Annotated in this window: 47 protein-coding genes, 1 tRNA gene and 2 pseudogenes (1 of these 50 running past the window's edge); 37 read left to right on the top strand and 13 right to left on the bottom strand. The window is 68.1% G+C overall.

What is annotated here, in order from left to right:
- The first annotated feature begins 72 nt into the window (after nucleotides 1-72).
- Both ACJQWM_RS01285 and ACJQWM_RS01290 read left to right on the top strand, forming a co-directional pair.
- The gene (locus tag ACJQWM_RS01285) at nucleotides 73-930 is read left to right on the top strand and encodes a glycosyltransferase family 2 protein (RefSeq protein ID WP_332706086.1); all 858 of its coding nucleotides are present in this window, start codon (nucleotides 73-75) and stop codon (nucleotides 928-930) included.
- Nucleotides 931-1238: 308 nt separating this feature from the next.
- On the top strand, nucleotides 1239-2189 hold the full coding sequence (locus tag ACJQWM_RS01290) for a hypothetical protein (RefSeq protein WP_332706089.1): 951 nt from the start codon (nucleotides 1239-1241) through the stop codon (nucleotides 2187-2189).
- 14 nt (nucleotides 2190-2203) lie between these two features.
- Here ACJQWM_RS01290 and ACJQWM_RS01295 read toward each other — a convergent pair whose 3' ends face one another.
- The 4 genes from ACJQWM_RS01295 to ACJQWM_RS01310 form a co-directional block, all read right to left on the bottom strand.
- A complete protein-coding gene (locus tag ACJQWM_RS01295) occupies nucleotides 2204-4162 on the bottom strand; it encodes a hypothetical protein (RefSeq protein WP_332706092.1) in 1959 nt (652 codons plus the stop codon).
- Between the two features lie 123 nt (nucleotides 4163-4285).
- Nucleotides 4286-4726: a pilin gene (locus tag ACJQWM_RS01300; protein WP_332706095.1), complete on the bottom strand. Its 441-nt coding sequence runs from the start codon at nucleotides 4724-4726 to the stop codon at nucleotides 4286-4288.
- Between the two features lie 622 nt (nucleotides 4727-5348).
- Entirely contained in the window at nucleotides 5349-6722 is a 1374-nt protein-coding gene (locus tag ACJQWM_RS01305) for a sigma-54-dependent transcriptional regulator (RefSeq protein ID WP_332706097.1), read from the bottom strand.
- A 207-nt stretch (nucleotides 6723-6929) separates the two neighbouring features.
- Nucleotides 6930-8537, bottom strand: a complete 1608-nt coding sequence (locus tag ACJQWM_RS01310) for a sensor histidine kinase (protein ID WP_332706100.1) — start codon at nucleotides 8535-8537, stop codon at nucleotides 6930-6932.
- A 425-nt stretch (nucleotides 8538-8962) separates the two neighbouring features.
- On the opposite strand from ACJQWM_RS01310, the gene sucC reads away from it, so the two are divergent.
- From sucC to ACJQWM_RS01340, 6 genes and pseudogenes are all read left to right on the top strand, one after another.
- Complete coding sequence (sucC, locus tag ACJQWM_RS01315; protein WP_332707844.1) at nucleotides 8963-10132, top strand: ADP-forming succinate--CoA ligase subunit beta; 1170 nt, start codon at nucleotides 8963-8965, stop codon at nucleotides 10130-10132.
- Between the two features lie 259 nt (nucleotides 10133-10391).
- On the top strand, nucleotides 10392-11267 hold the full coding sequence (gene sucD / locus ACJQWM_RS01320; protein WP_332707841.1) for a succinate--CoA ligase subunit alpha: 876 nt from the start codon (nucleotides 10392-10394) through the stop codon (nucleotides 11265-11267).
- A 286-nt stretch (nucleotides 11268-11553) separates the two neighbouring features.
- Nucleotides 11554-11892, top strand: a pseudogene (locus ACJQWM_RS01325) (endonuclease domain-containing protein).
- A gap of 27 nt (nucleotides 11893-11919) precedes the next feature.
- Nucleotides 11920-12216, top strand: coding sequence for a BrnT family toxin (locus ACJQWM_RS01330; protein ID WP_332707838.1), 297 nt, complete (start codon nucleotides 11920-11922; stop codon nucleotides 12214-12216).
- 31 nt (nucleotides 12217-12247) lie between these two features.
- Nucleotides 12248-12487 carry a hypothetical protein gene (locus ACJQWM_RS01335; RefSeq protein WP_332707835.1) on the top strand — a complete coding sequence of 80 codons (240 nt, stop codon included), beginning with the start codon at nucleotides 12248-12250 and terminating at the stop codon, nucleotides 12485-12487.
- A 14-nt stretch (nucleotides 12488-12501) separates the two neighbouring features.
- Complete coding sequence (locus ACJQWM_RS01340; protein ID WP_332707832.1) at nucleotides 12502-14166, top strand: NAD+ synthase; 1665 nt, start codon at nucleotides 12502-12504, stop codon at nucleotides 14164-14166.
- Between the two features lie 315 nt (nucleotides 14167-14481).
- Here the strand turns inward: ACJQWM_RS01340 and ACJQWM_RS01345 are convergent, their stop codons facing one another.
- Nucleotides 14482-15336, bottom strand: coding sequence for an outer membrane protein assembly factor BamD (locus ACJQWM_RS01345; RefSeq protein ID WP_332707829.1), 855 nt, complete (start codon nucleotides 15334-15336; stop codon nucleotides 14482-14484).
- 81 nt (nucleotides 15337-15417) lie between these two features.
- Here ACJQWM_RS01345 and rluD point away from each other — a divergent pair, with 81 nt between their 5' ends.
- Nucleotides 15418-16434 carry a 23S rRNA pseudouridine(1911/1915/1917) synthase RluD gene (gene rluD, locus ACJQWM_RS01350; protein ID WP_332707826.1) on the top strand — a complete coding sequence of 339 codons (1017 nt, stop codon included), beginning with the start codon at nucleotides 15418-15420 and terminating at the stop codon, nucleotides 16432-16434.
- A 19-nt stretch (nucleotides 16435-16453) separates the two neighbouring features.
- On the top strand, nucleotides 16454-17221 hold the full coding sequence (gene pgeF / locus ACJQWM_RS01355; protein WP_411306620.1) for a peptidoglycan editing factor PgeF: 768 nt from the start codon (nucleotides 16454-16456) through the stop codon (nucleotides 17219-17221).
- 377 nt (nucleotides 17222-17598) lie between these two features.
- On the opposite strand, the gene otsA is transcribed toward pgeF, so the two are convergent.
- The 3 genes from otsA to otsB all read right to left on the bottom strand — a co-directional run bounded on the left by otsA (nucleotide 17599) and on the right by otsB (nucleotide 22341).
- On the bottom strand, nucleotides 17599-18966 hold the full coding sequence (otsA, locus tag ACJQWM_RS01360) for an alpha,alpha-trehalose-phosphate synthase (UDP-forming) (protein WP_332706197.1): 1368 nt from the start codon (nucleotides 18964-18966) through the stop codon (nucleotides 17599-17601).
- A 784-nt stretch (nucleotides 18967-19750) separates the two neighbouring features.
- Nucleotides 19751-21505, bottom strand: a complete 1755-nt coding sequence (locus ACJQWM_RS01365; protein WP_332706255.1) for a glycoside hydrolase family 15 protein — start codon at nucleotides 21503-21505, stop codon at nucleotides 19751-19753.
- An 86-nt stretch (nucleotides 21506-21591) separates the two neighbouring features.
- The gene (gene otsB, locus ACJQWM_RS01370; RefSeq protein ID WP_332706200.1) at nucleotides 21592-22341 is read right to left on the bottom strand and encodes a trehalose-phosphatase; all 750 of its coding nucleotides are present in this window, start codon (nucleotides 22339-22341) and stop codon (nucleotides 21592-21594) included.
- A gap of 196 nt (nucleotides 22342-22537) precedes the next feature.
- Here otsB and clpB point away from each other — a divergent pair, with 196 nt between their 5' ends.
- Entirely contained in the window at nucleotides 22538-25162 is a 2625-nt protein-coding gene (clpB, locus tag ACJQWM_RS01375) for an ATP-dependent chaperone ClpB (RefSeq protein ID WP_332706203.1), read from the top strand.
- A gap of 146 nt (nucleotides 25163-25308) precedes the next feature.
- Here the strand turns inward: clpB and ybaL are convergent, their stop codons facing one another.
- Nucleotides 25309-26997 carry a YbaL family putative K(+) efflux transporter gene (ybaL, locus tag ACJQWM_RS01380; protein WP_332706207.1) on the bottom strand — a complete coding sequence of 563 codons (1689 nt, stop codon included), beginning with the start codon at nucleotides 26995-26997 and terminating at the stop codon, nucleotides 25309-25311.
- 97 nt (nucleotides 26998-27094) lie between these two features.
- On the opposite strand from ybaL, the gene ACJQWM_RS01385 reads away from it, so the two are divergent.
- Both ACJQWM_RS01385 and ACJQWM_RS01390 read left to right on the top strand, forming a co-directional pair.
- Nucleotides 27095-28948 carry an ABC-F family ATP-binding cassette domain-containing protein gene (locus tag ACJQWM_RS01385; RefSeq protein WP_332706210.1) on the top strand — a complete coding sequence of 618 codons (1854 nt, stop codon included), beginning with the start codon at nucleotides 27095-27097 and terminating at the stop codon, nucleotides 28946-28948.
- A 305-nt stretch (nucleotides 28949-29253) separates the two neighbouring features.
- Entirely contained in the window at nucleotides 29254-30792 is a 1539-nt protein-coding gene (locus ACJQWM_RS01390) for a sodium:solute symporter family transporter (protein ID WP_332706213.1), read from the top strand.
- Nucleotides 30793-31021: 229 nt separating this feature from the next.
- On the opposite strand, the gene ggpS is transcribed toward ACJQWM_RS01390, so the two are convergent.
- Both ggpS and ACJQWM_RS01400 read right to left on the bottom strand, forming a co-directional pair.
- A complete protein-coding gene (gene ggpS / locus ACJQWM_RS01395) occupies nucleotides 31022-33439 on the bottom strand; it encodes a glucosylglycerol-phosphate synthase (protein WP_332706216.1) in 2418 nt (805 codons plus the stop codon).
- Nucleotides 33436-34719 (bottom strand): MFS transporter, encoded by a 1284-nt coding sequence (locus tag ACJQWM_RS01400; protein ID WP_411306621.1) that lies wholly within the window; start codon nucleotides 34717-34719, stop codon nucleotides 33436-33438. Before ACJQWM_RS01400 ends, ggpS begins: the two co-directional genes overlap by 4 nt.
- 207 nt (nucleotides 34720-34926) lie before the next feature.
- On the opposite strand from ACJQWM_RS01400, the pseudogene ACJQWM_RS01405 reads away from it, so the two are divergent.
- Nucleotides 34927-35148 (top strand): annotated as a pseudogene (locus tag ACJQWM_RS01405) (FmdB family zinc ribbon protein); the annotation flags it as partial.
- A gap of 324 nt (nucleotides 35149-35472) precedes the next feature.
- On the opposite strand, the gene ACJQWM_RS01410 reads toward ACJQWM_RS01405, so the two are convergent.
- Nucleotides 35473-35964 (bottom strand): DUF3011 domain-containing protein, encoded by a 492-nt coding sequence (locus tag ACJQWM_RS01410; RefSeq protein WP_332706222.1) that lies wholly within the window; start codon nucleotides 35962-35964, stop codon nucleotides 35473-35475.
- A gap of 297 nt (nucleotides 35965-36261) precedes the next feature.
- Here ACJQWM_RS01410 and aspS point away from each other — a divergent pair, with 297 nt between their 5' ends.
- The 20 genes from aspS (at nucleotide 36262) to ACJQWM_RS01510 (ending at nucleotide 54128) form a co-directional block, all read left to right on the top strand.
- Complete coding sequence (aspS, locus tag ACJQWM_RS01415) at nucleotides 36262-38028, top strand: aspartate--tRNA ligase (RefSeq protein WP_332706225.1); 1767 nt, start codon at nucleotides 36262-36264, stop codon at nucleotides 38026-38028.
- Nucleotides 38029-38035: 7 nt separating this feature from the next.
- Nucleotides 38036-38560 carry a GNAT family N-acetyltransferase gene (locus ACJQWM_RS01420; protein ID WP_411306637.1) on the top strand — a complete coding sequence of 175 codons (525 nt, stop codon included), beginning with the start codon at nucleotides 38036-38038 and terminating at the stop codon, nucleotides 38558-38560.
- 133 nt (nucleotides 38561-38693) lie between these two features.
- On the top strand, nucleotides 38694-39359 hold the full coding sequence (locus ACJQWM_RS01425; protein ID WP_411306622.1) for an esterase/lipase family protein: 666 nt from the start codon (nucleotides 38694-38696) through the stop codon (nucleotides 39357-39359).
- A 35-nt stretch (nucleotides 39360-39394) separates the two neighbouring features.
- Entirely contained in the window at nucleotides 39395-40135 is a 741-nt protein-coding gene (locus ACJQWM_RS01430) for a YebC/PmpR family DNA-binding transcriptional regulator (RefSeq protein ID WP_332706231.1), read from the top strand.
- A 78-nt stretch (nucleotides 40136-40213) separates the two neighbouring features.
- Nucleotides 40214-40810 carry a crossover junction endodeoxyribonuclease RuvC gene (gene ruvC, locus ACJQWM_RS01435; RefSeq protein ID WP_332706234.1) on the top strand — a complete coding sequence of 199 codons (597 nt, stop codon included), beginning with the start codon at nucleotides 40214-40216 and terminating at the stop codon, nucleotides 40808-40810.
- Nucleotides 40807-41397: a Holliday junction branch migration protein RuvA gene (gene ruvA, locus ACJQWM_RS01440; RefSeq protein ID WP_332706237.1), complete on the top strand. Its 591-nt coding sequence runs from the start codon at nucleotides 40807-40809 to the stop codon at nucleotides 41395-41397. Before ruvC ends, ruvA begins: the two co-directional genes overlap by 4 nt.
- 25 nt (nucleotides 41398-41422) lie before the next feature.
- Nucleotides 41423-43339, top strand: coding sequence for a potassium transporter Kup (locus ACJQWM_RS01445; protein WP_332706240.1), 1917 nt, complete (start codon nucleotides 41423-41425; stop codon nucleotides 43337-43339).
- Between the two features lie 184 nt (nucleotides 43340-43523).
- A complete protein-coding gene (ruvB, locus tag ACJQWM_RS01450; RefSeq protein WP_332706243.1) occupies nucleotides 43524-44567 on the top strand; it encodes a Holliday junction branch migration DNA helicase RuvB in 1044 nt (347 codons plus the stop codon).
- Nucleotides 44568-44840: 273 nt separating this feature from the next.
- Nucleotides 44841-45251, top strand: coding sequence for a tol-pal system-associated acyl-CoA thioesterase (gene ybgC / locus ACJQWM_RS01455; RefSeq protein WP_332706246.1), 411 nt, complete (start codon nucleotides 44841-44843; stop codon nucleotides 45249-45251).
- Between the two features lie 46 nt (nucleotides 45252-45297).
- Nucleotides 45298-46074, top strand: coding sequence for a protein TolQ (gene tolQ / locus ACJQWM_RS01460; RefSeq protein ID WP_411306623.1), 777 nt, complete (start codon nucleotides 45298-45300; stop codon nucleotides 46072-46074).
- Nucleotides 46075-46218: 144 nt separating this feature from the next.
- A complete protein-coding gene (tolR, locus tag ACJQWM_RS01465; RefSeq protein WP_332706249.1) occupies nucleotides 46219-46659 on the top strand; it encodes a protein TolR in 441 nt (146 codons plus the stop codon).
- Nucleotides 46659-47642, top strand: coding sequence for a cell envelope integrity protein TolA (tolA, locus tag ACJQWM_RS01470; RefSeq protein ID WP_411306624.1), 984 nt, complete (start codon nucleotides 46659-46661; stop codon nucleotides 47640-47642). Before tolR ends, tolA begins: the two co-directional genes overlap by 1 nt.
- 128 nt (nucleotides 47643-47770) lie before the next feature.
- Nucleotides 47771-49090 carry a Tol-Pal system beta propeller repeat protein TolB gene (gene tolB / locus ACJQWM_RS01475; protein WP_332703422.1) on the top strand — a complete coding sequence of 440 codons (1320 nt, stop codon included), beginning with the start codon at nucleotides 47771-47773 and terminating at the stop codon, nucleotides 49088-49090.
- A 150-nt stretch (nucleotides 49091-49240) separates the two neighbouring features.
- Nucleotides 49241-49756, top strand: coding sequence for a peptidoglycan-associated lipoprotein Pal (gene pal, locus ACJQWM_RS01480; protein ID WP_332703420.1), 516 nt, complete (start codon nucleotides 49241-49243; stop codon nucleotides 49754-49756).
- 86 nt (nucleotides 49757-49842) lie between these two features.
- Complete coding sequence (ybgF, locus tag ACJQWM_RS01485; protein WP_411306625.1) at nucleotides 49843-50694, top strand: tol-pal system protein YbgF; 852 nt, start codon at nucleotides 49843-49845, stop codon at nucleotides 50692-50694.
- Nucleotides 50695-50854: 160 nt separating this feature from the next.
- Nucleotides 50855-51532 carry a 7-carboxy-7-deazaguanine synthase QueE gene (gene queE / locus ACJQWM_RS01490; protein ID WP_332703417.1) on the top strand — a complete coding sequence of 226 codons (678 nt, stop codon included), beginning with the start codon at nucleotides 50855-50857 and terminating at the stop codon, nucleotides 51530-51532.
- 131 nt (nucleotides 51533-51663) lie between these two features.
- On the top strand, nucleotides 51664-52362 hold the full coding sequence (gene queC / locus ACJQWM_RS01495; RefSeq protein ID WP_332703415.1) for a 7-cyano-7-deazaguanine synthase QueC: 699 nt from the start codon (nucleotides 51664-51666) through the stop codon (nucleotides 52360-52362).
- Nucleotides 52363-52493: 131 nt separating this feature from the next.
- A tRNA-Lys gene (locus ACJQWM_RS01500) sits at nucleotides 52494-52569 on the top strand.
- Nucleotides 52570-52713: 144 nt separating this feature from the next.
- Entirely contained in the window at nucleotides 52714-53250 is a 537-nt protein-coding gene (locus tag ACJQWM_RS01505; protein WP_332703413.1) for a CcdC protein domain-containing protein, read from the top strand.
- The gene (locus ACJQWM_RS01510; RefSeq protein ID WP_332703411.1) at nucleotides 53247-54128 is read left to right on the top strand and encodes a DMT family transporter; all 882 of its coding nucleotides are present in this window, start codon (nucleotides 53247-53249) and stop codon (nucleotides 54126-54128) included. Before ACJQWM_RS01505 ends, ACJQWM_RS01510 begins: the two co-directional genes overlap by 4 nt.
- Nucleotides 54129-54265: 137 nt before the next feature.
- Here ACJQWM_RS01510 and ACJQWM_RS01515 read toward each other — a convergent pair whose 3' ends face one another.
- Nucleotides 54266-54460, bottom strand: a complete 195-nt coding sequence (locus ACJQWM_RS01515; RefSeq protein ID WP_332703409.1) for a hypothetical protein — start codon at nucleotides 54458-54460, stop codon at nucleotides 54266-54268.
- A gap of 252 nt (nucleotides 54461-54712) precedes the next feature.
- Here ACJQWM_RS01515 and ACJQWM_RS01520 point away from each other — a divergent pair, with 252 nt between their 5' ends.
- The 3 genes from ACJQWM_RS01520 to ACJQWM_RS01530 form a co-directional block, all read left to right on the top strand.
- Entirely contained in the window at nucleotides 54713-55477 is a 765-nt protein-coding gene (locus ACJQWM_RS01520) for a DUF2884 family protein (RefSeq protein WP_332703407.1), read from the top strand.
- A gap of 98 nt (nucleotides 55478-55575) precedes the next feature.
- Nucleotides 55576-57012: a dihydrolipoyllysine-residue acetyltransferase gene (locus tag ACJQWM_RS01525; protein WP_332703405.1), complete on the top strand. Its 1437-nt coding sequence runs from the start codon at nucleotides 55576-55578 to the stop codon at nucleotides 57010-57012.
- Between the two features lie 8 nt (nucleotides 57013-57020).
- Nucleotides 57021-57671, top strand: the 5' portion of a protein-coding gene (locus tag ACJQWM_RS01530; RefSeq protein WP_332703403.1) for a mechanosensitive ion channel family protein. The gene runs 504 nt beyond the window's last position; 651 of the gene's 1155 nt are visible here — the first part of the coding sequence; it begins with the start codon at nucleotides 57021-57023; its stop codon lies off the right edge, out of view.

Consider the following 57671-nt stretch of genomic DNA (forward strand, 5'->3'; position numbering starts at 1 on the left):
CCCCGCCCTTCCGACCACCACCCCCGCCAGCCCACCCCGTTTCACGCTACCCTCACCCCCAAAGAGGGCCCCATGCGCATCACCGTAATCCTCCCCGCCAAAAACGAGGCCGAAGGCCTGCAGCGCACCCTCCCCGGGCTGCGCGCGCTGCTGCCCGAGGCCGAGGTCATCGTCGTCGATGACGGCTCCACCGACAGCACCGCCAAAGTCGCCGCCACCCACGGCGCACGCGTACTGTCCTCGCCCTATTCGATGGGCAACGGCGCGGCGATCAAGCGCGGCGCCCGCGCCGCGACCGGCGAGATCCTGGTGTTCATGGACGCCGACGGCCAGCACGACCCGGCCGACATCCCGCGCCTGCTGGTCCAGCTGGAGGCCGGCTACGACATGGCAGTCGGTGCCCGCAACAGCGGCGGTCAGGCCAACGCCGGCCGCGGCGCCGCCAACGCGTTCTACAACCGCCTGGCCAGCTGGATGACCAACCACAAGGTGCTCGACCTGACCTCCGGCTTCCGCGCCGTGCGTGCCGAGCGCTTCTGCGAGTTCCTGCACCTGTTGCCAAACGGCTTCAGCTATCCCACTACCAGCACCATGGCGTTCTTCCGCAGCGCCTACCCGGTGACCTACGTGCCGATCGAGTGCGCGCGCCGTGTCGGCACCGCCAGCCATATCCGTCCGATCCGCGATGGCGTGCGGTTCTTGCTGATCATCTTCAAGATCGCCACGTTGTATTCGCCGCTGAAGCTGTTTGCACCTACCGGGGTGGCGTTCGGATTGCTGGGCCTTGGGTACTACGGGTGGACGTTCGCGACGGAGCACCGGTTTACCAATATGAGTGCTCTCTTGCTCAGTGCGGCGGTCATAGTATTTTTGATCGGCCTGATATCGGAACAGATAACCTCGCTTACCTACGTGCGTGATCGTGACTGACGTGCAATGGGATGGTGGCTGGACCGATAGCGGCCCGAGGTTTGCAGGCAAGCCTGAGAAGTTCAGCCAGATCAGTCGCCCGTTGCTCGCAAGAGTTCTTTTTGGATCAGAGCGCTAGTTGTTGCCGCGGGTCGGCGGAAAACAAGAATCTCTGGCTACGGCAGGCACATGCGCGCGTTGGATAAAAGTTGCTGTAAGTCCCAGCTTCGGCCCACGTCCGGCCTAGAGCGCTTGGCAGCGTCGTATCTCACCCTTGCACGCACCGCGCGATCGGTCCCTTGGCGCCGAATGGCGCACACGTTCCGCCTATGAAAGATGCCTTGCGGCCCCGCGCGATCTTGCTATTGAAGGCGGTCTACGTCGCTGCGGTGATCGGGGGGCTCGGCTGGGCGGTGCATGACGTGTCCGACTTGAAGCGAGGCACCATCTCGCTGATACAGGCTCCCGAAGCATGCCTGTTCGTGCTGGCATGGTTGGTCATGGCGTGCTTGCTCGGGCGGCTCTGGGTTCTGTGGTTGCAGTGGCGGTTCGACGTGGAACTGTCCGCAAGGGAGTGGTTGCCATTACAAGCTCTTGCATGGGCAGGCCGCTACTTGCCCGGCAAGGTCGGGCTGCTCGCAGGCAAGCTGAGTCTGGCGCAGGATCCGCGTCTGGGCTGGAAAGCTGTCAGTCAGTCGGTTTTGGTTGAGCAGCTTGCTTTCGTCTTCGCTGGTGCCGCGCTAGGCGCAGTGTTGTTGGCAACATCGGCGCTGCACGCGCTGCTCTGGCTTCCATCGTGGATCGTGGTCCACTGGGAGTGGCTGCGCTTGGCGACCGGGGCGGGACTTGGGTTGGGTTTCGTGCTGGCAGTCGCACTGATCGAGCGAGTATCCGCAAGCGCTATGCCTAACCGACCTGCCGAATATCTGCGCGTGGCAGCGTTGCTGATGCTCTATACCTTGCCGCACGTGCTGATCGGCGCAGCGTTCTTCCAGCTTCTCCCGGCATTCTCCGGCGCCGCCGCTTCCATTGGCCTGCTGCATGCAATAGCAGTGCTGGCGCTGGCACATGTTGCTGGTGCGTTGGCTATTTTTGCGCCCGCTGGCCTAGGGGTGCGGGAATTGGTGCTCGCGACGGGTTTGGTCTCCGCCACAGTGCCTGTTGACCAGTCGCTACTGATTGCAGCGGTGCTGCGGCTGCTGACGTTGATTGCCGATGGTGCGCTGCTGGCCGGGCTTGCCTCGCATTGGCTTTGGCGCCGGTGCGCGCGGGCGGGGTGAATGGCGTCGGTAGATTAATGGGAGCGGCGCCGCGCGATCTCGCTGCGCAGGTGGACAAGGGTGGCTTGAGCACTGCGTTCGTAGGGGGCGACCTGCTGCGCCACCTGGTCAACCACGCGTTCGGCGGCTTCCAGATCGCCTTTGACCAGATATATCCGCGCCAGCAACGCGCCGACCGCAGGGTCGCCGCCGGCCTCCCATGCCAGTTCGGCCTGGTACAACGCCGCCGGCCAACGCTCCGCGGAAATCAGAAGCTCGGCCGCCACCACGCGCAGCAACCACTTGGGTTTGGCACGCTCGGGCTGCTCGGCGGCCGCATCCAGTGTCATCAGCACGGCATCGGCCACTGTCGATGCGTCGATTGCATCGCCGCAGGGCTGCTGTGCACCTGGCCCCGGGTCTTTCGCGAGCACTTTCGATATCCGCCGGTAGCCCTCGAGTTCGCCAATGGTGATCTTGCGCGGCGCCTCCGTGACTGCGGCCGTCAAATGGGCAGGGTCGGCGGGTGTGCCGCGCAGGCAATCCACCGTGATAAGACTTAGATGTCCCATCACGCGCTGCCGGCGGTCATCGCTGTCCACGAGCCGCTGCAACGCGGTAATCGCGGCGTCATAGCGCCTCGCCCTGATCGCCTGGCCAGCGTACTCCTCGATTGCGCGCATTGAGCCGGGGCGATGGGCCAAAGTCTGCTCAACCAGCGTGTCCATGCTGCGCCATGCGCGTGTCTGGCTCATGGTCACCGCGGCAAAGCTCGCCGCAATCAGCGCCAGTACCGCCACGGCGGCCTTGGTGCTACGCGACGTGCCGACGGGCCGCCTGCTGAGCACCAGCGCGCAGAGCCCGCCGGCGGCGAGCAGCAATCCGATGCCGGGGAGATAGTTGCGGTGCTCGAAATACAGCTCCAGCGGAAACACCGTGGATTCGATCCCATGCGCGACCAGGAAGAAGAACCACCCGGCAAAGACGCTGGGCGCGCGCTTGCGTGCGACCACGGCAAACACGCTGACCGCCGCCAGCACTATCAACGACAGCAGGGTGGCTGGCGGCGACAGTAGGCCGGTGGAAATCTGGAAATCATCGAACAGCACGCCCATCTGCGACCCGCGTGGTACCAGCAGCAGCCCGATGTACTCGACCAGCGCGCGCGACTGCGACAGCAGCCGCTCCCACATGGTGAAATCGCGCGTGGCATACAGCCCGAACAGCTTGCCGGGTGCGACCAGAAGCAAAGCTATTCCGGCGAGTGCCGGCGCCAGCAGGAACACGCCGTAGAAAGTCTTGAGCATGCCCGTCCCGCGCTGCCAGCCGCGGAAATAGGCAAGTTCCAGCACCAGGCACAAGGCCGGCGCCACTGCGGCGTTCTCTTTACTGAACAGGCCGGCTGCAAACAGCAGCGGGAACAGCGCGAACAGCTTGATTCGCGCCGCGCGGTATTGCCCCTGCTCCAGTTGCTGCCGTGCACGCACGTAGGTCCAGAGCGAGGCCAGCACTAACAGCGCGCTCAACTGCGCCATGCGCTGTACCGGGTACAGGACCGTGCTGACGTTGATCGGATGCAGCAGCCAAAGCCCCGCGAGCACACCGGCGACGATGCCGGCATTACGGGCAAGCACCGGGTCGCGGGCGAGCAGCCGTGCCAGCAGCTTCCATGCTACGAGCCCGCAGACAATATGGATTATTAGGTTGCCGAGCTTGAAGTGATAGGGGCTGAAGCCGCCGATCGCTGCGGTGACCAGGAAGCTGAGCATCGCCACCGGCCGCCCGAGAATGCCGGCGTCGTTGCCCAGCATCACTTCCAACCAGGAGGCCTGCCCCTGCAGCCATGTTTCGACGGGCGCGAGATTGTAGGCGTCGTCGAGGATGAACGGGCCGGCCAAGCCTAGCGAGTAGATCAGCAGAGTTGCGGCGACGGCGACATAGATAGGTAGTCGGTTCTCAATCACTTTAAGCCTGATCCCGCCAATGGTATTCAAGACGACCTGACGTGCTCTCCGCAGGATTGTGCCCCGTGCATCATGCGTATCTAAAGCACACAAAAGAAACCCCGGTTGCCCGGGGTTTCTGTCCAGCAATCACGGATGTTGCTAGTAAGTCAGTTACGGGCGGCACTCGCTCGGGAGCTGCGCAGCCGGTACAGCTGCAACGGTATTTGCGCAGGTCCAGTCGATGCGACCAGCTTCCGTGTCGGGGGTAAGTGTGAAGATCGCCATGGCGTCACCGCCGGTATTGATGGTCGTGGCGGTAATCACGCCACCAGTGCCGATCGCCACGTCTGCACAATAGTCGGAGGCAGTGTCGAAGTCATAGCCCGCGATAGCGTCAGTCATGCCGGTCAGTGTGACACCGCTGCTCCAGGTCTCGGCCACAGCCAGCTTGGCCGCCGCGGCGACGCTCAGGCACTCGGAGTTCTTGGTGCGGATCGAGTAGTCCTGGTACGCCGGCAGTGCGATGGCGATCAGGATGCCGAGGATCGCGATGACGATCATCAGCTCGATCAGGGTGAAGCCCTTCTGGGCGGCGCGTTTCATGTTGTTCATGGTGTATCCCCTAGGAGTGGTTTGCTTTCACGTGCCGGCAGGCCGGCCCATCCGGTCCGTCGGTTGCCGTGCGAGCTGCACGTGCGTTGAAACAGTACGCACAACGCATGCCAACCCGGCCAGTGCCACAGGGGTCCCGTGGTAAGTGTGATTGGCGTCACATTGCGGGCGCGTGGTGGCGGGTTGAGTGACCGGGGGCGTCAGTTTTGGTTTGTGGGTGACGTGGTGCGGCAGGGTTGTCGAGTGAGGTGGTGGGGCGGGATGAGGCGTTGTAGGGGGGGGCGCGCGGGTGGTGAGCGGGTTTGTGGTGGTGGGGTTGGTGGTGGGCGGCGGTGGGGGGGAGGGCAGCGGAGCAAGCTCCGCTCTACGTTTTTGTGGGGGCGGCCATGCCCGCGATTCCGTTTTTGTAGGAGCGGGCCATGCCCGCGATGGGGGGATTCGTAGTAGAGCGATCGCGCCCATGGGGCGCTCCTACGAGAAGCGGGGGCGTGAGGTGGGACCGGCCACGCCGGCGATCCGCCTTTGTAGGAGCGGGCCATGCCCGCGATGGGGGGATTCGTAGTAGAGCGATCGCGCCCCTGCTTCATAGCGGCATGGGGCGCTCCTACGGGTGCCGCGCGGCTCAGTCGATGCCGAGCTTCTTCAGCTTGTAGCGCAGGGCGCGGAAGGTGATGCCCAGGGCGGCGGCGGTGCGGGTCTTGTTGTAGCGGTTTTCCTGCAGGGCGTGCTGGATGGCGGCGCGCTCGATTTCCTCGATGTAGGAGGGCAGGGCGCTGGTGGAGGTGTCGCGTGGGTCGAGGGTGCGCGGGTCGCCGCCGGCGGGCGGCGATGCGGCCGCGGGGGGCGGTAGGCGCGGCAGTTGCAGGTCGGCGGCGTCGAGGGTGTCGCCTTCGGCCATGGCCAGTGCGCGCTCCAGGATGTTCTCCAGTTCGCGCACGTTGCCGGGGAAGGGGTAGTCCTGCAGCGCGGCCAAGGCGTCCTCGCCCAGGTGCGGCACGGTGCGGCCCTGGTCGCCGGCGAGGCGTTCCAGGATCATGCGCGACAGGCCGGGCAGGTCCTCGCGGCGCTCGCGCAGCGGCGGCACGCGCAGCTCGATGACGTTGATGCGGTAGTAGAGGTCCTGGCGGAAGCGGCCTTCGGCGACCAGCGCGCCCAGGTCCTTGTGGGTGGCCGAGAGGATGCGCACGTCGACGATGGCCTCGGCGTTGGCGCCGACCGCGCGGATCGATTTTTCCTGGATCGCGCGCAGCAGCTTGACCTGCATTGCCAGCGGCAGCTCGGCGACCTCGTCCAGAAACAAGGTGCCGCCGTCGGCCGCCTGGAACAGGCCAGGCTTGTCGGCGTGGGCGCCGGTGAAGCTGCCCTTCTTGTGGCCGAAGAACTCGCTCTCCATCAGCTCGGTCGGGATGGCGCCGCAGTTGACCGGGATGAACGGCCCGGCAGCGCGGCCGCCTTCGGCGTGGATGGTGCGCGCGGTCAGCTCCTTGCCGACGCCGGACTCGCCGGCGATGTAGACCGGCGCCTGGCTGCGCGCGACCTTGGCGATGGTCTGGCGCAGGGACGCCATGGCCGGGGACTGGCCGTGCAGTCGCGAGGCGACCACATCGGGGCTGCCGCGGCGGCTGTGGTCGATCTCCAGCGCGTGGCGGACCAGGTCGCGCAGCACGGCAAGGTCCACCGGCTTGGCGACGAAGTCGAACGCGCCGGCCTTGAGCGCTTCCACCGCGGCCTCGACGTTGCCGAATGCGGTGATCATCGCCACCGGGGTTTCGGGATGCTTCTGGCTGATCTCGGCGATGAGGTCGATGCCCGAGCCGTCCGGCAGGCGCATGTCGGTCAGGCACAGGTCGTAGCGGTTGCGCTGCAACTGGTTGCGCGCGTCGGCCAGGCTGGACGCGGTATCGCAACGCAGGCCCATCCGGCCCAACGTCATGACGAGCAGCTCGCGGATATCGCGCTCGTCGTCGACCACCAGTGCACTACGTGATTCGGCCATCGAGTCCTCCCGGCGTCACGATAGCTTAAGCGATCAACGCGGGCTAACGCGGGCGGGGTGTGCAGCAACCGCAAGATCAAACCCATCCCCATCCCGGCCTTCACTTGAAGGGGGAAGGAGGCAAGCAGATCCGTGGGCTGGGCGAGCCCTGAAGCCCTCCCCTTCAAGGGTAGGGAGGGGATGGGGTCGGCACGCCCCGTGTGGAACTCAGCTCTTCCGGGTCATCGTCCCGGTCAGGCGGATGCGGAAGCAGGCGCCGCCGCCAGGCATCGGCACATAGTCGAGCGAGGCCTGGTTGGCGCGGCACAGCTCGCGCGCGATGTACAGGCCCAGTCCGGTGCCGTGGCCGGAGGTGGTGAAGAACGGGCGGAACAACTGCTCCACGATGCGCTCGGGGATGCCGGTGCCGCGGTCGAGCACGTCGATCTGCGGGGCGCCGGTGGGGTCCCCGGGCGGGTCGGTGTGCACGTGCACGGTGACGCGGGCCGGCTCGCCGGGTATCCGGCCGTAGAGCAGCGCGTTGTGCACCAGCACGGTCAGCACCTGGTGCAGCTGGCGCGGGTCTACCATCGCGGCGATGCGCGGGTGGGTGCCGGTGGCGCGCAGGCTGTCGTGCTCGAGCGGGTGGCCGCTGCTGTAGTCCTCGACGAACTGCCGGGTCAGGGCGACCAGCTCGACGTGCTCGGGCATGGCCGGCTCGCGCCGGGCCAGGCTCAGCACGTTCTCGACGATGCCGTTCATGCGCGCGCCCTGCTGCCGCACGATTTCCAGCAGGCGGCGGTCGGCAATGTGGATGTCCTCGGACTCCTCCAGCAGCTGCACGGCGTAGTTGATCGCCGCCAGCGGGTTGCGGATCTCGTGGGCCAGGCTGGCCGAGAAGCGGCCCAGCGTGGCCAGGGTCAGCGACTCGGCGCGGCGCGAGACCAGCGAGGTGTCGTCGAGGAACACCAGCGTCTGGTCGCTGCCGGCCAGCAGGCGGGCGAAGCGCGGCACAATCTCGGGCTGGTCGGGCGATACCTGCATCGGGCTCTCGTCGCTGCGGTGGTCGGCGCGCCAGGTGGCCAGCCGCCGGCACAGCTCGGGCACCGCTGCATCCAGCGGGCGGCGGCCGTCGCCGGCCTCGCCCAGCAGCAGCATCGCGGCCTCGTTGGCCAGCCGTACCCGGTTCTGGCTGTCGACCAGCAGCACGCCGGTGCGCAGGCGGCGGATGATCAGCTCGTTGACCTCGACCAGGTGCGCGGTCTCCCTGCCGCGGCGCGCGGCCAGGTTGTAGCTCTCGCGCATCTGCCGGCCCAGCACGCTGGTCAGCGTCGCGATGGCCAGGTAGCCGATCGCGAACATCACCGGCTCGGCGAACGAGCGGCCTGCGGCCTCGTCGGTCAACCCGCTCCAGAAGTACTCCACGATCAGTCCGGCAACCGCGACCAGCGCCGCGCCGAGCCCGTAGCGGGTACGCAGCAGCAGGGCCGCGGCGCCGACGTTGAACATCAGCATCAGCGCGATGCCGGTGCCCGCCGCGGGGATCGTGTGGATCGCCAGCATGCCGAAGGTCAGGTCGGCACTGATCCCCGCCAGCGCCTGGCCGCGCAACTCGCCGCGGCGGCCCGATACGAACAGCAGCAGCGCGATGAACAGATAGGCCAGCGCGCCCGAGCGCGCCACCAGGTCGTGGCGCGGTGGCGCGATGAGGTCGGGGATCGGCCCGAACAGCACGAACACCAGCATCGCCGCTTCGAGCAGCCGGTACAGCGTGAAGAAATACAGCTCGCGACGCAGCGCGCTGTTGGCATCGGCGACGTCAGCCACTCCGGTCACGAGGGGTATCGGCGGCAAGCGGGCGTCCACTACGGCGGTGACGGCCGAGTATAGGCGTCAAAGCTGATGGTGTTCAGGGGGGCGGGGCGGGGTGGGTCCGGGAATGGGGAATGGCAGGGCAAGAGCAAATCCTCCCCGGCCCTCCTTTTCCAAAGGAGGGAGAAAAGCTAAGGAGGGAGCAGCGCTGCCAAGAGGGAGCATCGAAGGAAGTTCCCCCCTTTGGAAAAGGGGGGGGCAGGGGGGCAGGGGGGCAGGGGGGGATTTGCTCTTGCCCCCCAGCACATCGCCACAAACCAGTTTTGCTCGCCCTGCCGCGATCGGCGACAATACCGGCCCCCTCGCGCACGGTCCCGGTTCGGCGGCGCAACGCCAGTCGCACCGGCCTTCAGACGCGCAGGACTCTTTTCACTCCCCCTCGGTGACGCATGAATTTTCACGAATACCAGGCAAAGCAGCTGTTTGCCGACTACGGCATTGCGGTGCCGGCCGGGCGCGTTGCGCGCACTCCGGAAGAGGCCGTCGCGGCGGCCAAGGACATCCCCGGCGACCTGTGGGTGGTCAAGGCGCAGATCCACGCCGGCGGCCGCGGCAAGGCCGGCGGCGTCAAGCTGGCGAAGAACTTCGATGAGGTGAAGCAGTACGCCGCGGCGATGCTCGGCACCAAGATGGAGACCTACCAGTCGGCCGGCATCGCACTGCCGATCGATACGGTGCTGATCTCCGAGGGCACCGACATCGCCAAGGAGCTGTACCTGTCGGTGCTGGTGGACCGCAGCACACAGGCGATCACCTATATCGCATCGAGCGAGGGCGGCGTGGACATCGAGACGGTCGCCGCGGAGAACCCCGACGCGATCAAGACCCTGCACGTGAACTACGTGCAGGGCCTGCAGCCGTACCAGTGCCGTGACATGGGCTTCGCGCTGGGCCTCAACGCGCGCCAGGTCGGCCAGCTGAGCAGGATCATGCTGGGCCTGTACAAGCTGTTCAACGAGAAGGACCTGGCGCTGGTTGAGCTCAACCCGCTGGCGATCCTGACCAACGGCGATCTGGCCGTGCTCGATGGCAAGGTCAACTCCGACGACAACGCGACCTTCCGCCACAAGGACCTGGCCGGCATGCGCGACATCCGCCAGGAGGACGAGACCGAGGTGCAGGCCAGCCAGCACGACCTCAACTACGTCACGATGGACGGCAACATCGGCTGCATGGTCAACGGCGCCGGCCTGGCCATGGCGACGATGGACGTGATCTCGCTGGAGGGCGGCTCGCCGGCCAACTTCCTGGACGTCGGCGGCGGCGCCACCAAGGAGCGCGTGACCGAGGCGTTCAAGCTGATCCTGTCCAGCGACAAGGTGAAGGCGATCTTCGTCAACATCTTCGGCGGCATCGTGCGCTGCGACATGATCGCCGAGGGCATCATCGCCGCGGTCAAGGAAGTCGACGTCAAGGTGCCGGTGATCGTGCGCCTGGAAGGCACCAACGTGGAAGCCGGCAAGGAGTTGCTGAAGAACTCCGGCCTGGCGATCACGCCTGCCGATGACATCAACGATGGCGCGAAGAAGGCCGTTGCGGCCGTCGCCAACGCCGCCTGACGCATGACCTCCCTTCTCCCGCTTGCGGGAGAAGGTGCCCAAAGGGCGGATGAGGGCACGCGACATGCCGCCTGCGACGCAAGCGCGTTTCGCATGCCCTCACCCCAACCCGCTGCTAGGCTCGACTCCGTCTCGCCAAGCAGCCCCCGGCCCTCGCTCCGCTCAGGCGCCGACCAGCTCGCGAACCTTCGGTTCGCAAACGAGCTGATCGGCCCCGCAAGCGGGAGAGGGGGCCAAATCAAATACCAGGATTGAACCAATGAGCGTTTTGATCAACAAGAACACGAAGGTCATCGTGCAGGGCTTCACCGGCACGCAGGGCACCTTCCATGCCGAGCAGATGCTCGACTACGGCACCAAGGTCGTCGGCGGCGTGACCCCCGGCAAGGGCGGCAGTGAGCACCTCGGCCTGCCGGTCTTCAACACCGTCGCCGACGCGGTCGATGAGACCGGCGCCGACGCCTCGGTCATCTACGTGCCACCGCCGTTCGCGGCCGATGCGATCCTGGAAGCGGCCGACGCCGGCATCCGGGTGATCGTGTGCATCACCGAGGGCATACCGGTGCTGGACATGCTGCGCGTCAAGAACACCCTCAAGGGCTATGAGGACGTGGTGCTGGTCGGGCCAAACTGCCCCGGCGTGATCACCCCGGGGCAGTGCAAGATCGGCATCATGCCGGGCCACATCCACATGGTGGGCAAGGTCGGTATCGTCTCGCGTTCGGGCACGCTGACCTATGAAGCGGTCAAGCAGACCACCGATGCCGGCCTGGGCCAGTCGACCGTCATCGGTATCGGCGGTGACCCGATCAACGGGCTGAACTTCATCGACTGCCTGAAGCTGTTCCAGGACGACGCGCAGACCGAAGGCATCATCATGGTCGGCGAGATCGGCGGCAGCGCCGAGGAAGAAGCGGCCGAGTTCATCGCCGAGTACGTGACCAAGCCGGTGGTCGGCTTCATCGCCGGCGCCTCGGCCCCCAAGGGCAAGCGCATGGGCCACGCCGGCGCGATCGCCTCGGGCGGCTCGGGCACCGCCGAAGGCAAGTTCGAGGCGATGGAAAAGGCCGGGGTGACCACGGTGAAGTCGCCGGGCGACCTGGGCGCGGCGATTGCGAAGCGGTTGGCGAAGTAAGGCTGCCGTGTAGCGGTAGGGAAGAGGCCACCTTCGGGTGGCCTTTTTCGTGTTTGGTCCCCTCGCCCGCTCGCGGCTTGGCCCCCTCTCCCGCTCGCGGGAGAGGGCTGGGGTGAGGGCCGGCGAAACACGCTTGCGTCGCACGCCCATCTCGCGCGCCCTCATCCGCCCTTCGGGCACCTTCTCCCGCGTGCGGGAGAGGGTTGGGGTGAGGGCACGCAAAACACGCTTGCGTCGACCACCACTACTTGCGACGCTCTGCCCCATCAAAGACAGGAGCGCATGGATGCGCCAGGGCCACAAACGCGACTTCGCCCGCGGCTTGCGCCGCGACATGACCGATGCCGAGCGCAGGCTCTGGTACCACCTGCGCAATCGCGGTCTGCTCGGCTACAAGTTCCGTCGCCAGTTCCCGGTCGGCCGTTAAATCGTGGACTTCGTCTGTCTGGAGGCGCGGCTGGTGGTCGAAGTGGATGGCGGCCAGCACGCCGATTCGTCCCATGACGTGCTGCGCGACCATTGCCTTCACGAGCGCGGCTTTATCGTGCTGCGCTTCTGGAACAATGATGTCCTGGCCGATACCGATGCCGTGCTGTCGCATGTTGTTCGTGTATTGACAAAGTAAATACCGAAGCGCAGCCTGCAAGGCGACATGGACGTCCACTTCGAACTCGATGGCAACGCCTTTGTATGGAACCGCCTGAAGGCGCGCGAGAACCTGCGCAAGCACGGTGTCCGCTTCGAGGAGGCGGCCGCGGTGTTCTTCGATCCGCTGTATGTGCTGGTGGATGCGTCGCGGATGGACGAGGCGCGCGATGCCGCAATCGGCTTCGCCCGGTCTGGCCGACTGCTTTACGTAGTGCATCTGGAAATCGAGGATGAGCGTGTGCGTCTTGTCTCCGCGCGTCGCGCCTCTCCCGCCGAGGAATCAACCTATGCTCACCGATAGATTCAAGCGCCGCCTCACCAAGGATCGCCCGATGACATCGATCACCCTGCGGATCCCGCAGGACGTGGTGGAGTCGCTCAAGGCCATCGCGCCACTCAAGGGTATGGGCGGCTACCAGACCCTGCTCAAGTCGTACATCAGCGAGGGGCTGCGTCGTGACGAGGCCGAGTTTCTTTCGGGCACCGAGCAACGCCTTGCCGAGGCGCTGAAGGCGCGAGGTGTCGATCCGAGCATCGTCGAAGCCGCCGTGCGCGACATCCACGCCGCCTGACCGCCGAGGCCCCCATGACCCTACGCATCGCCCTCGCCCAGTTCGACTTCCCGGTCGGCGCCGTGCACCAGAACGCCGAGCGCATCGCGGCGATGATCGCGACCGCGCGCGACCAGCACGGGGCCGACCTGGTGCTGTTTCCGGAGCTGGCGCTCAGCGGCTATCCGCCCGAGGACCTGTTGATGCGGCCGGGTTTCCTGGCCGACTGCGAGGCGGCGCTGCAGCAGGTGGCCGCCTGCACGGAGGGCATCGTGGCCGTGCTCGGCTGGCCGCAGGCGGCCGGCAGCATCGTCTACAACGCCGCCAGCGTGCTGCGCGACGGCCGCGTCGCGGGGACCTATCGCAAGCAGCAACTGCCGAACTACGCGGTGTTCGACGAGCGCCGCTATTTCGATGTCGACCCCACCGCCGAGGCCTGCGTGTTCGAGGTCGAGGGCAGCCTGCCCGGTGAACGCGTGCCGGTCGGCGTGGTGATCTGCGAGGACCTGTGGTTCGCCGAGCCGCTGGCGCAGGCCGGCGCGGCCGGGGCCGAGCTGGTGCTGGTGCCCAACGCCTCGCCGTTCGAGCACGACAAGCACGTCCAGCGCGACAGGCTGCTGGCGATGCGGGCCGCGGAGACGCTGGTCCACGGCCGCGGCATCGCGCTGGCCTACCTCAACGTGGTCGGCGGGCAGGACGCGGTGGTGTTCGACGGCGCCTCGGTGCTGGTCGATGGCGACGGCCGCGTGCATCCGCAGGCGGAGGCCTTCCAGGAGCACTGGCTGGTGGCCGATTACGACGCCGCGTCGCGCAGCTTCACCCAGGTCAACTGGCCGTGCGAGGGCGACGAGGACCAAGACTCGCTGTCGTGGCGCGCGATCGTGCTGGGCACCCGCGACTACTGCCGCAAGAACGGGTTCCAGAAGATGTGGCTCGGGCTGTCGGGCGGCATCGACTCGGCGATGGTGCTGGCGGTGGCGGTCGATGCGATCGGCGCCGAGAACGTCACCGCGGTGCGGATGCCGTCGCGCTATACCGCCGACCTCAGCAACGACCTGGCCGCCGAGCAGTGCGATGCGCTCGGCGTGCGGCTGCTGACGCTGCCGATCGAGAAGCCGTTCGAGGGCTATCTGGCGGCATTGTCGGAGCTGTTTGCAGACCAGCCGGCCGACACCACCGAGGAGAACCTGCAGGCGCGTACCCGCGGGGCCCTGCTGATGGCGCTGACCAACAAGTTCCACGGCCTGCTGCTGACCACCGGCAACAAGAGCGAATACGCGGTGGGTTACGCGACCATCTACGGCGACATGTGCGGCGGTTTCGCGCCGATCAAGGACCTCTACAAGACCGAGGTGTTCGCCCTGGCGCGCTGGCGCAATGCGCAGTCCCAGGCACCGGTGATCCCGCCGGCGGTGATCGACCGCCCGCCCTCGGCCGAGCTGCGCGAGAACCAGAAGGACCAGGACTCGCTGCCGCCGTACGAGGAGCTGGACAGCATCCTGAAGCGCTACATCGACAGGCAGCACTCGCGCGAGGAGATCGTCGACGCCGGATTCGATCCGGGCACCGTGGACAAGATCCTGCGGCTGGTGCGGATCAGCGAGTGGAAGCGGCAGCAATCCGCGCCCGGCCCCAAGGTCTCGCACCTCGCCTTCGGCCGCGAGCGGCGTTACCCGATCAGTAATGGGTACCGCGGCTGATCCAGCGGTGCCGACGCACGGCTTTCGTAGGAGCGCCCCATGGGCGAGCGGAAACCGCAAACGCACCGCATGCCAGGACAGCATCGTGCCCAGGGGAGGGTGCGCAGCTCTGGTAGAGCCGAGCTTGCTCGGCTGCGCGTCCCCGCACTAAAGGTGTGGCTGGCCCCGTGGAGATGCAGCGGAGCAAGCTCCGCTCTACGCGCACGGTCTTTGCGCGCACGCTTTTCGTAGGAGCGCCCCATGGGCGCGATTGGAACCGCACAACGTATCCCTGCCCGGACAGCATCGCGCCCATGGGGCGCTCCTACAGGCGACTCACTCGTTATCCAGCGCCGACTTCTCGCCCGCGAACGGGTTCAGCTTGCGCCAGTCGCTCGGGTAGTCGGGCCAGTCGTCGCTGAGGTACGGGTGGTCCGGCTCGTTCTGCTGCAGTACGCGCTCGGCATCGTTGGCCAGGGTCTCGTTGCCCAGGCCGGTGTAGGCGGCGGCGAGGGTGGCGACGGCGTCGTTCTGGTAGATGCTCTGCGGATAGGTTTCCAGCAGATGGGTAGCGCGGCTGGCGGCGGCGACGTAGGCGGTGCGGCGCAGGTAGTACAGCGCGGTGTCGAGCTCGTGGCGGGCGAACATGTTGCGCAACTCGGCCATGCGCTGGCGCGCGTCCTCGGCGTAGCGGCTGTTGGGGTAGCGCTCGGCGACGATGGCGAAGTCTTCGTAGGCCTGCAGCGGCGTGGCCAGGTCGCGCCGGCTCGCATCCAGCCGCCACACGCGCTGCAGGAAGATCGCATCACGGGTGGAGTTGGACAGGCCGCGCAGGTAGTACATGTACGAGACGTTGCGGTGGGTCGGGTAGGTGCGGATGAAGCGGTCGATGCTGCTGATCGCCTCCTCGTGCTTGCCGGCCTTGTACTGCGCGTAGGCGGTCTCGATCAGCGCCTGCTCGGTGTAGGGACCGTACGGGTACTGCGCCACCAGCCGCCGGAAACCGGACTCGGCGCCGGACCAGTTGCCGTTGATCATCGATCGGTGGGCGCGCTCGTAGATCTCCTCGGCCGGCTGGTTTTCGATTGCATCGTCGTCACTGAACCAGCCGCCGATGGTGGTGCAGCCGGTGGTGGCGGCCAGGAACAGCAGCAGGGTCAGCAGGCGGAGCGGGGCGGAGCGAAAGGTCATGGCAGGAGTCAGGGAGCGCCGGGGGCACGAAGCGTCGATAATAGCAGCCCGGCGCCGCGCCTCCTTAATCCAGCCCCTCCGATGACCGACTCCGCCAAGCCGCCGATTGCCCCCTCCACAGCGGACACGCCGCAATCCCGGCTGCTGCAGGCGACGGTGCCCGACGCCGCCGCGGGCCGCCGCTTCGACGCGGTGCTTGCAGAACTGTTCCCCGACTACTCGCGCTCGCGCCTGTCGGCCTGGATCAAGTCCGGTGACGCGCGCCTGGACGGCCGCGAGGTCCGCCCGCGCGACCCGGTGCGTGGCGGCGAGATGGTGGCGCTGACGGTGGTGCTGGACGTGCAGACCCGTTCGGAGGCCGAGGACATCGCGCTGGACGTGCTGTACGAGGACGAGCACGTGATCGTGCTCGACAAGCCGGCCGGGCTGGTGGTGCACCCCGGCGCCGGCAATCCGACCGGCACCCTGGTCAACGCATTGCTGCATCGGGACCCGTCGCTGAATGCGCTGCCGCGCGCTGGCATCGTGCACCGGCTCGACAAGGACACCTCCGGGGTCATGGTGGTCGCGCGCACGCTGCCGGCGCACACCGCGCTGGTGGCGCAACTGTCCTCGCGCGAGGTGCACCGGCAGTACCTCGCGGTGGTGGTCGGGGCGCTGGTGTCGGGCGGCACCGCCAAGGCCGCGATCGACCGCCACCCGCGCGACCGCATCCGCATGGCGGTGCGCGATGACGGCCGCGATGCGGTGACCCACTACCGCCTGCGCGAGCGCTTCCGCGCGCACACGCTGCTCGAATGCCGGCTCGAGACCGGACGCACGCACCAGATCCGCGTGCACATGGCGCATCTCAAGCACCCGATCATCGGCGACCCGCTGTACGGCGGGCCGCTGAAGCTGCCCAAGGGCGCCAGCGAGGAGCTGATCGCGGCCCTGCGCGGCTTCAGGCGCCAGGCGCTGCATGCCGAGACGCTGGAGTTCGCCCATCCGCTCAGCGGCGAGCCGGTGCGCTGCAGCGCGCCGGTACCGGCCGACATGCAGGCGCTGGTCGGGGCGTTGCAGGACGACAGCCGCGCCGCGGCCGACGCGGCGCGCTGAGCGGATGCCGGTCGTGCCGATGTCGGACGCGCTGCTGCCCGCCGACTGGCCCGCGCCCAGCGCCATCCGCGCCTTCACCACGATGCGCTACGGCGCGGGCGTATCGGCGGCGCCGTTCGACCGGTTCAACCTGGGCGCGCGTTGTGGTGATGCGCCCGATGCGGTGGCGCGTAATCGGGCCGAGCTAATCGAGCTGGCGGGGCTGCCGTCGGCGCCGTATTGGTTGCGGCAGGTGCATGGGGCGCGGGTGCTGAGTCTTGACGTAGCGCCCCCTCTCCCGCTTGCGGGAGAGGGGTTGGAACCCGAGGCTGATGCGGCCGTGACTGACGAACGTCACACCGTGCTCGCGATCCTCACCGCCGACTGCCTGCCGGTGCTGTTCAGCGCCGCCGACGGCGGCGAAGTCGGCGCCGCGCATGCCGGGTGGCGCGGGCTCGCCGCGGGCGTGCTGGAGGCCACCGTCGCGGCGATGCGCACGGCGCCGGACCGGCTGCTTGCCTGGCTCGGCCCGGCGGCCGGTCCGCAGCACTATGAGGTCGGGGCCGAGGTGCGCGATGCCTTTGTGTCGCATGACCCGGCGGCCGGCGCAGCGTTCGTGTCCACACGGCCGCAGCACTGGCGGGTCGATCTGTACGCGCTCGCGCGTCAGCGGCTGATTGCGGCGGGATTGCCAGCGGAGCAGATCCACGGCGGCGGGCTGTGCACGATCGGCGATGCGCAGCGGTTCTACTCGCACCGCCGTGACCAGCGCACGGGCCGCATGGCGACGCTGATCTGGTTCGAGTAGCCACCGTGTGGATCGTAGGGCGGGTTTTTTATCTACCGTCTCGAACGAACCGTGGTGGCACCGCATCGAAACTCTTCGGCCGCGGACGCGCCGGTCGAGATGGATGGCGGTCGCGCCCATGGGGCGCTCCTACAAGGGGCACGTGCGGGTGGTGCAGGAGCCGCGGTTTTGTAGGAGCGCCCCATGGGCGCGATCCCCGCCGCGACGCAGTTCCGGCGCCGATCGCGGGCATGGCCCGCTCCTACATCCCGTCGCCCGCAAGCAAACGTAGAGCGGAGCTTGCTCCGCTGCGTTGGGTGCATGCAGGATCACCGGTGGGGCAATCGGCCGCGTCACTCTCGATCGCGGGCATGGCCCGCTCCTACAAAAGCGGGTGGTCAGCCTTCGCGCAATGCTTTGAGGTAGTCGCGCCGCCAGGCGGTGATGTCGTACTTCTGCAGCCGCGTCATCATCGTCTGCCAGCGCTCGCGCCGCTCGCCCAGGGACATGTCGACCGCGCTGGCGATGGTGTCGGCCACGCCGTCCAGGTCATAGGGATTCACCAGCAGCGCGCTGTCCATCTCGCGCGCGGCGCCGGCAAAGGTCGACAGGATCAGCACGCCGGGGTCTTCAGGGTCCTGCGCGGCGACGAACTCCTTGGCGACCAGGTTCATGCCGTCGCGCAGCGGCGTCACCAGTCCGACCCGCGCCAGTCGGTAGTAGCCGGTCAGCGAGGCGTGCGGGTAGTTGCGGTTGACGTAGCGCATCGGCGTCCAGTCGGGGTCGGCATGCGCGCCGTTGATGTGGCCGGCCAGGCGCTCCAGCTCGATGCGCAGGGTGCGGTATTCCTCGACGTCGCCGCGCGACACCGGCGCGATCTGCAGGAACGTCAGCTCGCCCAGCTGGCTGGGGTGGCGCTCCAGGTAACGCTCGAACGCGCGGAAGCGCTCGGGCAGGCCCTTTGAATAATCGAGCCGGTCCACGCCGATCGCCAGCTGCCGGTGCGACAAACTGGCCGCGAGCCGTTTGACGCTGGCCTTGCCGACCGAGCGTTCGGCCTGGTCGGCGATGCCCGCGGTGTCGATGCTGATCGGGAACGCGCCCGCGCGCAGCCGCCGTCCGCGGGCGGTTTCGATGACGCCGCTCTCGACCACGTGGCCGCGCCCGAACAGGCGCACGTAATCCTGGAACCGCTCCAGGTCGCGATCGGTCTGGAAGCCGATCAGGTCGTAGGACGAGAGGCCATCGAACAGGCGGCCGTGGTCGGGCAGCGCCGCCAGCAGGTCCGAGGAGGGCATCGGCACGTGCAGGAAGAACCCCAGCCGGCAGCGCACACCGCGCTCGCGCAGCAGCTTGGCCAGTGGGATCAGGTGGTAGTCGTGCACCCAGACGGTGTCGTCCTCTTGCAGCAGCGGGGCGAGCTTGTCGGCGAACAGCGCGTTGACGCGGCCGTAGGCGGCGTAGGTCTCGCGGCTGTAGTCGACCAGATCGACGCGGAAGTGCAGCAGCGGCCACAGGGTACGGTTGGCGAAACCGTTGTAGTAGTCGGCGTGGTCCTGCTCGGACAGGTCGACGGTGACGTAGCGGATGTGCCCGTTTTCCTGTTCGTGCACCTGGCCGGACTGCTCCGGGTCGATCCTGCCGCTCCAGCCGAACCACAGGCCGCCGGTTTCCTCCAACGCGGCCTGAAGCGCCACGGCCAGGCCGCCGGCGCGCGATTCGTCGGGCGTGGCGACGCGGTTGGAGACGACGACCAGTCGACTCATGGGGGCGCTCCTTGCGATCCGGTGCAAGCGCCGGGGGTGATCCGTGCCGTGCGGCGCCGGTTGGTTCCGTTTTTCGCTGTTGCCCTCGCCCTCGCCCTCGCCCTCGCCCTCGCCCTCGCTCTTGCCCTTGCCCTTGCCCTTGCCCTTGACGTTGCAGCGCCGATTAATCCACCTCGTCTCTGCACAGACCCCGAAGGGGCGGCGCACATGGATGTGCGCCGTTTTCCGACCGAGCCATGGATGGCGAGTCGGAAAATCCCGATGCCTGCTGCAGGCCAAGTGTCTGACTTGTCGGGGAGGGGCCTTTCTTTGGTTACTTTCTTTGGCCATTCAAAGAAAGTCACTCGCCGAAGGCGAAAGCGTTTGATCTTCGCCTGTCTACCGTTTGCGGATGCTGCCGCGTTCGCGACGCGCTCAAGATCAACATCGAGATCAAGATCAACGTGAAAATCAAGATCAACGTCAAGAGCTTCCGCCTGAAGGCGGGTCACTTTCTTTGCTAAGCCCAAAGAAAGTAACCAAAGAAAGGGCTCTCCTCGACACACCTCCCGTGCGGGCGTGGAGTATCGCGGGGATTTTTCGACTCGCCATCCATGGCTCGGTCGAAAAACGGCGGCCATCCATGGCCGCCGCCCATCCGGGTCTGTGGAGATGCGACGTGGATTGATTGGAGTTGCAACGTCGAGGTCAACATCAAGGTCGAGGACAAGGGCAGAAGCAATCGCAAATGCAGGATCAAAAGCGTGGTCGGACCGCTCGAGATCACCAGCCGGGGCGGCGACGCTCACGTTGCCTCCTGCCACGGTCGGCTCAGGCGCATGGCCGCGTTGATCAGGCCGACATGCGAGTAGGTCTGCGGGAAGTTGCCCCAGTGCTCGCCGTCCTCAAAGGCCAGGTCCTCCGACAGCAATCCCAGCGGGTTGCGGCGTCCCAGGATGCGCTCGAACATCTCGCGCGCCTCGTCGCACCGGCCGATCGCGGCCAGCGCGTCGATGTACCAGAAGGTGCAGATCGTGAAGCTGGTCTCCGGAGTGCCGAAGTCGTCGGGGGCGACGTAGCGGAACAGCGCGTCGCCCAGCTTGAGCTCGCGGCCGATCGCCTCGACCGTGCCGATGAAGCGCGGGTCCTCGGCTTTGATGAAGCCCAGGTCGGCCAGCAGCAGCAACGAAGCGTCCAGGCGGTTTCCGTCCAGCGATTCGACGAAGTGACCGAGCTCGGCGTCATAGGCGTGGTCGCAGATGTGCGTGTGCATGCGGTCGGCGCGCTGGCGCCAGTGCTTGGCGCGGTCGTCCAGGCCCAATTGCGCGGCGATCTTGGCCAGCCGGTCGCAGGCCGCCCAGCACATCACGCTGGAATAGGTGTGCACCTCGGCGCGGCCGCGGAACTCCCACAGCCCGGCGTCGGGCTGGTCGTAGGCCGCGGCCGCCTGCTCGCCCAGCGTCTCCAGCCGCTCGAACATCGCCACGTCGCCCCGGTGAACCAGGCGCTGGTCGAAGAACAATTGGGTGGATGCCAGCACCACGCTGCCGTAGACGTCATGCTGCTTCTGCACCCAGGCCAGGTTGCCGCGCCGCACCGGGCCCATGCCGCGGTAGCCGGCCAGGGAGGCCACCTCCTCCTCACTGAGCTGGGTCTCGAAGCCGATGCCGTACAGCGGCTGCAGCAGGCCGTCGCTGCTGGCCAGGTTGAACACGTAGCGCAGGTAGTCCTCCATCGTGCGGGTCGCGCCCAGGCGGTTGAGCGCGCGCACCACGAAGGTGGAGTCACGCAGCCAGCAGTAGCGGTAGTCCCAGTTGCGCACCGTGTAGGCGGCTTCGGGAATCGAGGTGGTCATCGCCGCCACGATCGCGCCGGTCTCCTCGTACTGGCACAGCTTCAGCGTGATCGCGCTGCGGATCACTGCGTCCTGCCAGTCCAGCGGGATCGACAGATAACGCACCCATTCGCGCCAGTAGGCGATGGTGCGCTCCTCGGCATGGCGCACGAACGTCGCCACCGGCTGGGTCAGCGTCTCGTCGGGGCCGAGCACCAGGTGCAGGTCGCGATCGAGCACGAACGGCAACTGGTCGCGCACCAGCCGCACCGGTACGTCGCTGGTCAGGCGCAGGGTGAAGCCGGGCACCAGGTAGCGGATGTGGTTGCTGCCCCAGGTGGTCTCGGGAACGGCCGCACCGTAGTCCGCCAGCGGCCGCAGCCGGATGCGGATGCGCGGACTGCCGCTGAGCGGGCACAGCCGGCGCAGCAGCATGACCGGGCGATAGAAGCGCTCGTGCCAGTGCCAGCGCGGGGCGAAGTCGGTGATCTCCACCGCGCCGCCGTGGCGGTCGCGCAACACCGTGCGCAGCACCGCGGTGTTGGGCAGGTAGTGCTGCTCGGCCGATTCGAAGTCGTCGAGCTCGATCGCGTAGTCGCCGCCCTCGTGTTCGTTGGGCGACAACAGCGCGCAGAAGGTCGGGTCGCCATCGAAGGCGGGCACGCAACCCCATACCACCCGCGCGCGTGCATCGATCAGCGCCGCGACGCTGCCGTTGCCGACCATGCCCAGGTCGAGCGAGGGCTGCAGCGGCGAATCGGCTGGCGCGGGCGGCCGGGCTTGCGCGGCGGGTTGGCCTTGCGGCGCCTCGGTCATGGCGTGGTCACTCGGGCAGCGGCGCTCAGCCAGGCGCCGACGGCGGCGGGATCGGCCAAAGAATGGCCGGCGGCGGTGGGGCGGCGGTCGCCGACGATCACCGCAAGCCCGCCCAGCTCGAGCACGACCGCGAAGCCGTCCTCGTCGGTATGGTCGTCGCCGACGAACACCGGCTTGCGCCCCCGGAACGGGGCCGCGCCAAGCATCCGCGTGATCGCGGCGCCCTTGTCCGCGCCTGCGGGGCGCACCTCGACCACGTGATCGCCGGGCTGCACGCGGTAGCCCGGCAGCCAGGCCAGCGCCGCATCGGCAAGCGCCCGCAGCCGCGGCTCCGCGTGCCGGTTGCCGCGCCAGTGCAGCGCCATGGTCGCGCCCTTGTCCTCGACCACCGCGCCGGGAAATCGCGCGATGACGCTCTCGGCCTCGCGGCGCAGGGTTTTGAGTGGCGCCGGAATCGGCGTCGGCCGGGTGCTATCGCGGCGCTCCAGCCCATGCAGGCCGGTCGCGGGCAGGTGCAAGGGTGCGAACAGCGCATCGAGTTGTGCCAGCGAGCGGCCGCTGACCAGCGCCAGCGCACCGTCCAGGCGCTCATGCAGCGCACCGATCGAATCGAGCAGGTCCGGTGAGACCCGCACCTCGTCGGGCTTCTGCGCGAACTCCAGCAGGGTCCCGTCGACATCGAGGAACAAGGCCCAATCCAGCGCGGGCGGCGGCGGCGGCGGTAGCGGCGGGGTGGGTGCGGACATGCAAGCGATTGTGAACACGGGGATGTAAGCGTGGGGTGGACGGGCGGTGTTCAGGGTTCGGTTTTGGCGGGAGAGCTGGTCTGGACTCGGGTTCCGGGGTCCCGCTCGCCGACCCTCGCTCCCAGATCACCCGCTCCTTGATTCGCGCCCGTTACAACCGCATCTCCCACCCATCGCACCATCCAGAGAATTCCCGATGCGAATGGACAAACTCACCTCGCGCTTCCAGCAGGCGCTCGCCGACGCGCAGTCGCTCGCGGTGGGACGCGATCACAGTGTCATCGAGCCGGCACACCTGCTGGCCGCGCTGATCGACCAGTCCGGCGGCAGCACACGGCCATTGCTCTCCCAGGCCGGCGTCAACCTGCCGCTGCTGCGCGAGCGCCTCGGCGAGGCGCTGGAAAAGATGCCCAAGGTGACCGGCCAGGCCGGCAACGTCTCGATCGGCAACGACCTGGCCCGCCTGCTCAACGTCACCGACAAGCTTGCGCAGCAGCGCAGCGATGCATTCATCGCCAGCGAGCTGTTCGTGCTGGCCGCGCTGCAGGACGGCGGCGAGGCCGGCCGCGCGCTCAAGGCCGCCGGCGCCGACCCGGCCCGCATCGAGGCGGCGATCGAGAAGGTCCGCGGCGGCGAAAGCGTGCAGTCCGAGAATGCCGAGGAGCAGCGCCAGGCGCTGGAGAAATACACCATCGATCTCACCGCGCGCGCCGAGTCGGGCAAGCTCGACCCGGTGATCGGCCGTGACGAGGAGATCCGCCGCACGATCCAGGTATTGCAGCGGCGCACCAAGAACAACCCGGTGCTGATCGGCGAGCCGGGCGTGGGCAAGACCGCGATCGTGGAGGGCCTGGCCCAGCGCATCATCAACAACGAGGTGCCGGAGGGGTTGCGCGGGCGCCGGGTGCTGTCGCTCGACATGGGCACGCTGATCGCCGGGGCGAAGTTCCGCGGCGAATTCGAGGAGCGCCTGAAGGCCGTGCTCAGCGACCTGTCCAAGCAGGAAGGCAACGTGATCCTGTTCATCGACGAGTTGCACACGATGGTCGGCGCAGGAAAAGCGGAAGGCGCGATGGACGCCGGCAACATGCTCAAGCCGGCGCTCGCCCGCGGCGAGCTGCACTGCATCGGCGCGACCACGCTGGATGAATACCGCAAATACGTCGAGAAGGACGCCGCGCTGGAGCGCCGCTTCCAGAAGGTGCTGGTCGGCGAGCCGACGGTCGAGGACACCATCGCGATCCTGCGCGGCCTGAAGGAGCGCTACGCGGTGCACCACGGCGTGGAGATCACCGACCCGGCGATCGTCGCCGCGGCCACGTTGTCCAACCGCTACATCGCCGACCGGCAACTGCCCGACAAGGCGATCGACCTGATGGACGAGGCCGCCTCGCGCATCCGCATGGAGATCGATTCCAAACCCGAGGAGCTGGACCGCAAGGAGCGACGGCTGATCCAGCTCAAGATCCAGCGCGAGGCGCTCAGGAAGGAAAAGGACGCCGAGAGCCGGCAGCGCCTGGCCGACCTGGAAGCCGAGATCGCCGTGCTGGCGCGCGACTTCAACGACCTGGAGGAAGTGTGGAAGGCCGAGAAGGCGACCCTGCAGGGTGCGACCCGGATCAAGGAGCGGATCGAACAGGCCCGGCTCGAGCTGGAAGCGGCGCAGCGCAACCAGGATTACGCGCGCATGAGCGAGCTGCAGTACGGCGCCCTGCCGGAGCTGGACAAGCAGTTGAAGGCCGCGCAGGAAGTGGAGACGCAGGGCTTCACGCTGTTGCAGGACAAGGTCACCGCCGAGGAGATCGCGCAGGTGGTGTCGCGCTGGACTGGAATCCCTGTCAACAAGATGCTCGAGGGCGAGCGCGACAAGCTGCTGCAGATGGAGTTGCACCTGCATCAGCGCGTGGTCGGCCAGGAGGAGGCGATCAAGGTGGTGGCCGATGCGGTGCGGCGCACCCGCGCGGGGCTGTCCGACCCCAACCGGCCGAGCGGCTCGTTCCTGTTCCTGGGCCCGACCGGCGTGGGCAAGACCGAGCTGTGCAAGGCGTTGGCCGAGTTCCTGTTCGACAGCACCGATGCGATGGTGCGCATCGACATGAGCGAGTTCATGGAGAAGCACGCGGTCAGCCGCCTGGTCGGCGCGCCGCCGGGCTATGTCGGCTACGAGGAAGGCGGCTACCTGACCGAGGCGGTGCGGCGGCGGCCCTACAGCGTGATCCTGCTCGACGAGGTCGAGAAGGCGCACCCGGATGTGTTCAACATCCTGCTGCAGGTGCTCGACGACGGCCGCCTGACCGACGGCCAGGGCCGCACCGTCGATTTCCGCAATGCGGTGATCGTGATGACCTCCAACCTCGGTTCGCAGATGATCCAGGACATGTTCGATGAGACCAGCGGGGACGGCGATTCGCCGGAAGCCTACGTGCAGATGAAGGCCTCGGTGATGGGCGCGGTGCAGTCGCACTTCCGTCCCGAGTTCATCAACCGGCTCGACGACATCGTGGTGTTCCATCCGCTGGACAAGGCCCAGATCCGCGAGATCGCGAAGATCCAGCTGCACGGGCTGGAGAAGCGCCTGGCCGAGCGCGGCCTGAAGCTGGCGCTGTCGGCCGACGCGCTGACGCTGCTGGGCAACGTCGGCTTCGACCCGGTCTACGGCGCCCGCCCGCTCAAACGCGCGATCCAGCAGCAACTGGAGAACCCGCTGGCCTCGAGGATCCTGTCGGGCGAGTTCGGCAGCGGCGACACGGTGCAGGTCGAGGCCGAGGGCGGCAAGCTGGCGTTTCGCAAGACGCCCGCGGCGGAAGCGTCCGCGGGGTAAAAGGCCTGTAGGAGCGGCTTCAGCCGCGATCCGGAACAGGCGCAAGCGCGCGGGCACCCCGATCGCGGCTGAAGCCGCTCCTACACCAGCCAAAGCAACCCGCGCAGATCGCTGTAGGAGCTACAAGAACGCAGCGCGGGGTGCGGCTAACCGATCGTCGACGGCAAATGGCGCGCACCGCGGTAGGTCGGCGTGGCCATCACCATCTCGGCCAGGCTGTGGGCGAGCTCGCGCTCGGCCATGACCGCGGCGTCGGCGCCGTGCTGGAGCAGGTGCTTGACCTCGGCGTCGGAATGCGCGCGTGCCACGATCGTCAGTCCGGGGTTGATCTCGCGCAGCCGGGCGATGATCTCGCCAGCCTCCAGTACGTTGGGGATCGCCAGCAGCACGGTATTGGCGCGCTCGGGCTGGGCTTCGCGCAGCACCCGTTCGTTGACCGCGTTGCCCAGGATCGACGGCAGGCCCGCGGCGCGCGCGTGCTCGACCAGGTGATCCTCGCCGTCGATCACCACCACCGGCACCTTGCGCTCGGTCAACAGGCGCCCCAGCTCGCTGCCGACACGGCCGTGGCCGATCAGGATCACGTGGTTGGCGATGTCGGCGGGAATCGGCGGACTCATTACCTGCACCGCTTCGGGCATGGCCTCGGCGGCTTCACGCGCCAGGCGGCGGTCGAGCAAGGCGAACAGCAGCGGGTTGACCACGATCGACAGCAGCGCGCCGGCCAGGATCAGGTCCTGCCCGTCCTGCGGCAGGATGCCGAGCTGCAGGCCGAGCCCGGCGAGGATGAAGGAGAACTCGCCGATCTGCGCCAGGCTGGCGGAGATCACCAGCGCGGTCGAGCTGGGTTTGCCGAACCCGCGCACGATCGCCCAGGCAGCCAGCGACTTGCCGACCACGATGATCAGGAAGGTCATCAGCACCTCCAGCGGGTGCTCGACCAGGATCATCGGGTCAAACAGCATGCCGACCGACACGAAGAACAGCACCGCGAACGCATCGCGCAGCGGCAGGGTCTCGGTGGCGGCCTTGGCGCTGAACTCGGACTCGTTGAGCAGCATGCCGGCGAAGAACGCACCCAGCGCGAACGACACCCCGAACATCTCCGCCGAGCCGAACGCCACGCCCATCGCGATCGCCAGCACGCACAGCGTGAACAACTCGCGCGAACCGGTGCCGGCGACGCGTTCGAGTACCCACGGGATCACCCGGCGGCCGATGATCAGCATGAAGGCGACGAAACCGCCGACCTTCAGGAACGTGCCCAGCAGCGCGCCGCCGACGTCCGACATCCCGCCACCCTCGCCGCGCAGCACTTCGGCCAGCGCCGGCAGCAGTACCAGCGCGAGCACCATCGCCAGGTCCTCCACGATCAGCCAGCCGACCGCGATCCGGCCGCGGTAGGTCTCGACCAGGCGCCGCTCCTCCAGCGCGCGCAGCAGCACCACGGTGCTGGCCACCGACAGCGCCAGGCCGAACACGATCCCGGCGCCATGCGACCAGCCGAGCAACTGCGACAGACCCCAGCCCAGTGCGGTGGCGACCGCGATCTGCACGATCGCCCCGGGCAGCGCGATCGCCTTGACCTCCAGCAGGTCGCGCATCGAAAAATGCAGGCCGACGCCGAACATCAGCAGGATCACGCCGATCTCGGCGATCTGCGGCGCCAGCGTCTGGTCGCCGACGAAGCCCGGGGTGAACGGCCCGGCGACGATGCCGGCGACCAGGTAGCCGACCAGCGGCGACAGCCGGCATTTCTGCGCCAGCGCGCCGAAGATGAATGCGAGCACGAAGCCGACCACCAGGATTGCGATTAGCGGGGTGTGATGCGGCATCGATCGCTCCTTTTCGAACTGATCAGGATCGGGTGCGTACCCCGCTGTTGCAAGCACGGATATCGGCCCCGGCAGCCTGCCACCGTACAATGGCGGCATGATTTCATTTCGTGATTTCGCCTTGCGTCGCGGCGAACGCCTGCTGCTGTCCAAGGTAGACCTGACCCTGCAGGCGGGCTGGCGGGTCGGCGTGATCGGCCGCAACGGCACCGGTAAGTCCTCGTTGTTCGCTGCGGTGCAGGGCGAGCTGGAGTCCGACGTCGGCAACCTCGACATGCCCAGCCGCGTGCGCATGGCCAGCGTCGCCCAGGAGACCCCGGCGCTGGACGATGCGGCGCTGGATTTCGTGCTGTCGGGCGATGCCCAGGTGCACGGCGTGCTGATGGCCGAGCGCGCCGCCGCCGAGCGCGAGGACTGGGAGGCGGTCGCCGAGGCGCATCACCGGCTGGAGGAGATCAGCGGTTACGACGCCACCGCCCGCGCCGGCAAGTTGCTGCACGGGCTGGGCTTCTCGCCCGACACGCACGAGCGGGCGGTCAAGGAGTTCTCCGGCGGCTGGCGGGTGCGGCTGAACCTGGCGCGGGCGCTGATGACGCCGAGCGATTTGCTGCTGCTGGACGAACCGACCAACCACCTCGACCTCGACGCGGTGCTGTGGCTGGAGCAATGGCTGCTCAAGTACCCGGGCACCCTGATGCTGATCTCGCACGACCGCGAGTTCCTCGACGAGGTCACCACTCACACGCTGCACCTGCACGACGGCAAGGCCAAGCTCTACGCCGGCAATTTCACCGCGTTCGAGCGGCAGCGCGCCGAGCACCTGCGTCTGCAGCAGATCACCCACGAGAAGGCCCAGGCCGAGCGCGCCCACCTGCAGAGCTTCATCGACCGCTTCGGCGCCAGCGCCACCAAGGCCAAGCAGGCGCAGTCGCGGGTCAAGCGCCTGGCCAAGATGGCCGGTACCGAGGCGGTCCGCGCCGAACGTGCGCTGCGCCTGGAGTTCCCGTCCTCCGACAAGATCCCGCACGCACTGTTGCGGCTGATGCACGCCGATTGCGGCTACGGCGAGCACACCGTGTTGCACGACGTGGGCTTCATCCTGGAAGCCGGCGACCGCGTGGCCCTGCTCGGCCCCAACGGCGCCGGCAAGTCGACCCTGGTGAAGTCGCTGGTCGGCGAGATCGACCCGCTCAGCGGCGAGCGCGGCGGCCATCCGGACCTGCGCATCGGCTACTTCGCCCAACACACCGTCGAATCGCTGCGCGAAGGCACCACCGCGATCGACCACCTCGCCGACCTCGCCCCCGGCGTGGCCACGCAGCAACTGCGCGACTTCCTGGGCAAGTGGAACTTCCCCGGCGACCGCGCGTTCGAGACGGTCGACGTGTTCTCCGGTGGCGAACGCGCGCGCCTGGCGCTGGCGATGATCGCCTGGCGCAAACCCAACGTGCTGCTGCTCGACGAGCCGACCAACCATCTCGACCTGGACATGCGCGAGGCCTTGGCCGAGGCGCTGGCCGAGTTCGAGGGCGCGATCGTGCTGGTCAGCCATGATCGCCACCTGATCGGCCTTGTCTGCGACACGTTCTGGCGCGTGGCCGACGGCAGCGCCCAGCCGTTCGAGGGCGACCTCGATGCCTACGCCGTCTGGCTGCGCACCCGCGACAACTCCAACGACGGCAAGGGCGCGGCCAAGGCTGCCGCGCCCGTGGCAGCGCCGGTGCCCGCGGCCAAGTCGCGCAAGGCCAACCCGGTCAAGTTGGAACAGGCCGAGAAACGCGTCGCCGAACTCGAGTCGAAACTGCACACCCTCGACATGGACCTGGCCGACCCCGACCGCTACGCCGGCGGCCGCGACAACGCCAGTGAACTGGCCAGCCAGCGCGAGGCGACCGCTGCGCAACTGTCGAAAGCCGAGAGCGAATTGTTAGCGCTGTACGAGGAGGCTTGAACACTCGCGTGCTGGGCCGTGCCATGGGTGCGATGTCGGGCGGCGACGCACCCCGGTTTCGGATCGCGGCTGAAGCCGCTCCTACAGTCCCGGCTTATCGGCGCCATAAGCATCCTGTAGGAGCGCCCCATGGGCGCGAGCTCTTCGGGCAGGCGATGCAGGCAATCAGGCAACCGGTCGCGCCCATGCGCCTATAGGCATGGGGCGCTCCTGCAAGGGAAAGACCTTACCGGCATGCGGTTTGACCCGCGCCCGCAGGCTGTGTTTCGGTAAACAGCGTTTCTGCATCGGATGGGGCGATCGCAGTGCTGCACACGCTCGACTATGTGGTCCTGGGGCTGTACCTGCTGATCGTGACGGTGATCTGCGTGCGGGTGACGCGACGCAGCCCGGAGTCCGACGAGCTGTTCCTGGCCGGGCGGACGCTCGGCGCCGGCGTGGTCGGCCTGTCGTTGTTCGCCTCCAACATCTCCTCGACCACCCTGATCGGCCTGCCCGGCGCGGCGTGGTCGTCGGGCATCGCGGTGGCCAACTACGAATGGATGGCCGCGCTGGTGCTGCTGTTCTCGGCGCTGTACGTGGTGCCGGTGCTGCTGGGCAACCGCCTGACCACGGTGCCGGAACTGCTGGAACGCCGCTTCGATGCGCGCCTGCGCAAGTACCTGTCCGGGGTCAGTGTGTTCCTGTCGATCGTGCTCGATACCGCCGGCAGCCTGTTCGCCGGTGCGCTGGTGCTGCAGGTGTTCTTCCCGCAGTTGCCGCTGGTCGGCACCATCGTGGCGATCGCGTTGTTCACCGGCCTCTATACCGCCGCGGGCGGCCTGCGCGCGGTGGCCTACACCGATGCGCTGCAGTCGGTGGTGTTGCTGGTGGGCGCGGCGATGCTGGCGTGGCTGGTGTTCGCCGAGTTCGACCACTCCTGGGCGAATGTGGTCGCGGCGATGCCGGCCGATCACCTGTCATTGGTCCGGCCGCTGGACGACCCGCATCTGCCATGGCTGGGCACGCTGATCGGCCTGCCGATCCTGGGTTTTTACTACTGGACGATGAACCAGTACGTCAGCCAGCGCCTGCTCGGCGCGCGTAGCGTCGAGGCCGCCGGGCGCGGCGCCATGCTCGCCGCCGGGCTGAAGTTGTTGCCACTGTTCCTGATGGTGCTGCCCGGCGCGATGGCGATCGCGTTGCTGCCGGACCTGCAACGCGCCGACGAGGTCTATCCGCGCCTGCTGATGGAGTACGCGCCGGTCGGGCTGACCGGGCTGATCCTGGCCGGGCTGCTGGCGGCGATCATGTCGAGCATCGACTCGGCGTTGAACTCGGCCTCGACCCTGATCACCCACGATTTCATCCAGCCGCGGCGGCCGCACCTGGACGCGCGCGCGCTGGCGAAGCTCGGCCGCGGCATCACCCTGGTGCTGATGGCGCTGGCGGCGATGTGGGCGCCGATGATCGACCACTTCCCCGGGCTGTTCGCCTACCTGCAGCAGACCTTTGCCTACGTCACCCCGCCGCTGGTGGCGGTGTTTCTGCTCGGCCTGTGGTGGCGCGGGCTCGGCGCCAGCGCGGCGTGGCGCGCGCTGCTGACCGGGCACGCGATCAGCGTGGCGTGGTTCGTCGCTAGCCAATTGGGCTGGCTCGATCTGCACTTCACCATCGTCGCCGGGGTGTTGCTGGCGCTGACCGCGGTGGCGGCATGGCTGTGGCAGGCGGGCGCGCAGGCACCGGATGCGGCGCAGTTGGACGCGGTCGATCGGAGCCGTGCGCCGGCGGTGTCGGCGGCGGTGCGCTGGGGGTCGGCCACGCTGGTGGCGGTGACCGCGGCGCTGGTAATCGCGTTCTGGTGACTGCCTGTGCTCCCTCCTTTGGAAAAGGAGGGTTGGGGAGGATTTGCTCCAACCGGGGGCCGGATGCGCAGCGAATGAGCTGGCGTGGTCGCGACTCACCTCGCTCCTACCGGTGACGCATGGGATCGTCATGCCGACGCCAACACCGGCTTGTGATCGCGGCTGAAGCCGCTCCTACAAGTGAAGGGCCGGACGCGAGACGGCGACGGAGTCCAACCGAAAACCGCTTCTATTCGTTGCTCGGCATTGCGTAGCGATGATGGCTGGCGCCGCTGCCGGCGGTCTCGACCGCGTCGAGGAAGTCGTGGCCCCAGCGCTCCACGTCGTAGCGGCTGACGATGTCGAACAACTGCCGCTGGCGGCCTTCGGCTTCGTCATCGGGCATCGCCAGTGCCTGCGCCAGGCCGGCGACGAGATCGTTCTGGTCGTGCGGGTTGGTCAGCACCGCGCCCTTGAGCTCGGCCGCCGCGCCGGCGAATTCCGACAGCACCAGCACGCCGCTGGTGTCCTGGATGCCGTGCACGGCGATGAACTCCTTGGCCACCAGGTTCAGGCCATCGCGCAGCGGCGTGATCCACATGACGTCGGTCGCGGCGTAGTGCGCGAGCACCTGCTCGAACGGCAGCGCGCGGGCGAAGAACCGCACCGGCGACCAATCCAGGTCGGCGTAGCGGCCGTTGATGCGGCCGACCGCCTGCTCGATCTGGGTCTGCAACTGCCGGTAGATCGTCATCTCCTTGGCCGCCGGCACGCACACCATCAGCAGCGTGACGCCGCCCTGCATCCGCGGCTGCTGCTCCAGCAGGCGCTCGAAGGCGAGCAGCTTTTCCAGCGTGCCCTTGGTGTAATCCAGGCGCTCAATGGACAGCACCAGCTTGCGGCCCTTGAATTCCTGGCGGATCTCGGCGGCGCGCTCGCGGACCTCCGGTTGCGACAACGCCTCGCGGATGCGCGCCAGGTCGGTGCCGACCGGATGCGCGCCCAGGCCGATCTCGCGGTCGCCCACGCGCAGGCAGGTGGTCATGGTGTCCAGCCCGACCGCGCAGCCGTAGGTCAAAAAGCGCGGCGCGCAGCTTTCGCGGTGCAGCGTCTCGGCCGGCATCGCCCCGCGCACCACGTCGACGAAGTTCTCGACCTGGCGCGGGATGTGGAAGCCGATGTAATCGCACTGCAGCAGGCTGCCGAGGATCTCGCGCCGCCACGGAACCACGTTGAACACGTCGGCCGAGGGAAAATAGGTGTGGTGGAAGAACGCGATCTTCAGGTCCGGGCGCAGCTCGCGCAGCGTGGCCGGCACCATCCACAGGTTGTAGTCGTGCAGCCACACGGTGGCGCCGTGAGCGGCCTCCGCGGCGGTGGCTTCGGCGAACTTGCGGTTGACCTTCAGGTAGATCTTCCAGTCGTCCTCGCGGAAGCGCGCGCGCTCCCAGAAGGTGTGCAGCATCGGCCAGAACGCTTCCTTGGAGAATCGCTTGTAGAACGCGTCGACCTCGGACTTGGTCAGCCTGACCCGGGCCACGGTGAGGTCGGGATAGCGCGCCTCATCGACCGGGGTGTGGCTCTCGAACGCGCCCAGCTTGGGATCGTCCACGCTCCAGGCGACCCACGAGCCCTTGCGGCCGCTTCCGAAGAAGCCCAGCAGGCTGGGGATGATGCCGTTGGGCGAGGTCGGCCGGCGGCGCTTGCGTACTCCGTCCTCGACGTATTCCTCGTAGGGCAGCCGGTGGTAGACCATCACCAGCTCGGATTTGCCCATCGCCTGCGGCTTGGGCGTGCGCCGGTGTGGGTCGTCGGCCTCGAGCAGGTTGAAATGCTCGATCGCCTCCAGGATGCCGCCGCAGCCGGGTGCCTCGGCGTGCAGCACGTTGGCCAGCTGCTGGGTGGCCGAGACCAGCGCCGGTTCGGAATCGCCGACGCATACGCCCTGGAACCCGGCGACGAACATCGACAGGTCGTTGAGGGTGTCGCCGGCGACCAGCACGCGCTCGTGCGGCAGCTCGAGAGAGTCGGCGAGCGCCGCCAGCGTGCGGCCCTTGTCGGTGTCCGGCGGCAGGATGTCGAGGTAGCGATCGGCCGAGTACAGCACCGAGCAGCCCAGCGACTGCGCCGCGGCCTCGATCTCGTGGCGGATGCCGGTCAAGGTTTCGGGCGCGCAGAAGTACGAACAGCGGCGCTCCTGCGGCACGTCCTGCCGCACCAGGCCGTCGAAGCGGTCGATCGCATCGGCCACCGCGTGCTCGCCCGGCCAGCGCGCGTCTATCCCGGCCTGCAGCGGCTGCACCGGCTGCAGGGTCAGGCCGTCGACCACGGTCGCGCCGACGTCGCAGATGACGTAGTCGGGCCGCGGCAGGGTCGGGTCCGACAGCAGCGGCATCACATGCTCCAGGCCGCGGCCGGTGACGAAAGTCAGGCTGATCCCCGGGTGGCGGTCGACCAGCCGGTAGAGCTTCTGGCGGTGTGCCGAGGAGCCGGCGAGGAAGGTGCCGTCCAGGTCGGTCGCCAGCATCAACGACGGCGCGAAATCGTCGCTTTCACCGGTGGACGGCGAAGCGGCCGGGGTCGGGCGTGCCGAGGTCGCGCCGGCGGCTTTCGAAGCGGAAGACTTCGAAGCGCTGGAGCGGCCCTGGGATGGCGTTGAGCGGTTCACTGGCTTTCCTCTCGGGGGCGATCAGATGGGCGCGCGGGGGATGGCACCTCAGTGGCAGAAGCGGCGGGCGGCGCATCGGGCGCGTCCGTCTCGGGCAGCAGTTCCAGCGCCGACGGGGTGGTGCGCAGCATCGGGTGGAAGTGCGCCGGGTGCTCACGTTCGCGACGGTACGACAGGCGCCGCCCGCCGGTAACGAGCGCCAGCAACGCCAGGGTGATGGCGAAGAATGCCGGCAGTGCCTGCGGGCCGGCCTGGGTCATCAAAGCGCCGGCCAGCGCCGGACCCAGTGCGGAGCCAATGCCATTGAGCAGCAGCAGGCTGCTGCAGCCCGACAGCATGTCCTCGGCGGCGAGGTGGTCGAGCAGGTGGGCCACGCACACCGGGTAGATCGCGAACGACAGCCCGCCGAACGCGAAGAACAGCGCATACAGCAACGTCCTGTCGCTGCCGCCGGTCAGCGCCAGCGCCACCGAGACCACCGTCGCCAACGTGCAGACCAGCGCCAGGGTGGTGCGGCGGTCGCCGCGGTCCGACAGCCGGCCGATCGGCCACTGCAAGGCCGCGCCGCCCAGGATGGTCAGGCTCATCAGTGTGGCGATGCCGGTCACGTCCATGCCCAGCCGGCTCGCGTAGACCGCGCCCAGCCCCCAGAAGCCGCCCAGGGCCAGCCCGCCCAGCAGCGCGCCGCTGGCCGCCGCGGGGGCCGCCCGGTACAGCGCCACCAGGGCCAGCCGCGGGGTTGCGGGCAGTTCGGGCTGGAGCATGCGGCTGGCGGTGACCGGCAGCGCGGCGACGCAGATCAAAATCGCGACCAGGCTGAAGGGCACGAACAGCAGCGGCGAGTACAGGCCGATCAGCCACTGGCCCGCAGCCAGTGCCAGCAGGTTCACCGCCATGTACACCGCGAATACCTGGCTGCGCTGCGCCGCCGGCGCCTGCGCGTTGAGCCAGCTCTCGATCACCGTGTACAGGCCCACCAGGGCAATGCCGGTCAGCACGCGTAGGCCGCCCCAGATCCACGGATCCACCAGCATTGGATGCAGCAGCACGGTTACGGCGCACAGCGCGGCGTAGAACGCGAACGCGCGGATATGGCCGATCCGCTGGATCAGGTTGGGCGCGGCGTAGGTGCCCAGGAAGAAGCCGACGAAATAGCCCGACATGATCAGGCCCAGGGTCTGGTCGTTGAAGCCTTCCGCGCGCCCGCGGACCGCCAGCAGGGTGCCCAGCAGGCCGCTGCCGGCCAGCAGCAGCGCCACGCCCGCCAACAAGGCGGTCATCGATCGAACGACTGGAATCATTACCCCGACAGCAAGTGCCTGCGTACGCAGATAGCCACGCACCGTAACATGCTGATCTGGTTGAAAAAATACCGCCAGATTTCACGTTGCCTGCACATCGCGTCGGGCAGGGGCCGCGGCCTGGACTTGATTCGCCGCCGGCTGGCCCCACAATCCGCGCACCGTTCCGCCGAGTTGCCTCCCGCCATGCCGATCTACGCTTTCGAGTGCGCCGCCTGCGGCCACAGCTTCGACCGCCTGCAGAAGCTGTCCGACACCGATCCACGCGATTGCCCGGCGTGCGGCCAGGCCGAGCTAAAGCGCCAGCTCACCGCGCCGCAGTTCCGCCTGGCCGGCGGTGGCTGGTACGAGACCGATTTCAAGAAGGACGGCGACCGCAAGCGCAATCTGGCTGGCGATGCTGGCTCGGGCGAGGGCCGGGCCGGCGACGGCAAGGTCGCTGAAGGCAAACTCGGTGAAGGCAACTCCGGTGAAGGCAAGTCCGGCGAGGGCAAGTCGGGCGAAGGCAAGTCGGGCGACGGCAAGCCCGCCGAGAAGAAAGCCGAGCCGGTCAAGGCCGTGGCCAAGCCGGCCGCGAAGCCGGCCAGCCCGGCGGTCTGAGCGACGCCGCGCGGCGACCGACGGCAGTCGGCGTAGGGTGGGCACAGAAAACGTGCCCACCCTACGAATGCAGCGCTGTCGTCCGCCGAAAAGCTGGGCTTGCCAGCCCAGCCTACCGAAGCGCCTGAGCGCTCAGCTTGCGCTTTGCCGCACCGCGGCGACTTCCGTGGGGATCTTCACGAACACTGCGCTGCAACCGCGATCGACCCAGACCGCGCCGGCGCGCCAGCCCCAGTTGCCGCCTTCCACGCAGATCACCTCGGACAGCTCGTGCGAGAGTTTCACCGCTCCGCGGAACGGCGTGCGGCACTCGCGGTAGCCCAGGTCGCTGCTCTCGCAGCGCACTTCGGCATCGAGCCCTGCAAACCCCTCTTCGTCCGCGGCCGGTTCGTCCGCCGGCGCCACGATGGTCAAACCGACCCGCATCTGCCCGCGTGAGGTGCCCGCCAGCATTGGCCCGGCCTGCCGCAGCAATCCGCTGGCCGCGGTCGCCGGTGGCGCCGAGAGCAACGTGGCCGACAGCAGCGGGGCCGCGGCATGCTCGATGCGGGCGCCGGCCGTGCTCGAGAACAGCGACAACGACAGCAGCAGCATCCACAGCCGGAGCTTGCACGCTGTCATCATGGTCTCTCCCCCTTCTCGTCGAACGCAGCCGTGGTCGGTGCTGGTGCTGGACCGGAACTTGCCGCTCATCAGCTGTCAGCGGCCCGCGCGGGGATAACTTGAGCCTATTGGGGCAAGCATCGCCGAAAACGCAACCGGCGTCTCAAACTGCGTGCGACTGCCGTTGGCCGTGCGTAAAACGGGACGATGGCAGCTGATCGCGCGTGACCGACGGCACGTCCGCAGCGCAGCCGCTAAAATGCCGGCCTTATCGATCTGCCCCGGCCTCGGCCGGACCAGCCGCATTCCGGAGCCCCCATGCGTACCCATTTCTGTGGCCTCGTCGACGAGCGCCTCATCGGCCAGACCGTCACCCTTTGCGGCTGGGCCGACGTCGCCCGCAACCTCGGCGGGCTGTGCTTCATCGACCTGCGCGACCACGAGGGCATCGTCCAGGTGCTGGTCGAGCCCGACAGTCCGGAGGCGTTCGCGGTGGCCGAACAGGTGGGCTACGAGGACTGCCTGCGCGTGACCGGCGTGGTGCGCGCGCGCCACGCGGTCAACGACAAAATCAGGACCGGCCAGGTCGAGGTGGTCGCCAGCCGCATCGAGGTGCTCAACAAGGCCGAGCCGCTGCCGTTCCACGCCCATGAAAACGCCGGCGAGGACATCCGCCTGAAGTATCGCTACCTCGACCTGCGCACCGCGGACATGCAGCGCAAGCTGCGCATCCGCACCCGGCTGGTGCAGGCGCTGCGGCACTGGCTGGACGCACGCGAGTTCCAGGACATCGAGACGCCGATCCTGACCAAGGCCACGCCGGAGGGCGCGCGCGATTTCCTGGTGCCGGCCCGGATGCACCCGGGCGAGTACTACGCGCTGCCGCAGTCGCCGCAGCTGTTCAAGCAGATCCTGATGGTGGCCGGCTTCGACCGCTACTACCAGATCGCGCGCTGCTTCCGCGACGAAGCCCTGCGCGCCGACCGCCAACTGGAATTCACCCAGCTCGACATCGAGTTTGCCTGGGTCACCGAGCGCGACGTACAGGACGCAACCGAGGACATGATCCGCACCGTGTTCGGCGAGGTCATGGACGTGGAACTCGGCGAATTCCCGCGCATGACCTACGCCGAGACGATGCGTCGCTTCGGCTCGGACAAGCCCGACCTGCGCATTGCAATGGAACTGGTCGACATCGCGGAAATCGTCAAGTCGTGCGAGTTCAAGGTGTTCACCGACTGGGCTAACCTCGAGGACGGCCGCGTGGTCGCGCTTCGCGCACCGGGCGCGGCGAGCCTGTCGCGCAAGCAGATCGACGACTACGCCGCGCACGCCGCCAAGTACGGCGCCAAGGGCCTGGCCTGGATGAAGGTCGAGGACGCCGGCAAAGGTCGCGATGGCGTCAACTCGCCGATCGCCAAGTTCCTCGACGACGCCACGCTGGCGGCGATCCTGGCCGCGACCGGCGCGCAGAGCGGCGACCTGCTGTTCTTCGGCGCGGCCACCTACACCGTCGCCAGCGATTTCATGGGCGCGCTGCGCCTGAAGCTCGGCCGCGACCTGAAGCTGGTCGATGAGGGCTGGGCGCCGCTGTGGGTCACCGATTTTCCGATGTTCGAGTGGGACGAGGAAGCCGGCCGCTTTGTGGCCTTGCATCACCCGTTCACCGCGCCGGCGGTCGACGACGAGGCCGAGCTGCGCGCCAACGCGAAGACCGCGGTTTCGCGCGGCTACGACATGGTGCTCAACGGCAACGAAATCGGCGGCGGCTCGATCCGTATCCATCGCTCCTCGATGCAGTCGGCGGTGTTCGAGCTGCTTGGCATTGGCGCGGACGAGGCGCAGGCCAAGTTCGGCTTCCTGCTGGACGCACTGAAGTACGGCGCGCCACCGCACGGCGGCATCGCGTTCGGCATCGACCGCATCGCCGCCTTGATGGCCGGTACCGACTCGATCCGCGACGTGATCGCATTCCCCAAGACCACCACCGCGCAATGCCTGATGACCGGCGCGCCCTCGGAGGTGCCGGATGCGCAGCTGGCCGAGGTGCATGTCTCGATCCGGCCCAAAGCCGCCAAGGCCTGACGTGTCGCTGGCGATCCGCCGCGCGGGGCCGGCCGATGCCGAGACGGTGTCGCAACTGGCTTCGCGCTCGTTCGTGGAGACCTTCGGCCACCTGTATCCCGACGAGGACCTGCAGGCCTTCCTGCAGGACAGTTATGCAGTCGGGAAGCAGTCGGTGATCCTGGCCCACCCGGCCTATGCGATCTGGCTGCTGGAACGCGACGGTGAGCCGGTCGGCCATGCCGCGGCGGGACCCTGCGGGCTGCCGCATCCGGAGGTCGCCGCCGGCGATGGCGAGCTCAAGCGTCTGTACGTGCTGAAGGACCACCAGAACGCCGGCTGGGGCGGGCGCCTGTTCCAGACCGCGCTGGACTGGCTGCAGCGCGACGGCCCGTGCACGCTGTGGATCGGGGTGTGGTCGGAGAACCTCGGCGCCCAGCGCTTCTATGCGCGGCACGGCTTCGAGCACGTCGGCGATTACGAGTTCCCGGTCGGCCGGGTGCGCGATCATGAATTCATCCTGCGCCGCCGTCCCGATTGTTCCTCCGGTTGAGCCCGCCACTAAACCGCTTCGAACCTGCCGTTCCCACCTTTGAAAAAGGGGGGCAGGGGGGATTTGCTCTTGCCCTAGCGACAAGCCCAGACAAATCCTTCCAAGCCCTTCCTGTCCCGGCCAGGGCGCCTGCGTGACCCGCCGCGTCCTCCTGCTGCACGGCTTGTGGATGCCCCGCGCATCGATGCACTGGCTTGCCAGGCGGCTGGCGGCGGCCGGGTTTGCGCCGGAACCGTTCGGCTATTCCACCGTCGCCGGTGGGCCCGATAGGGCCGTGCCGGAACTCATCGAGCGCCTGCGACGCGGCGACGCCGATGTGGTCGCGCACAGCCTCGGCGGCCTGATCACCCTGACCGCATTGCGGCGCGACGCGGACCTGCCGGTACGCCGCGTGGTCTGCCTCGGCTCGCCACTGTGCGGCAGCGCGGCCGCCGAGGGCCTTTCGCGGCGGCGCTGGAGCGCGCGCACGCTGGGCCGCAGCGCCGAGTTGCTACGGCGCGGCTGCGTGCCCTGGCAGGGCCGGGCCGAGGTCGGGGTGATCGCCGGCCGGGTGCCTTTCGGGCTCGGCCAGTTCTTCGGCGGTATCCGCGGCGACAGCGACGGCACCGTCGCGGTGGCCGAGACCCGCCTGCCCGGCCTGGCCGACCACGCCGTGGTGGCGGCCAGCCACAGCGGACTGCTGTTCTCGCGCGATGCCGCGGCGCAGGCTGCCCAATTCCTGCGTGAAGGACGGTTCGCGCCGGGGGCGCTGCCGGGGCCGGCGGGAAATTCCCGGCCCGGCGGCAATGAGCGCCTATAATCCGCGGCTTGTTTCTCCAGCACCACCAAAATCGTATGGCCGGTCATTCCAAGTGGGCCAACATCCAGCACCGCAAGGGCGCCCAGGATGCCAAGCGCGGCAAGATGTTCACCAAGCTCCTGCGCGAGGTCGGCGTGGCCGCGCGCACCGGCGGCGGCGATGCCGCGAGCAACTCCCGGCTGCGCACCGCGATCGACAAGGCCTTCGCGGCCAACATGACCCGCGACGTGATCGAGCGCGCGGTCAAGAAGGCCACCGGCGAGCTCGAAGGCATCAGCTACGAGGAGATGCGCTACGAAGGCTACGCGCCCGGCGGCGTCGCGGTGATCGTCGACTGCCTGACCGACAACAAGGTACGCACCGTGGCCGATGTGCGCCACGCGTTCGGCAAGTTCGGCGGAAACCTTGGCACCGACGGCTCGGTCGCCTTCATGTTCCGCAAGCTCGGCGTGCTGAGCTTCGCGCCCGGTGCAGATGAGGATGCCATTACCGAAGCCGCGATCGAGGCCGGCGCCGATGACGTGGTGGTGTATCCACAGGACGGCTCGATCGACGTGCTGACCGCGCCGGATGCTTTCGAGCCGGTCAAGGCCGCAATGGCGGCGGCGGGCCTGGACCCGGACGATAGCGAGGTGACCTTCCGCGCCGACAACGATGTCGCGGTCGAGGGCGAGACCGCGCAGCAGGTGGTCAAGCTGCTCGACTGGCTGGAGGACCTGGACGACGTGCAGAACGTGTATTCCAACGCCGAACTGGGCGAGGGCGCGTATGCATAAGACCGGGACCGGAGACCGGGGACCGGGGACCGGTAAGGGCAGCGCCGGCTGGACCATCGGGCGACTGGACCGGGGTCGATGCGCGTAACGCCCGAAAAGACGGCAGCGCCCGCGGGTCCCCGGTCCCCGGTCCCCGATCCCGGCACCGCCACCCGCATCCTCGGCATCGATCCCGGCTCGCAGTGCACCGGAGTCGGCGTGATCGACGTCGCCGCCGACGGGCGCTGCAGCTTCGTGCATTGCGAGGCGCTGAAGCTGCTCGGTGCGGATGATTTCCCTTCGCGCCTGGGGCTGTTGTGCGAGGGCCTGGAGCGGGTGATGGACAGCTGGCGGCCGCAGCAGGTGGCGATCGAGACGGTGTTCATGGACAAGTCGGCGACCTCGGCGCTGAAGCTCGGTCATGCACGCGGCGCCGCCTTGGCAACGGTGGTGCGCCGGCAGTTGAAGGTCAGCGAATACGCACCACGTGTGATCAAGCAGTCACTGGTCGGTCGCGGCGCGGCCGACAAGCTGCAGGTGCAGCACATGGTGCGGCTGCTGCTGAACCTGCCGGAGATGAAATTGCAGGCCGATGCCGCCGACGCGCTCGCCGTTGCGCTGACCCACGCGCACATGAGCGCGACCCAGATGCGCACCGGCGTGGCCATCAACCAACTCAGAAGGCGCGGCGCATGATCGGCCGATTGAAAGGCATCGTGATCCACAAGCAACCGCCGTGGCTGGTGGTGGATGTCAATGGCGTTGGCTACGAGCTGGAGGCGCCGATGAGCACGTTCTACGACCTGCCCGAACTCGGCCGCGAGGTGTCGTTGTTCACTCACTACGCACAGAAGGAGGACAGCGTCTCGCTGTACGGCTTCCTGCGCGAGAGCGAGCGGCGCCTGTTCCGCGACGTGCAGAAGGTCAGCGGGATCGGCGCGAAGATCGCGCTGGCGGTGCTGTCGGGCGTGCCGGTCGACGAATTCGCGCGACTGGTGCAGGCCGGCGACATCACTGCGCTCACTCGCATCCCCGGCATCGGCAAGAAGACCGCCGAGCGCATGGTGGTGGAGCTGCGCGACCGCGCCGCCGACCTGATGGGCGGTGGCGTCGCCCTGGGCGGCAGCGGCGCCCCGGCCGATCCGCAGAGCGAGGCGGTGATCGCGCTGCAGCAACTGGGTTACAAGCCGGCCGACGCCGCGCGCATGGCGCGCGAGGCCACCGAGAGCGGCGACGACGCCGCGACCATCATCCGCAAGGCTCTCAAGTCCGCGCTGCGTTGAGCGCCTGAGCACACCCTGGAAAACCATGAGCACTGCGCAGAAAAATCTTCCCCGCCACGCCGCCAAGGACGGGCACGGCAACATCGGGCTGGCGGGACTGATCGTCGGCGCGGTGGGCGTGGTGTTCGGCGATATCGGCACCAGCCCGCTGTACACCATCCGCGAGGCGTTCTCACCGCACTACGGGCTGATCGCCAACCACGACACCGTGCTTGGCGTGCTGTCGATGATCTTCTGGTCGCTGATGCTGGTGGTAACGCTGAAGTACGTGACCATCATCATGCGCGCCGACAACGAGGGCGAGGGCGGCATCATGGCGCTGATGGCGCTGGCCCAGCGCAGCCTGCCCAAGGGCTCCAAGTCGACGTATCTGGTCGGCATCCTCGGCATCCTTGGCGCCTCGCTGTTCTTCGGCGACGGCGTGATCACCCCGGCGATCTCGGTACTGTCTGCGGTCGAGGGCCTGGAGGTGGTCGCACCGCAGCTGAGCAACTGGATCGTGCCGATCTCCGTGGTGGTGCTGGCGGCATTGTTCACGACCCAGCGCTACGGCACCGCCAAGGTCGGACGGATCTTCGGGCCGGTCACGGTGCTGTGGTTCATCGTGCTGGCGGTGCTCGGCGTGGTCAACATCCTGCATGAACCCGAGGTGCTCAAGGCGATCAACCCCTGGTGGGCGATGCGCTTTTTCTATGAGCACAGCTGGGGTGGCATCTTCATCCTCGGCGCGGTGGTGCTGGCGGTGACCGGCGGCGAGGCGATCTATACCGACATGGGCCATTTCGGTGCCAAGCCCATCCGCTATGGCTGGTATTTCTTCGTGTTGCCGGCGCTGATGCTCAACTACCTCGGTCAGGGCGCGCTGGTGCTGGAGGATCCGACCGCGATCCGCAACCCGTTCTACATCGGGGTGCCCGAGTGGGGCCGCATCCCGATGATCGTGCTGGCCACGATGGCCACCGTGATCGCCTCGCAGGCGGTGATCACCGGCGGCTTCTCGGTCGCGCGCCAGGCGATGCAGCTGGGCTACATCCCGCGCATGAGCATCAAGCACACCTCCCGCGAGACCATCGGCCAGATCTACATCCCGGCGATCAACTGGGCGATGATGGCAATCGTCCTCGTGCTGGTGCTGACGTTCCGCTCGTCCTCGGCGCTGGCCACCGCCTACGGCGTCTCGGTGTCGGCGACGATGCTGATCGACACGCTGCTGCTGGCGATCGTGGCGCGCGCATTGTGGCCGCGCTGGCGCCTCTGGGTGCTGCCGCTGTGCGTGCCCTTCTTCCTGATCGACCTGGCGTTCCTGACCGCCAATGGCGCCAAGGTGCTGCAGGGCGGCTGGTTCCCGGTGGTGCTGGGCATCGTGCTGTTCACCCTGCTGCGAACCTGGCGCCGCGGCCGCACGCTGCTGCGCGAGGAGATCCAGAAGGAGGGCATCCAGCTCGGCAGCTTCCTGCCCGGACTGATGCTGGCGCCGCCGGTGCGGGTGCCGGGCACGGCGGTGTTCCTGACCGCCGACAAGGGCGTGGTGCCGCACGCGCTGATGCACAACCTCAAGCACAACAAGGTGCTGCACGAGCGCAACGTGTTCCTGACCGTCGAGACGCTGACGGTGCCGTACTCACCCAAGGACAACCGGCTCCGGATCGAGGCGATCGGCGATGACTTCTATCGCGTGCGGCTGCGCTTCGGGTTCATGGAGACCCCCGACGTGCCGCTGGCGCTGATGCGCAGCTGCGACCAGGGCGGCATCCACTTCGATCCGATGGACACGACCTACTTCGCCAGCCGCGAGACCGTCGTGGCGATCGCACACCGCGGCATGCCGGTCTGGCGCGACCGCCTGTTCGCACTGATGCACCGCAACGCGGCGCCGGCGACCGGCTTCTTCCGGATCCCGGGCAATCGCCTGGTGGAGCTGGGCGCGCAGGTGGAGATCTGAAAGCCGGGACCGGGGCCCCGGGACCGGGGACCCGGAAAGCACTTACAGGCAGCCGTACAATCGTGGGCATGAGCAGTCTCTGCAGTCCGGACCCCCGCCACCACAGGCAGCCCGCCGGCGCTGTCGATCGTGTTCTTGACGTTGACGTTCCCGGGTCCCGGGTCCCGGGTCCCCGGTCCCGGCCATGAACGAAGAGCGCATCATCGCCGCCGGCGCGACCCGCGAGGACGACGCCGTCGAGGTCTCGATCCGGCCCAAGCGGCTCGACGAGTACCTCGGACAGCAGCCGGTCCGCGAGCAGATGAAGATCTACATCGAGGCCGCCAAGGGACGCGGCGAGGCGATGGACCACGTGTTGATCTTCGGTCCGCCCGGCCTGGGCAAGACCACGCTGAGCCACGTCATCGCCAACGAGCTGGGCGTCAACCTGCGCCAGACCTCCGGCCCGGTGATCGAGAAGGCCGGCGACCTGGCCGCGCTGCTGACCAACCTGCAGCCGTTCGACGTGCTGTTCATCGACGAGATACACCGCCTCTCGCCGGTGGTCGAGGAGATCCTTTATCCGGCGATGGAGGACTACCAGATCGACATCATGATCGGCGAGGGGCCGGCCGCGCGTTCGATCAAGCTCGACCTGCCGCCGTTCACCCTGATCGGCGCGACCACCCGCGCCGGGTTGCTGACTGCGCCGCTGCGCGACCGCTTCGGCATCGTCCAGCGGCTGGAGTTCTACAGCGCCGAGGAGCTGACCCGGATCGTGCGGCGCTCCGCGCAGATCCTCGACATCCGCTGCGACGCCGGCGGTGCCGCCGAGATCGCCCGGCGCGCGCGCGGCACCCCGCGCATCGCCAACCGCCTGCTGCGTCGCGTGCGCGACTACGCCCAGGTGCGGGCCGACGGCACCATCAGCCGCGACACCGCCGATGCCGCGATGTCGATGCTGAAGGTCGACCCGGAGGGCTTCGACGAGCTCGACCGGCGCCTGCTGCTGACCATCATCGAATCCTTCGACGGTGGCCCGGTCGGGGTGGAGTCACTGGCCGCGGCGCTCAGCGAGGAGCGCGGCACGCTGGAGGACGTGATCGAGCCGTACCTGATCCAGCAGGGTTACCTGCAACGCAGCGCGCGCGGGCGCATCGCCACGCCGAAGGCCTACCGGCATATCGGGCTGGAGCCGGGGAGCCGGGACTCGGGACTCGGGACCCGGGACTTGGGAGGGCTGCTTTGAAGCGCTGCCGCGCGCCACTGTCGTCCCGTCCCCCACAACAACCCTCATCCGTGTCATGCGAGCGCAGCGAGGGCTCTGCTGTTTTCGCACCGCTCAGGCAAAAGCAGATCTTCGCTGCACTCGGGATGACAGCCGCTTAAGCTTTTCCCGAGTCCCGAGTCCCGAGTCCCGAGTCCCGAGTCCCGAGTCCCGAGTCCCGAGTCCCGAGTCCCGAGTCCCGAGTCCCGAGTCCCGTAACACCGAAAACCGCCAACGGAAAATCGCTTCAATCGAATGTTCAGCCTGCCGATAAGAATCTACTGGGAAGATACCGACGCGGGTGGGGTGGTCTACCACGCGCAGTACCTGGCATTTCTCGAACGCGCGCGCAGCGAGTGGATGCGCGAGCATGGCTACGGCCAGGAACTTCTGCGGCTCCAGCACGATCTGGTGTTCGCGGTGCGGGCGATGACGCTGGACTTCCTCAAACCCGCGCGGCTCGACGACGCGCTCGAGGTGACGGCCGAGTTGCGCCAGTGCCGGCGCGCCAGCGCGGTGTTCGCCCAGGCGGTCCGCCGCGGCGACGAGCTGCTGCTGACCGCGCAGGTGCGGGTCGCGGCGCTCGATGCCCGGGGCTTCCGCCCGCGCGCGATTCCGCCACCGCTGCATGACCAGTTGAAAGCGCTAGAACACCCCGCCGCCTGAGCGGATCCATTCGGAAACAAGCCCACCACGGGCACGGAGAACACGCATGACCCCATTGTTGAGCACGTTGCAGGCCGCCACGGTCGAGCCCCTGCCCGGTGCGGCGACCGACGCGGCGACCCGGGCCGCACTGCCGGCCACGCTCGACAACAACTTCGACATGCTGCAGTTGATCCTGCACGCGTCGATCCCGGTGCAACTGGTGATGGTGCTGCTGCTGTTCGCGTCGATCGCCTCTTGGGTGATCATCTTCCGCAAGAAGAAGATGCTCGACCGCGCCGAGCGCGAGGCCGAACAGTTCGAGGAGCGCTTCTGGTCGGGCGCGGAGTTGTCCAAGCTGTACGCCAACACCACCGAGCGCAACCGCGAGATCGGTGGCCTGGAGGCGATCTTCGAATCGGGCTTCCGCGAATACGGCCGCCAGCGCCAGCGTCGCGGCGTCGACAGCCGGACCCAGCTCGAAGGCGCCCAGCGCGGCATGCGCGTGTCCTCGGCGCGCGAACTCGACGGGCTCGAGCACAACCTGGAGTTCCTCGCCAACGTCGGCTCGATCGCGCCCTACGTCGGCCTGTTCGGCACCGTCTGGGGGATCATGATCTCGTTCCAGGGGCTGGCCAACATGAAGGAGGCCACGATCGCCACGGTCGCCCCGGGCATCTCCGAGGCGCTGATCGCCACCGCGATGGGCCTGTTCGCCGCGATCCCCGCGGTCTGGGCCTACAACCGCTACGCGACCAAGGTCGAACGCATCGCCGGGCGCTACGACGCATTCGCCGAGGAGTTCTCCTCGATCCTCGAACGGCAGACGCATCATGACGAGTAGAGCCGGGACCCGGGACCGGGGACAGGGGACCGGGAAAGAGCAAGAGCCGAGAGTGTTTATTTCTTCCGGGACCCGGGGAGCGCAAGAGCAAGACCCGGGGACGAGGACTTCTTCCGGGTCCCGGCCGTCTGGAGGCACCGCACCATGACCACCGGCATCCGTCGCCATCGCAAAAAGCGCAAGCTCACCGCCGAGATCAACGTCGTCCCCTACATCGACGTGATGCTGGTGCTGCTGATCATCTTCATGGTCACCGCGCCGCTGCTGAACCTGGGCGTGGACATCGAACTGCCGCAGTCGGATGCCAAGTCGATGCAGGAGAAGAAGGACCCGGTGGTGGTCAGCGTCGACCCGGCCGGCAACTATTTCCTGACCGTGGAGGCCGGCAGCAACGAGGCGCTCGGCATGGAGGCGCTGGAGGCGCGGATCCGCGCGATCGTCAACCAGAACCCGCAGGTGCCGGTGTTCGTCGCCGGTGACGGCACGGTCGACTACCAGCGGGTGATGGACGCGATGGTGCTGTTGCAGCGCGCCGGGGTCGAGCGCGTTGGGCTCATGAGCCAACCGACGCAGGCCGCTGACTGATGCGGGAAACGCGCGCCGACAATGCGCAGGCCCTGGTGCTCGCGCTGGGGCTGCACGCGGTGCTGTTCCTGGTGATGTTCGTCGGGTTCTGGTGGAGCAGCAGCAATCCGCCGGCTTCGGCCGCGGGTTCGCCGATCTCGGCCGAGCTGATCGACGCCAACGCGCTCTCGGTGGCGATGCGCCACACCCTGGAGGACCTGCCCGAGCCCATCGACCAGCCGTTGCCCGCGCCCGTGCCGCAGCCCGAGCCGCAGCCCGATGAGGCCGCGCCACTGCCGCAACCGCTGCCCGAGCCGGTACCGCAGGACGCGCCGACCCCGCCGCAGACCCGGGCGCAGGATTTCATCCCGATTCCCGATACCGAGGACCGGGACGCGGTCACCGACCAGCCGACCCCGACGCCGGCGGAGATCGAACGCGAACGCCAGGAGGAGCGCCGCCGCCAGGAGCAGGTCGACCTGACCGAGCGCCGCCGTCAGGAAGAGGCCGAGCGGCAGCGCCGGCTGTCGCAGATGGAGGCGGAGCGGCAGAAGCAACTGGCCGACATCCGCCGCCGCCGCGAGGCCGCCGCGCGCGAGGCCGAGCAGGCCGAGCAGCAGCTCCAGCGGGTCGCCGAGGCCCGTCGCCGCGCCGCCGCCGAGGAGGCGCCCCGTCCCGCGCCTGCCGCCAGCGCACCGCCGGGCAATGACGGGATCGATGCGTCATTGCTGGCGCGCTATCAGGCCGCGATCCAGCAGGCGGTGCTGTCCAAGTGGACCCGCCCCGAAACCGTGCCGCTGGGCGCGCGCTGCCGACTCATCATTCGCCAGTTGCCCGGCGGCGAGGTGATGAGCGCAGAGGTCTCCTCGCCCTGCGACTACGACGAGCAGGGCCGGCGCTCGATCGAGGCCGCCGTGCTGAAGGCGCAGCCGCTGCCGCACGCGGGCTTCGAGTCGGTGTTCAACCGCACGCTGATCTTCACCTTCACCGCGCAGGACCGCTGAGGACGCGGGTGGTTTCGGGGGCGATCCCCAGCCAGTGCCGGGCTTCGATTCAGCTTTGAGCCAGCGTTCACGTTCAGGCTGTTAACAATTGTGCACTGTGATCACTCGTTGTTGACCCGGAACTGCCGATGAACCGACCCCTGCGCTGGCTGGCCGCGCTGCTCGCCCTCCTGTTGCCCCTGACCGCCGCTGCCCAGCAACAGGGCCTCGAGATCGACATCGTCGGCGGCAGTGCCGCGGCCCTGCCGATCGCGGTGGTGCCGATGCCGTACCAGGGCAGCGGCACCGCCCCGGAAACCGATGTCGCCGCGGTCATCGCCGCCGACCTCAACCGCTCCGGGCAGTTTCGCAGCCTGCCGGCAGGGGATCTGATCGAGCGCCCCACCCGCGGCAGCGAGGTCAAGTATCCGACCTGGCGCGCACTGAATCAGGATTACCTGGTCGTCGGCCGGGTGGTGGATGCCGGCGCCGGCAGTTACCGGGTCGAATACGAGTTGTTCGACGTCGCCACCCAGGAGCGTCTGCTCGGCTTCGCCCTGACCGCGCGCAGCAATGCGATGCGCGATGTCGCCCATCAGATCGCCGACGCGGTCTACGAAGAGGTGCTCGGCGTACGCGGCGCGTTCTTCACCCGCATCGCCTACGTCACCGCCACCGGCACCGGGCGCGACACGCGTTACGCGCTGATGGTCGCCGATTCCGACGGTTACAACCCGCAGACGGTGGTGCGTTCGTCCGAGCCGCTGCTGTCGCCGTCGTGGAGCCCCGACGGCAGCCGGCTGGCCTACGTCAGCTTCGAAGGCGGCAGCTCCTCGATTTACATCCAGAACATCGGCTCGGGCAGCCGCGAGCTGGTCGCCCGGTTCCGCGGCATCAACGGCGCGCCGGCGTTCTCGCCCGACGGGCAGCGCCTGGCGCTGACGCTGTCGCGCAGCGGCAATCCGGAGATCTACGTGATGGACCTGGGCAGCCGTGCGCTGACCCAGCTGACCAGCCACTTCGGCATCGACACCGAGCCGACCTGGAGCGCGGACGGCAACACGATCTACTTCACCTCCGACCGCGGCGGCCGGCCGCAGATCTACCAGGTGTCGGCGTCCGGTGGCAGCGCCACGCGCGTGACGTTCGAAGGCACCTACAACGCCAGCGCCGACGTATCGGCCGACGGCCAGAAGATCGCCACCGCGCAGGGCGCCGGCAACACCTACCGTATTGCGCTGAGGGACAGCACGCTGGGTTCGCCGCGCTGGAGCATGCTGTCGCCCGGCTCACTGGACGAGTCGCCGAGCTTCGCACCCAACGGTTCGATGATCATCTATGCTGCGCGCGAGGGAAGCAGGGGCGTGCTCTATGCGGTGTCGGCCGATGGCCGGGTGCGACAGCGCCTGGTGCTCGCCGACGGCGACGTGCGCGAGCCTGCATGGGGGCCGTACCGGCTTGCGCGATGACGTCCATGGCTGCACCGGTTCGCTATCGCGAGCTGCCGATCGCTCTGTCCTGATATCGAGTTCGACTTTGCCGCACCACCTGTTTTGACATAGCTGCTCTGACCACCTGACTGATCCGCCCTGTTCCATGCCATTGACGAGGAAGTTGATATGAACAAGACCGCCCGCATCATCCTCGCCGCCGTGCTCTGCACCGCGGCTGTCGCCTGCTCCAAGCAGGTCCGTGAAGAAGCCCCGGTCGATCCGGTCCCCAGCGCCCCGCCGGTCACCGAGCCGGTGCCGGCCGGTCCCACCGCGTTTGGTCCCGAGGACCTCGACTCCGACGCCTGCCTGCGTCAGCGCGTGGTGTACTTCGATCTCGACCAGGACACCCTGCGTCCCGAGTTCCAGTCGATCGTCGGCTGCCACGCCAAGTACCTGGGTGACCGCCCGTCCTCGCGCATGACCCTGGAAGGCCACGCCGACGAGCGCGGCAGCCGTGAGTACAACATCGGTCTGGGCGAGCGCCGCGGCAACTCGGTGTCCTCGGCGATCCAGGCCAACGGCGGCTCGGGCAACCAGACGACCGTCACCAGCTACGGCGAAGAGCGCCCGACCTGCACCGCGTCCAACGAAGAGTGCTGGGCGAAGAACCGCCGGGTCGAGATCATCTACACCGCACGTTGAAGCCGGGCCCGTTGATGCCCAGCTTGTCAAAGCCGCGCATAGGAGCCGTTCCCGTGGAAAAAACAATCCCGTCGACAGGTCATCCGATGCGTAGTTTTGCAGTCAGTCTCGCGGTTGCGGCGGCCCTCGTGGCCGCCGCACCCGCTTCCGCCCAGCGCATGAGCCTGGCTGACCGGGTCGCGTTGCTCGAGCAGCGCGCCGGCGACAACCAGGCCAACATCGACCTGCTGCGGCAGGTCAACCTGCTCAAGGACGAGGTGCAGGCCCTGCGCGCACAGGTGGAGGAACTCACCCACCAGCAGGAGCAGCTCAGGCAGACCGCGCGCGCCCAGTACCTGGATCTCGACGGCCGTCTGAACCGGATCGAAAGCGGCGCGGCCGCGCCGATGAACCCGGATCTGCCGATTGCCCCTCCGGCTGGAGCGGCGCCGATCGAAGGCGGCCAAGCAGTGGACGCACGGACCGACCAGGCCGCGGACGCCAAGACCGTCCCGACGCCGGATCCGGCGCCGTCGGTCTACGGCGATGCCGGCACACTGGCGCAGGGCGCCGGCGAGCGCGAAGCGTACGACGCCGCGTTTGACGCGCTCAAGGCTGGCGAGTACGCCGAATCGGCGAACCTGTTCCAGTCGTTCCTCGACCAGTATCCGAGCGGCAGCTACGCACCCAACGCGCTGTACTGGCTCGGCGAGAGCTACTACGTCACCCAGAATTACCAGGCCGCCCAGCAGCAGTTCCAGACGCTGCTGGAGCGCTATCCGACCCACGACAAGGCTGCCGGCGCGATGCTCAAGGTCGGCCTGTCGCAATACGGGCTGCAGCAGCTCGACGCCGCCGAGCGCACCTTGTCGGAAGTCAGCCGGCGGTATCCCGGCAGCGACGCCGCCCGCACCGCCGAGGACCGGCTGGGCGCGATCCAGCTCAACCGCCTGCGCTGATTCGAAGGGGCGGCCCCATGCCTGTAGAGGCATGGGCGCGGCCGGTATCACCCGCGGGTCGGGCCGGAAAGCATCGCGGCCATGGGCCGCTCCTACAGGGCCGTGGCGCCGCTGCGGGATCCGGTCGCGCATACCTCGGGCGCTCGGCTAAAATTGCGCCATGAACGCTGTCGCGCCCGACGCGGTCCCCGCGTCGACGGACCGCCTCAAACTCACCGAGATCTTCCTGTCGCTGCAGGGCGAGTCGCGCAGCATCGGCTGGCCGACCGTGTTCGTGCGCCTGACCGGCTGCCCGCTGCGTTGCCAGTACTGCGACACCGCGTATGCCTTCCATGGCGGCGACTGGTGGGGAATCGACGCGATTCTCGCCGAAGTCGCGGGTTTTGGCGCACGCCACGTCTGCGTCACCGGCGGCGAGCCGCTCGCGCAGAAGCGTTGCATCGGATTGCTGCGACAACTGTGCGACGCGGGCCACGAGGTGTCGCTGGAGACCTCCGGCGCGATCGACATTGCCGAGGTCGATCCGCGCGTCTCGCGCGTGCTCGACATCAAGACGCCCGGTTCCCTGGAGGCGCACCGCAACCTGTGGAGCAACCTTGCGCTGCTGACCGCGCACGACCAGGTCAAGTTTGTGATCTGCAGCCGCGAGGACTACGACTGGGCCAAGGCGATCGTCGCCGAGCACGGATTGGGGGAAGTCTGCGACGTGCTGTTCTCGCCGAGCTTCGGCCAGATCGCACCGCGCGAGCTGGCCGACTGGATCGTCGCCGACCGGCTGCCAGTGCGCTTTCAGCTGCAGCTGCACAAGCTCCTGTGGGATGACGCGCCGGGGCGCTAGCTCCCGTATCCCTGTAGGAGCGGCTTCAGCCGCGATCGTGGAACCGGTCGACCGATTTGGTATTCGATCGCGGCTAAAGCCGCTCCTACACAGAAAAGGAAATGATGTCGCGCACCATGAATGATTCGCCCATGAAGCCTGCCGTTGTCCTCCTCTCCGGAGGCATGGACTCCGCCGTCGTCATCGCGCTCGCGCGCGAACAGGGCTTCGCGGTGCACGCGCTGAGCGTGCGCTACGGCCAGCGCCACACCTCCGAGCTGGATGCCGCCGACCGCGTCGCCCGCGCTCTGGGTGCAGTCGCGCACAAGACCGTCAACGTCGACCTGCGCAGCATCGGCGGCTCGGCGCTGACCGACGACGGTATCTGCGTGCCACTGGACAACGACGGCCATCCGGTCGGCGAGGCGGCCGGCAAGGACACCATCCCGGTGACCTACGTGCCGGCGCGCAACACGATCATGCTGTCGGTGGCGCTCGGCTGGGCCGAGGTGCTGGGCGCGGCGGACATCTTCTGCGGCGTCAACGCGGTCGACTACTCCGGCTATCCCGATTGCCGCCCCGAGTTCATCGATGCCTTCGAGCGACTCGCCAACCTCGCCACCAGGGCCGGCGTCGAGGGCGCGGGGCTTCGCGTGCGCGCTCCGCTGCAACACATGAGCAAGGCCGAAATCGTGCGCCAGGGCGTGCGCCTGGACGTCGACTTCGCCCAGACCGTCTCGTGCTACCAGGCCGATGCCGAAGGCCGCGCCTGCCGCCACTGCGACGCCTGCCGCCTGCGCGCCGAAGGCTTCGCCGCCGCCGGCGTCGCCGACCCGACCCGCTACGCCTGAAGCCCGCGGGCGACATGTCTTCTACCGCACTGCGCCGCGGCACCGGTGCAGGAAAGCGGGTCACGCACGCCGCGCAACACCGACAACGGTTACGCTAGAATGCACGCCCCCGGCGCAACGCCGGGCGCTGTGGGTCGTTAGCTCAGTTGGTAGAGCATCGGACTTTTAATCCGCTGGTCGATGGTTCGAATCCATCACGACCCACCATCTTTCTCGGGCCCGGCCTGCTCTTTGGCCGCCATGGCGCCAACCGCGACGCTCGGCTCCTGCAAGTGTGCCGCGTTGGCGCAGGGCTGGCGCGAGTCGGCGTGCTCGCCCTTATGCTGCACCACCCATGACGCGAGACGGCCGATGCCGCTGTTGCTGATTCCACTGTTGATGGCCGGCGTGCTGGCGTTGTGGGCCTTGCTGTTGCCGCTGGCGCTCATCCAGCGCTACCGGAGGGGCAAGCTGCGGCGGCGCGCGCGGGGTTGGGCGTCGGCGATCAACAGCGCGCTGCTGCTGGTATCGGTGCTGATACTGCTGGTCAGCGCATGGGTGCTGGACCATTGGATTGCGCTGGCGTTGACGTACGCAGCGGTCGGACTCGCGCTTGGGGTGGTGGTCGGGATCGTGGGGCTATGGCTGACGCACTTTGAGGTCACCCCGGCCGGGCTGTTTTACACGCCGAACCGCTGGCTGGTGCTGGCGGTGACCCTGATCGTCGCGCTGCGGATCGCGTACGGGCTGGTGCGCGCGTGGCAGTGGTGGCAACTCGATGGCGGCGCGGCGCACTGGCTGGTTGCGCAGGGCAGCCTGCTTGCGGTCGGCGGGCTGCTGATCGGCTACTACCTTGCGTATACCTTCGGGCTGTGGCGGCGGTCGCGTGCGCTGGGTGCCCGGGCATGACCGCGGACGCCCACTCCACGCGTGCGGTCATTGCCATGCTCGTCGCGGTCGCGGCGTTCTCGCTGATGGATGCGGGACTGAAAACGCTTGCGGGGCAGTACCCGCCGTTCCAGGTGGCGGCGCTGCGCGGCGCGGCGTCGTTGCCGCTGGTGCTGGCCTGGGCCTTGGCGACGGTCGGCGCGCGTTCGCTGCTGCGCGTGCGCTGGTCGTTGCACCTGCTGCGCGGGGTGCTCGGGGTGGCGATGATGGCGTCGTTCGTCTACGCGCTGCGCACCTTGCCGCTGTCCACCGCCTATTCGATCTTCTTCATCGCACCGCTGCTGATCACTGCCTTGTCGGTGCCGTTGCTGCGCGAGCGGGTCGGGCCGCGCCGCTGGACCGCGATCGGCATCGGTCTTGCCGGCGTGCTGGTGGTGCTGCGTCCGACCGGGCAGGGCGTGCTGACCCTGGCCGGCCTGGCGGTGCTGCTGGCTGCGCTGGCCTATGCGGTCAGCGCGATTACGGTGCGCCTGCTGGCGCGCACCGACAGCACCGAGTCGATGATGGTCTGGGCGATGACCATGATTGCGCTCGGCGCGGGCGCGCTGGCGCTGCCGGACTGGGTGCCGATCCGCGCGGCGGACGGCTGGATCATCCTCTCAATTGGCGTGGCCGGCGCACTCGGCCAGTACGCCATCACCGAAGCGTTCCGGGTCGGACAGGCGTCGCTGATCGCGCCTATCGAATACACCGCCCTGCTGTGGGGGGTGATCCTGGACGCGACCTTGTGGGGGGTCTTGCCCGATTCGGTGACCTGGCTCGGTGCCGGCATCATCGTCGCCAGCGGCCTGTATCTGCTACGGCGCGAACGCATCCATGCCGAGGCGGAGCATCCTTGAGTCTGGCGAGGCGGTTAAGAGCGGTTGACGCGGATCAGAGCGAAAAAGGCGGATCAGAGCAAGGCCACTATCAGGAAAATAGGCGCTGATGCTGGCTACGCCAAGGGCTCGGGGTACGTCAGCGCGTGGGTGTTCGCTCAGCGTGCGAGGCTGGCCGACAGTGCCGCGGCGATCGCGGCATCGCCGTTGACCAGGTCCTGCCAACGCAGGGCGACTCCCTTGCGATGGCCTTTCTCGACCAGCTTCAAGCCGGCCGCATCGAGCGTCAGCGTGTACAGCCGCTCGTCGATCTCGATCTCGCGACGCAGCGGCTTGTCGAGTCGGGTGGTCATGTTCGGCTCTCCGCGCGGATCAGCGTTCGACGCTAGCCGGGGGAGGGGCTAGAGGTCGTGAACGACGCGGCGATGGCCGGGTCCGGCGAGTCGCGCAGCGGCGCGGTCCCGATCGCTTCCGCCGGTCCGTGACGAACGTCATGCCACCGACCGGCAGGGGCATTGCATCCCCCGATCCGGCACGATGCAAATGCCTAGTACCCCATGCCTAACGCCCCACGCCTCATGCCCTGAACGTCAATGGAGACCGCAATGCGCCGTTTGTTCGCCATCATCGTCCTGCCGCTGGTCTGCGGTGTCGCCGCGGCCGCGGAAATCGAATGTTCGATCGAGAGCGATTACGAGCTCGCCCTCAACGAACGCAGCGTGATCCTGACCCGCGACAGCGGCACGCCGCAGGCGATCGTGATGCGTGGCGGCCGGCTGTTCGTCGACGACCGCTGGGTCGAACTGAGTGCCGCCGACAGCCGGCGCATCGCCGAGTTCGAGCGCGGTGCGCGTGCGGCAATGCCGGAGGCCGCGGCGATCGGCTGGGAAGCGGCGGAAATTGCCTTCATCGCGTTGGGCGAGGTCGCGGCCGGCTTCAGCGATGATCCCGCCGTGGTCCGCAGCAAACTGGCCAAGGCGCGTGCCCAGTTGGACGCGCGGCTGGCGCGTTCGGCCACCGCGACCCGCTTCGACAGCCGTGACATCGGCGAGGGCGTAGCGGAAGCGGTGCGCGAGGTCGTTCCGACCCTGGTCGGCGACATCGTCGGCGGCGCTCTCAGCGCTGCGTTCAGCGGCGATGCCAGCCGACTGGAACGGATGGAAGGCCTGGATGCCCGCATCGAGGCCCAGGTCGAGTCGCGCGCGCAGGAGCTCGGCGAGCGCGGCGAGCGCTTGTGCAGCCAGTTGGCGGCGCTTGACGCGATCGACGAGGCGCTGGAAGTGCGCGTCGATGGCCAACCATTGAATATGCTGGAGGCCGAGGTCGGCCCCGGCCACGCGACGGCATCGACACGCGCCGCCGCCGATTGACTTGACCCGGTCATCAAGACCCTGAAGGGCCGATCGCGGATGGCGCGGTCCGCCGACAGCGGCCACAATACGGGTTTCGCGCAATGGCGGAGCCGAGCATGGCTGAGTTGAAGGAAGCACGCGTCCCCGATATCGGTGATTACGATGGCGTGCCGGTGATCGAGCTGCTGGTCGCGGTCGGCGACACCGTTGCGCAGGACCAGGGTCTGGTCACGCTGGAGTCCGACAAGGCGACCATGGAAGTGCCGGCGCCGTTTGCCGGCGTGGTGCGCGAGCTCAAGGTCAAGATCGGCGACAGCATCGCCGAGGGCAGCGTGGTTGCGATGATCGAACCGGCGCAGGGCGATGCCGATGCCAAGCCCGACACCGCTCCGGCGCCGCCGACCAAAGACAAGGCCAAGGCGACCGAACCCGACAGCGTAGTCGAGCCGGTCGCGGTCGCTGAATCCGACAACCTAGCCAGGCGCGAGACCGAATCGGCCCAGCGCGGCACCCCGGCGCCCGCGAAGACGGGCGGCAAGGGCGATGACAAGAGCGGCGACAAGAGCGGCGACAAGAGCACCCCGCCACGCTCGCCACCGGTGGCCTTCGATGCCGACGAGCTGCTGCCCGATAAGGTCCCGTACGCGAGCCCGGCGGTGCGCGTGTTCGCCCGCGAGCTGGGCGTCGACCTGGCGCGGGTCACCGGTTCCGCGCGCGGTGGGCGGATCAGCAAGGAGGACGTGCAGGGCCACGTCAAGAGCGTGATGCAGGGCGGCGGCGCACCGGGCGCACCGGGCGGCGGCGGTGGCCTCAGCCTGTTGCCGTGGCCGAAGGTCGACTTCGGCAAGTTCGGCGAAACCGAGACGCGCAGCCTGTCGCGGATCCAGAAGCTGTCTGGGGCCAACCTTGCGCGCAACTGGGCGATGATCCCGCACGTCACCCAGTTCGACGATGCCGACATCACCGAACTCGAAGCGCTGCGGGTGTCTCTCAACAAGGAGAACGAGAAGGCGAAGGACGGCACCAAGCTGACCATGCTCGCGTTCCTGATGAAGGCATCGGTCGCGGCGTTGCAGAAGTTCCCCGACTTCAACGCCTCGCTCGATGCCAGCGGCGAGACCCTGGTGCTGAAGAAATATTTCCACATCGGATTTGCCGCTGACACACCCAACGGCCTGGTGGTGCCGGTGGTGCGCGACTGCGACCAGAAGGGCGTGATGCAGATCGCGCGCGAATCCGGTGAGCTCGCCGCCAAGGCGCGCGACGGCAAGCTCGGCCCGGCGCAGATGAGCGGCGGTTGTTTCACCATCAGCTCACTCGGCGGCATCGGCGGCACCGCGTTCACCCCGATCGTCAACGCGCCGGAAGTGGCGATCCTGGGCGTGTCGCGCTCGGCGATGAAGCCGATGTGGGACGGCCAGGCGTTCGCGCCGCGCATGATGCTGCCGCTGTCGCTCAGCTACGACCACCGCGTGATCGACGGCGCGGCGGCGGCCCGCTTCACGGCCTATCTCGCCCAGTTGCTGGGCGACATGCGCCGCGTGCTGCTGTAGGTCCGCGCGTGGCCACCTCCGGCACCGCGGACAGGATCGGGCAAGCCGGCGCCACCGTGCGCGACGCCGCGCAGTCCGCCGGCCGCGAGGGCTGGCATGGACTGCAGCCGGTGCTGGACTTCGCGCTGATCCGCACCTCCGGCTTCAGTCTCACCGTCGGCGGGCTGCTCGCCGCAGTGCTCGCGATCCTGGTCGCACTCGGACTGTCGATGCTGCTGCGGCGCGCGCTGGCGCGCTATGCCAGGCACAACCAGAACGTCGATCGCGCCGGCCTGTATACGGTGACGCACCTGCTGCACTACGTGGTGCTGGCGATCGGCATCCTGTTCGCACTGGAGTTTGCCGGCCTGCCGATCACCCGCTTCGCGTTGTTCGCCGGCGCCATCGGCGTCGGCTTGGGTTTCGGGCTGCAGTCGCTGTTCGCCAACTTCATTTCCGGGCTGGTCCTGCTGTTTGGCAAATCGCTCAAGGTCGGCGATTTCGTCGAACTGGAATCGGACGTGCGCGGAGAGGTGCACGACATCAAGATGCTCGCGACCCGCATCGTCACCAACGACAACATCGACATCCTGGTGCCGAATTCGGAGTTCGTCAGCGGCCGGGTGGTCAACTGGACCTACCGCGACGTGTGGCGCCGGCTGCGGGTGCCGTTTGGGGTG

Source organism: Novilysobacter longmucuonensis, from assembly GCF_046600735.1.
GTDB classification, from domain to species: Bacteria; Pseudomonadota; Gammaproteobacteria; order Xanthomonadales; family Xanthomonadaceae; genus Novilysobacter_A; species Novilysobacter_A longmucuonensis.

Coding starts and splice junctions, on each gene's coding strand:
- ACJQWM_RS01330 (WP_332707838.1), top strand. CDS start 11,920: ATGGACGTCCACTTCGAACTCGATGGCAACGCCTTTGTATGGAACCGC.
- ACJQWM_RS01510 (WP_332703411.1), top strand. CDS start 53,247: ATGACCGCGGACGCCCACTCCACGCGTGCGGTCATTGCCATGCTCGTC.
- sucD (WP_332707841.1), top strand. CDS start 10,392: ATGAGCGTTTTGATCAACAAGAACACGAAGGTCATCGTGCAGGGCTTC.
- clpB (WP_332706203.1), top strand. CDS start 22,538: ATGCGAATGGACAAACTCACCTCGCGCTTCCAGCAGGCGCTCGCCGAC.
- tolB (WP_332703422.1), top strand. CDS start 47,771: ATGAACCGACCCCTGCGCTGGCTGGCCGCGCTGCTCGCCCTCCTGTTG.
- ACJQWM_RS01365 (WP_332706255.1), bottom strand. CDS start 21,505: ATGGTCGGCAACGGCAGCGTCGCGGCGCTGATCGATGCACGCGCGCGG.
- ACJQWM_RS01290 (WP_332706089.1), top strand. CDS start 1,239: ATGAAAGATGCCTTGCGGCCCCGCGCGATCTTGCTATTGAAGGCGGTC.
- ACJQWM_RS01385 (WP_332706210.1), top strand. CDS start 27,095: ATGATTTCATTTCGTGATTTCGCCTTGCGTCGCGGCGAACGCCTGCTG.
- ACJQWM_RS01410 (WP_332706222.1), bottom strand. CDS start 35,964: ATGATGACAGCGTGCAAGCTCCGGCTGTGGATGCTGCTGCTGTCGTTG.
- ACJQWM_RS01400 (WP_411306621.1), bottom strand. CDS start 34,719: ATGACCGCCTTGTTGGCGGGCGTGGCGCTGCTGCTGGCCGGCAGCGGC.
- ACJQWM_RS01335 (WP_332707835.1), top strand. CDS start 12,248: ATGACATCGATCACCCTGCGGATCCCGCAGGACGTGGTGGAGTCGCTC.
- ACJQWM_RS01345 (WP_332707829.1), bottom strand. CDS start 15,336: ATGACCTTTCGCTCCGCCCCGCTCCGCCTGCTGACCCTGCTGCTGTTC.
- ruvA (WP_332706237.1), top strand. CDS start 40,807: ATGATCGGCCGATTGAAAGGCATCGTGATCCACAAGCAACCGCCGTGG.
- ACJQWM_RS01520 (WP_332703407.1), top strand. CDS start 54,713: ATGCGCCGTTTGTTCGCCATCATCGTCCTGCCGCTGGTCTGCGGTGTC.
- pal (WP_332703420.1), top strand. CDS start 49,241: ATGAACAAGACCGCCCGCATCATCCTCGCCGCCGTGCTCTGCACCGCG.
- ACJQWM_RS01515 (WP_332703409.1), bottom strand. CDS start 54,460: ATGACCACCCGACTCGACAAGCCGCTGCGTCGCGAGATCGAGATCGAC.
- ACJQWM_RS01525 (WP_332703405.1), top strand. CDS start 55,576: ATGGCTGAGTTGAAGGAAGCACGCGTCCCCGATATCGGTGATTACGAT.
- rluD (WP_332707826.1), top strand. CDS start 15,418: ATGACCGACTCCGCCAAGCCGCCGATTGCCCCCTCCACAGCGGACACG.
- ACJQWM_RS01305 (WP_332706097.1), bottom strand. CDS start 6,722: ATGGCCGAATCACGTAGTGCACTGGTGGTCGACGACGAGCGCGATATC.
- ruvC (WP_332706234.1), top strand. CDS start 40,214: ATGCGCGTAACGCCCGAAAAGACGGCAGCGCCCGCGGGTCCCCGGTCC.
- otsA (WP_332706197.1), bottom strand. CDS start 18,966: ATGAGTCGACTGGTCGTCGTCTCCAACCGCGTCGCCACGCCCGACGAA.
- ACJQWM_RS01505 (WP_332703413.1), top strand. CDS start 52,714: ATGCCGCTGTTGCTGATTCCACTGTTGATGGCCGGCGTGCTGGCGTTG.
- queE (WP_332703417.1), top strand. CDS start 50,855: ATGAACGCTGTCGCGCCCGACGCGGTCCCCGCGTCGACGGACCGCCTC.
- ACJQWM_RS01340 (WP_332707832.1), top strand. CDS start 12,502: ATGACCCTACGCATCGCCCTCGCCCAGTTCGACTTCCCGGTCGGCGCC.
- ybaL (WP_332706207.1), bottom strand. CDS start 26,997: ATGCCGCATCACACCCCGCTAATCGCAATCCTGGTGGTCGGCTTCGTG.
- tolA (WP_411306624.1), top strand. CDS start 46,659: ATGCGGGAAACGCGCGCCGACAATGCGCAGGCCCTGGTGCTCGCGCTG.
- pgeF (WP_411306620.1), top strand. CDS start 16,454: ATGTCGGACGCGCTGCTGCCCGCCGACTGGCCCGCGCCCAGCGCCATC.
- tolQ (WP_411306623.1), top strand. CDS start 45,298: ATGACCCCATTGTTGAGCACGTTGCAGGCCGCCACGGTCGAGCCCCTG.
- otsB (WP_332706200.1), bottom strand. CDS start 22,341: ATGTCCGCACCCACCCCGCCGCTACCGCCGCCGCCGCCGCCCGCGCTG.
- queC (WP_332703415.1), top strand. CDS start 51,664: ATGAAGCCTGCCGTTGTCCTCCTCTCCGGAGGCATGGACTCCGCCGTC.
- aspS (WP_332706225.1), top strand. CDS start 36,262: ATGCGTACCCATTTCTGTGGCCTCGTCGACGAGCGCCTCATCGGCCAG.
- sucC (WP_332707844.1), top strand. CDS start 8,963: ATGAATTTTCACGAATACCAGGCAAAGCAGCTGTTTGCCGACTACGGC.
- ACJQWM_RS01300 (WP_332706095.1), bottom strand. CDS start 4,726: ATGAACAACATGAAACGCGCCGCCCAGAAGGGCTTCACCCTGATCGAG.
- ACJQWM_RS01445 (WP_332706240.1), top strand. CDS start 41,423: ATGAGCACTGCGCAGAAAAATCTTCCCCGCCACGCCGCCAAGGACGGG.
- ACJQWM_RS01430 (WP_332706231.1), top strand. CDS start 39,395: ATGGCCGGTCATTCCAAGTGGGCCAACATCCAGCACCGCAAGGGCGCC.
- ybgF (WP_411306625.1), top strand. CDS start 49,843: ATGCGTAGTTTTGCAGTCAGTCTCGCGGTTGCGGCGGCCCTCGTGGCC.
- tolR (WP_332706249.1), top strand. CDS start 46,219: ATGACCACCGGCATCCGTCGCCATCGCAAAAAGCGCAAGCTCACCGCC.
- ruvB (WP_332706243.1), top strand. CDS start 43,524: ATGAACGAAGAGCGCATCATCGCCGCCGGCGCGACCCGCGAGGACGAC.
- ACJQWM_RS01285 (WP_332706086.1), top strand. CDS start 73: ATGCGCATCACCGTAATCCTCCCCGCCAAAAACGAGGCCGAAGGCCTG.
- ybgC (WP_332706246.1), top strand. CDS start 44,841: ATGTTCAGCCTGCCGATAAGAATCTACTGGGAAGATACCGACGCGGGT.